Source organism: Marinobacterium litorale DSM 23545 (assembly GCF_000428985.1).
In the GTDB taxonomy this organism is placed as follows: Bacteria; Pseudomonadota; Gammaproteobacteria; order Pseudomonadales; family Balneatricaceae; genus Marinobacterium_D; species Marinobacterium_D litorale.
In genome coordinates, this window is record NZ_AUAZ01000007.1 from 113,237 (window position 1) to 170,031 (window position 56,795).

Annotated in this window: 55 protein-coding genes (2 of these 55 running past the window's edge); 24 read left to right on the forward strand and 31 right to left on the reverse strand. The window is 58.5% G+C overall.

Translation table 11 applies throughout. The annotated features are described in order from the left end of the window. Nucleotides 1-613: the 3' portion of a CYTH domain-containing protein gene (locus G403_RS24440; RefSeq protein WP_051298723.1), read on the forward strand. 446 nt of this gene lie to the left of the window's left edge; the window shows 613 of its 1,059 coding nt (coding positions 447-1,059); its start codon lies off the left edge, out of view; it ends in the stop codon at nt 611-613. After that, complete coding sequence (locus G403_RS0108040; RefSeq protein WP_027853530.1) at nt 603-1,610, forward strand: asparaginase; 1,008 nt, start codon at nt 603-605, stop codon at nt 1,608-1,610. Before G403_RS24440 ends, G403_RS0108040 begins: the two co-directional genes overlap by 11 nt. A 38-nt stretch (nt 1,611-1,648) precedes the next feature. Here G403_RS0108040 and G403_RS0108045 read toward each other — a convergent pair whose 3' ends face one another. The 4 genes from G403_RS0108045 to G403_RS0108060 form a co-directional block, all read right to left on the reverse strand. Beyond that, nucleotides 1,649-2,377, reverse strand: coding sequence for an amino acid ABC transporter ATP-binding protein (locus G403_RS0108045; RefSeq protein ID WP_169719892.1), 729 nt, complete (start codon nt 2,375-2,377; stop codon nt 1,649-1,651). 53 nt (nt 2,378-2,430) lie between these two features. Then, a complete protein-coding gene (locus G403_RS0108050; protein ID WP_027853532.1) occupies nt 2,431-3,531 on the reverse strand; it encodes an amino acid ABC transporter permease in 1,101 nt (366 codons plus the stop codon). An 11-nt stretch (nt 3,532-3,542) separates the two neighbouring features. Continuing rightward, on the reverse strand, nt 3,543-4,751 hold the full coding sequence (locus G403_RS0108055) for an amino acid ABC transporter permease (RefSeq protein WP_051298725.1): 1,209 nt from the start codon (nt 4,749-4,751) through the stop codon (nt 3,543-3,545). Nucleotides 4,752-4,832: 81 nt separating this feature from the next. Continuing rightward, entirely contained in the window at nt 4,833-5,858 is a 1,026-nt protein-coding gene (locus G403_RS0108060) for an amino acid ABC transporter substrate-binding protein (RefSeq protein WP_027853534.1), read from the reverse strand. A gap of 391 nt (nt 5,859-6,249) precedes the next feature. Here G403_RS0108060 and glnE point away from each other — a divergent pair, with 391 nt between their 5' ends. Then, the gene (gene glnE / locus G403_RS0108065; RefSeq protein ID WP_027853535.1) at nt 6,250-9,162 is read left to right on the forward strand and encodes a bifunctional [glutamate--ammonia ligase]-adenylyl-L-tyrosine phosphorylase/[glutamate--ammonia-ligase] adenylyltransferase; all 2,913 of its coding nucleotides are present in this window, start codon (nt 6,250-6,252) and stop codon (nt 9,160-9,162) included. A gap of 28 nt (nt 9,163-9,190) precedes the next feature. Here the strand turns inward: glnE and G403_RS0108070 are convergent, their stop codons facing one another. Next, on the reverse strand, nt 9,191-10,186 hold the full coding sequence (locus tag G403_RS0108070; RefSeq protein WP_027853536.1) for a branched-chain amino acid aminotransferase: 996 nt from the start codon (nt 10,184-10,186) through the stop codon (nt 9,191-9,193). Nucleotides 10,187-10,395: 209 nt separating this feature from the next. On the opposite strand from G403_RS0108070, the gene G403_RS0108075 reads away from it, so the two are divergent. The 8 genes from G403_RS0108075 to G403_RS0108110 are packed head-to-tail and all read left to right on the forward strand — an operon-like array spanning nt 10,396 to nt 18,233. After that, the gene (locus tag G403_RS0108075; RefSeq protein WP_027853537.1) at nt 10,396-11,274 is read left to right on the forward strand and encodes a mitochondrial fission ELM1 family protein; all 879 of its coding nucleotides are present in this window, start codon (nt 10,396-10,398) and stop codon (nt 11,272-11,274) included. Next, entirely contained in the window at nt 11,271-12,554 is a 1,284-nt protein-coding gene (gene tviB / locus G403_RS0108080) for a Vi polysaccharide biosynthesis UDP-N-acetylglucosamine C-6 dehydrogenase TviB (protein WP_036233035.1), read from the forward strand. The genes G403_RS0108075 and tviB overlap by 4 nt, the downstream gene beginning before the upstream one ends. Before the next feature lie 5 nt (nt 12,555-12,559). Continuing rightward, a complete protein-coding gene (locus tag G403_RS0108085; RefSeq protein WP_027853539.1) occupies nt 12,560-13,828 on the forward strand; it encodes an O-antigen ligase family protein in 1,269 nt (422 codons plus the stop codon). Further along, entirely contained in the window at nt 13,825-14,922 is a 1,098-nt protein-coding gene (locus G403_RS0108090; protein WP_027853540.1) for a glycosyltransferase family 4 protein, read from the forward strand. The genes G403_RS0108085 and G403_RS0108090 overlap by 4 nt, the downstream gene beginning before the upstream one ends. A 28-nt stretch (nt 14,923-14,950) precedes the next feature. Beyond that, a complete protein-coding gene (locus tag G403_RS22650; protein WP_051298727.1) occupies nt 14,951-15,709 on the forward strand; it encodes a hypothetical protein in 759 nt (252 codons plus the stop codon). Continuing rightward, nucleotides 15,706-16,392, forward strand: a complete 687-nt coding sequence (locus G403_RS22655; RefSeq protein ID WP_156899661.1) for a CatB-related O-acetyltransferase — start codon at nt 15,706-15,708, stop codon at nt 16,390-16,392. Before G403_RS22650 ends, G403_RS22655 begins: the two co-directional genes overlap by 4 nt. A gap of 36 nt (nt 16,393-16,428) precedes the next feature. Further along, nucleotides 16,429-17,193: a hypothetical protein gene (locus G403_RS0108105; protein ID WP_211232659.1), complete on the forward strand. Its 765-nt coding sequence runs from the start codon at nt 16,429-16,431 to the stop codon at nt 17,191-17,193. A 14-nt stretch (nt 17,194-17,207) separates the two neighbouring features. Next, a complete protein-coding gene (locus tag G403_RS0108110) occupies nt 17,208-18,233 on the forward strand; it encodes an ELM1/GtrOC1 family putative glycosyltransferase (protein WP_281171143.1) in 1,026 nt (341 codons plus the stop codon). Here G403_RS0108110 and G403_RS0108115 read toward each other — a convergent pair. From G403_RS0108115 to lpxL, 3 genes are read right to left on the reverse strand one after another with little or no spacing between them, the layout of a single operon-like run. Continuing rightward, a complete protein-coding gene (locus G403_RS0108115; RefSeq protein ID WP_211232660.1) occupies nt 18,211-19,287 on the reverse strand; it encodes a glycosyltransferase in 1,077 nt (358 codons plus the stop codon). The genes G403_RS0108110 and G403_RS0108115 overlap by 23 nt on opposite strands. Next, a complete protein-coding gene (locus G403_RS0108120) occupies nt 19,287-20,099 on the reverse strand; it encodes a hypothetical protein (protein ID WP_027853544.1) in 813 nt (270 codons plus the stop codon). The genes G403_RS0108115 and G403_RS0108120 overlap by 1 nt, the downstream gene beginning before the upstream one ends. Nucleotides 20,100-20,152: 53 nt before the next feature. Next, nucleotides 20,153-21,076, reverse strand: a complete 924-nt coding sequence (gene lpxL / locus G403_RS22660; RefSeq protein WP_245578218.1) for an LpxL/LpxP family Kdo(2)-lipid IV(A) lauroyl/palmitoleoyl acyltransferase — start codon at nt 21,074-21,076, stop codon at nt 20,153-20,155. A gap of 157 nt (nt 21,077-21,233) precedes the next feature. On the opposite strand from lpxL, the gene msbA reads away from it, so the two are divergent. Both msbA and waaA read left to right on the forward strand, forming a co-directional pair. Further along, nucleotides 21,234-22,991 (forward strand): lipid A export permease/ATP-binding protein MsbA, encoded by a 1,758-nt coding sequence (gene msbA, locus G403_RS0108130; RefSeq protein ID WP_027853545.1) that lies wholly within the window; start codon nt 21,234-21,236, stop codon nt 22,989-22,991. Nucleotides 22,992-22,997: 6 nt separating this feature from the next. Continuing rightward, nucleotides 22,998-24,281, forward strand: coding sequence for a lipid IV(A) 3-deoxy-D-manno-octulosonic acid transferase (gene waaA / locus G403_RS0108135; protein ID WP_245578219.1), 1,284 nt, complete (start codon nt 22,998-23,000; stop codon nt 24,279-24,281). On the opposite strand, the gene G403_RS0108140 is transcribed toward waaA, so the two are convergent. The 3 genes from G403_RS0108140 to cyaY form a co-directional block, all read right to left on the reverse strand. After that, on the reverse strand, nt 24,269-25,276 hold the full coding sequence (locus G403_RS0108140) for an NAD-dependent epimerase (RefSeq protein WP_027853547.1): 1,008 nt from the start codon (nt 25,274-25,276) through the stop codon (nt 24,269-24,271). The two genes, waaA and G403_RS0108140, sit on opposite strands and share 13 nt — an antisense overlap. A gap of 4 nt (nt 25,277-25,280) precedes the next feature. Further along, nucleotides 25,281-26,624, reverse strand: a complete 1,344-nt coding sequence (locus G403_RS0108145; RefSeq protein WP_027853548.1) for a UDP-glucose dehydrogenase family protein — start codon at nt 26,622-26,624, stop codon at nt 25,281-25,283. A 97-nt stretch (nt 26,625-26,721) separates the two neighbouring features. Next, the gene (gene cyaY / locus G403_RS0108150) at nt 26,722-27,048 is read right to left on the reverse strand and encodes an iron donor protein CyaY (protein ID WP_027853549.1); all 327 of its coding nucleotides are present in this window, start codon (nt 27,046-27,048) and stop codon (nt 26,722-26,724) included. Nucleotides 27,049-27,220: 172 nt separating this feature from the next. Here cyaY and lptM point away from each other — a divergent pair, with 172 nt between their 5' ends. From lptM to G403_RS0108180, 6 genes are read left to right on the forward strand one after another with little or no spacing between them, the layout of a single operon-like run. Then, nucleotides 27,221-27,337 (forward strand): LPS translocon maturation chaperone LptM, encoded by a 117-nt coding sequence (lptM, locus tag G403_RS24905; RefSeq protein ID WP_084403980.1) that lies wholly within the window; start codon nt 27,221-27,223, stop codon nt 27,335-27,337. 8 nt (nt 27,338-27,345) lie between these two features. Then, a complete protein-coding gene (gene lysA / locus G403_RS0108160; protein WP_027853550.1) occupies nt 27,346-28,605 on the forward strand; it encodes a diaminopimelate decarboxylase in 1,260 nt (419 codons plus the stop codon). After that, nucleotides 28,605-29,435, forward strand: coding sequence for a diaminopimelate epimerase (gene dapF / locus G403_RS0108165; protein ID WP_027853551.1), 831 nt, complete (start codon nt 28,605-28,607; stop codon nt 29,433-29,435). Before lysA ends, dapF begins: the two co-directional genes overlap by 1 nt. Then, a complete protein-coding gene (locus G403_RS0108170; protein ID WP_027853552.1) occupies nt 29,432-30,127 on the forward strand; it encodes a DUF484 family protein in 696 nt (231 codons plus the stop codon). The genes dapF and G403_RS0108170 overlap by 4 nt, the downstream gene beginning before the upstream one ends. Nucleotide 30,128: 1 nt before the next feature. Continuing rightward, nucleotides 30,129-31,034, forward strand: coding sequence for a tyrosine recombinase XerC (gene xerC, locus G403_RS0108175; RefSeq protein ID WP_027853553.1), 906 nt, complete (start codon nt 30,129-30,131; stop codon nt 31,032-31,034). Nucleotides 31,035-31,037: 3 nt separating this feature from the next. After that, nucleotides 31,038-31,772 carry an HAD family hydrolase gene (locus tag G403_RS0108180; protein WP_027853554.1) on the forward strand — a complete coding sequence of 245 codons (735 nt, stop codon included), beginning with the start codon at nt 31,038-31,040 and terminating at the stop codon, nt 31,770-31,772. A gap of 9 nt (nt 31,773-31,781) precedes the next feature. Here the strand turns inward: G403_RS0108180 and G403_RS0108185 are convergent, their stop codons facing one another. From G403_RS0108185 to G403_RS0108230, 10 genes are all read right to left on the reverse strand, one after another. Continuing rightward, complete coding sequence (locus tag G403_RS0108185) at nt 31,782-33,644, reverse strand: methyl-accepting chemotaxis protein (RefSeq protein WP_027853555.1); 1,863 nt, start codon at nt 33,642-33,644, stop codon at nt 31,782-31,784. Between the two features lie 132 nt (nt 33,645-33,776). Then, nucleotides 33,777-34,922: a radical SAM family heme chaperone HemW gene (gene hemW / locus G403_RS0108190; RefSeq protein ID WP_027853556.1), complete on the reverse strand. Its 1,146-nt coding sequence runs from the start codon at nt 34,920-34,922 to the stop codon at nt 33,777-33,779. Next, a complete protein-coding gene (gene rdgB, locus G403_RS0108195) occupies nt 34,919-35,527 on the reverse strand; it encodes an RdgB/HAM1 family non-canonical purine NTP pyrophosphatase (protein WP_027853557.1) in 609 nt (202 codons plus the stop codon). The genes hemW and rdgB overlap by 4 nt, the downstream gene beginning before the upstream one ends. Nucleotides 35,528-35,533: 6 nt before the next feature. Then, nucleotides 35,534-35,992, reverse strand: a complete 459-nt coding sequence (locus tag G403_RS0108200; protein WP_027853558.1) for a DUF4426 domain-containing protein — start codon at nt 35,990-35,992, stop codon at nt 35,534-35,536. Nucleotides 35,993-36,012: 20 nt separating this feature from the next. Continuing rightward, nucleotides 36,013-36,609: a methionine biosynthesis protein MetW gene (gene metW, locus G403_RS0108205; protein ID WP_027853559.1), complete on the reverse strand. Its 597-nt coding sequence runs from the start codon at nt 36,607-36,609 to the stop codon at nt 36,013-36,015. Next, nucleotides 36,599-37,786, reverse strand: coding sequence for a homoserine O-succinyltransferase MetX (gene metX / locus G403_RS0108210; RefSeq protein WP_027853560.1), 1,188 nt, complete (start codon nt 37,784-37,786; stop codon nt 36,599-36,601). The genes metW and metX overlap by 11 nt, the downstream gene beginning before the upstream one ends. Before the next feature lie 99 nt (nt 37,787-37,885). Then, entirely contained in the window at nt 37,886-38,200 is a 315-nt protein-coding gene (locus G403_RS0108215) for a DUF167 domain-containing protein (protein WP_027853561.1), read from the reverse strand. Further along, nucleotides 38,201-38,743: a YggT family protein gene (locus G403_RS0108220; protein WP_027853562.1), complete on the reverse strand. Its 543-nt coding sequence runs from the start codon at nt 38,741-38,743 to the stop codon at nt 38,201-38,203. It lies immediately after the preceding gene. 86 nt (nt 38,744-38,829) lie between these two features. Then, nucleotides 38,830-39,654 carry a pyrroline-5-carboxylate reductase gene (gene proC / locus G403_RS0108225; RefSeq protein WP_027853563.1) on the reverse strand — a complete coding sequence of 275 codons (825 nt, stop codon included), beginning with the start codon at nt 39,652-39,654 and terminating at the stop codon, nt 38,830-38,832. A gap of 16 nt (nt 39,655-39,670) precedes the next feature. Then, nucleotides 39,671-40,369 carry a YggS family pyridoxal phosphate-dependent enzyme gene (locus G403_RS0108230; protein WP_036233041.1) on the reverse strand — a complete coding sequence of 233 codons (699 nt, stop codon included), beginning with the start codon at nt 40,367-40,369 and terminating at the stop codon, nt 39,671-39,673. An 87-nt stretch (nt 40,370-40,456) separates the two neighbouring features. Here G403_RS0108230 and G403_RS0108235 point away from each other — a divergent pair, with 87 nt between their 5' ends. Both G403_RS0108235 and G403_RS0108240 read left to right on the forward strand, forming a co-directional pair. Continuing rightward, on the forward strand, nt 40,457-41,491 hold the full coding sequence (locus G403_RS0108235) for a type IV pilus twitching motility protein PilT (RefSeq protein WP_027853565.1): 1,035 nt from the start codon (nt 40,457-40,459) through the stop codon (nt 41,489-41,491). 23 nt (nt 41,492-41,514) lie between these two features. Beyond that, nucleotides 41,515-42,678: a PilT/PilU family type 4a pilus ATPase gene (locus G403_RS0108240; RefSeq protein ID WP_027853566.1), complete on the forward strand. Its 1,164-nt coding sequence runs from the start codon at nt 41,515-41,517 to the stop codon at nt 42,676-42,678. A gap of 85 nt (nt 42,679-42,763) precedes the next feature. On the opposite strand, the gene G403_RS0108245 is transcribed toward G403_RS0108240, so the two are convergent. The 10 genes from G403_RS0108245 to metK all read right to left on the reverse strand — a co-directional run bounded on the left by G403_RS0108245 (nt 42,764) and on the right by metK (nt 52,924). After that, nucleotides 42,764-44,038, reverse strand: a complete 1,275-nt coding sequence (locus G403_RS0108245; RefSeq protein WP_027853567.1) for a dihydroorotase — start codon at nt 44,036-44,038, stop codon at nt 42,764-42,766. Between the two features lie 13 nt (nt 44,039-44,051). Next, nucleotides 44,052-45,065, reverse strand: a complete 1,014-nt coding sequence (locus tag G403_RS0108250) for an aspartate carbamoyltransferase catalytic subunit (RefSeq protein WP_027853568.1) — start codon at nt 45,063-45,065, stop codon at nt 44,052-44,054. A gap of 20 nt (nt 45,066-45,085) precedes the next feature. Next, entirely contained in the window at nt 45,086-45,595 is a 510-nt protein-coding gene (gene pyrR, locus G403_RS0108255; protein WP_027853569.1) for a bifunctional pyr operon transcriptional regulator/uracil phosphoribosyltransferase PyrR, read from the reverse strand. Continuing rightward, nucleotides 45,576-46,052 carry a Holliday junction resolvase RuvX gene (gene ruvX, locus G403_RS0108260; RefSeq protein WP_027853570.1) on the reverse strand — a complete coding sequence of 159 codons (477 nt, stop codon included), beginning with the start codon at nt 46,050-46,052 and terminating at the stop codon, nt 45,576-45,578. Before ruvX ends, pyrR begins: the two co-directional genes overlap by 20 nt. A gap of 14 nt (nt 46,053-46,066) precedes the next feature. Beyond that, the gene (locus G403_RS0108265; RefSeq protein WP_027853571.1) at nt 46,067-46,639 is read right to left on the reverse strand and encodes a YqgE/AlgH family protein; all 573 of its coding nucleotides are present in this window, start codon (nt 46,637-46,639) and stop codon (nt 46,067-46,069) included. A 63-nt stretch (nt 46,640-46,702) separates the two neighbouring features. Then, a complete protein-coding gene (locus G403_RS0108270; protein ID WP_051298732.1) occupies nt 46,703-47,662 on the reverse strand; it encodes an energy transducer TonB in 960 nt (319 codons plus the stop codon). Between the two features lie 4 nt (nt 47,663-47,666). Beyond that, nucleotides 47,667-48,617: a glutathione synthase gene (gene gshB, locus G403_RS0108275; protein WP_027853573.1), complete on the reverse strand. Its 951-nt coding sequence runs from the start codon at nt 48,615-48,617 to the stop codon at nt 47,667-47,669. Between the two features lie 26 nt (nt 48,618-48,643). Then, entirely contained in the window at nt 48,644-49,381 is a 738-nt protein-coding gene (locus tag G403_RS0108280) for a 16S rRNA (uracil(1498)-N(3))-methyltransferase (protein ID WP_027853574.1), read from the reverse strand. A 59-nt stretch (nt 49,382-49,440) separates the two neighbouring features. Further along, nucleotides 49,441-51,600 carry a putative bifunctional diguanylate cyclase/phosphodiesterase gene (locus tag G403_RS0108285; protein WP_027853575.1) on the reverse strand — a complete coding sequence of 720 codons (2,160 nt, stop codon included), beginning with the start codon at nt 51,598-51,600 and terminating at the stop codon, nt 49,441-49,443. A gap of 133 nt (nt 51,601-51,733) precedes the next feature. Next, on the reverse strand, nt 51,734-52,924 hold the full coding sequence (gene metK / locus G403_RS0108290; RefSeq protein ID WP_027853576.1) for a methionine adenosyltransferase: 1,191 nt from the start codon (nt 52,922-52,924) through the stop codon (nt 51,734-51,736). A gap of 246 nt (nt 52,925-53,170) precedes the next feature. Between metK and tkt the strand changes: the two genes are divergently transcribed. The 3 genes from tkt to G403_RS0108305 all read left to right on the forward strand — a co-directional run. Further along, on the forward strand, nt 53,171-55,165 hold the full coding sequence (gene tkt / locus G403_RS0108295; protein WP_027853577.1) for a transketolase: 1,995 nt from the start codon (nt 53,171-53,173) through the stop codon (nt 55,163-55,165). A gap of 67 nt (nt 55,166-55,232) precedes the next feature. Then, the gene (locus tag G403_RS0108300; RefSeq protein ID WP_027853578.1) at nt 55,233-56,252 is read left to right on the forward strand and encodes a type I glyceraldehyde-3-phosphate dehydrogenase; all 1,020 of its coding nucleotides are present in this window, start codon (nt 55,233-55,235) and stop codon (nt 56,250-56,252) included. Between the two features lie 62 nt (nt 56,253-56,314). Further along, nucleotides 56,315-56,795, forward strand: partial view of a phosphoglycerate kinase gene (locus G403_RS0108305; protein WP_027853579.1) — the start only. Its footprint extends 686 nt past the window's final position; only the first 481 of its 1,167 coding nucleotides appear in the window; the start codon lies at nt 56,315-56,317; its stop codon lies beyond the right edge, outside the window.

The following is a 56,795-nucleotide window of genomic DNA, read 5'->3' on the forward strand; positions in this document are numbered from 1 at the left end:
GGGCGAGATCCTGGCCGGTGGTCGCTCTGAACCGATCTGTGAAATCGAGCTGGAACTCAAGCGCGGCACACCGGATTGCCTGTTCCAGCTGGCTTCCGAAATTGCGCGCCAGTTGCCGGTGCAGGTGTTGGATGCCAGTAAAGCACAGCGCGGCTATCGACTTGCCGGGCATGACGTGCACGCGTTGCCACAGGTCAACGTGGAGTTTCAGAACAGCGAAACCTTCACACTGGTGTCTCTGATATCCGCGTGCCTTAAGGCGTGGCCGCCGCTGTTGGACGCCGCGTTTGCGGGCGACGAAGTTGCACTGGGGCGGTTGGTGAAAACCCTGGATCTGTTGCTGGTGGCGCTGGAGTCTCTGCCCGAAGTGGCGGAGCATTGCCAGGTCTTGATTTCCCAGTATCAGCGGTTACGTTCGGAGGTGGCGCGCGCCCACGACTGGCGGCTGTTGAGCTGTATGCCTGCCGCCTGGAAGGCACAGCGCAAGCAGGAAGCAAAATCGCATCTGGAGGGGCTGCGCCACAAGACCCTGCCGGGGCAGCTGGCGCTGGCGACAGGCGAGCTGCTGTGGCAGATGGCCGAAGATGCAGAAGGGGATGTGAATGAGCGCTGAGCTGCTGGTCATCCACACCGGGGGAACGATCGGCATGATGCCGGGCCCCGCGGGCCTCGAGCCGGTCCAGGGGTTCGAGCGCATGGTGCGTGAGCGGCTGGGTGCTCGCCTCGGTGCGCTGCCGACTTTCGATTTTATCGAGTTGGAGCCACTGATCGACAGCGCAGAGCTATCTCCCGGCCACTGGGCTCAGCTCGTTGCCTTGATTGAACAGCATCTGGTGCAGTATCGCGGGATCGTGATTCTGCACGGTACCGATACCCTGGCATATACCGCTGCGGCGCTCTCCTTCATGCTTGCCGGTCTGGACCGACCGGTGATTCTGACCGGATCCCAGATTCCTTTGCACAACAGCCGTAATGATGCGGAAGGACATCTGCTGGGGGCGCTGGAGTTGGCGGCGCGACCTGAAATCCACGAGGTGGCTATCTACTTTAATGGACGCTTGTTGAGAGGTAACCGGGCCACCAAGATGGATGCCGGAGCCATGGCTGCGTTCGACTCGCCCAACTTTCCGGAACTGGCAACTCTGGGCATCGATCTGGCTTTAAATGAACAGCTGCTTTTGCCTGCCGGTACGCCGAAGTTTTCAGTCGCCACTTGCGACGCCGATTCGGTGGCCGTACTGCGTCTGTTTCCGGGCTTGAGCGCTGGCCAGCTCCAGGCGATGCTGGGCCAGGCTCACTGCCGCGCCCTGATCCTGCAGTGCTATGGCGTGGGCAATGCACCGGTCAGTCAGCCGGGCTGGCTGGAAACGCTGGAGGCCGCGGTTGCGGCGGGTAAGGTGGTAGTCAATATCAGCCAGTGCTACCGCGGAGCGGTCGTCCCTTCAACCTATGCGACCGGCTCTGCGCTGGAACGGGTGGGGGTCATTGCGGGAAACGACATGACGCTGGAAGCCGCTTTCGGCAAGCTGCACTGGTTGCTGGCTGCCGGTCATAGCGCGGCCGAGATTGCCGGGCTGATGCAACGTTCCATCTGCGGGGAGATGGGTTAGCGAACCGGGCAGCGCAGGGACTGCCCGGTTTCGAGGCCTCAGTGGTTGAGGATCTGGCTGAGGAACATTTGGGTACGCTCATGCTGCGGGTTGTTGAAGAACTCGTGGGGCGGGTTCTCCTCAATGATCTGACCGCCATCCATAAAGATAACCCTGTCTGCCACGGTTTTGGCAAAGCCCATCTCGTGAGTTACGCAGAGCATGGTCATCCCCTCCTGGGCCAGCTCGATCATGACATCGAGCACTTCCTTGATCATCTCGGGGTCCAGGGCGGAGGTTGGTTCGTCAAACAGCATCACATCCGGATTCATACACAGGGAACGGGCGATCGCTACACGCTGCTGCTGCCCCCCGGAGAGCTGGCCGGGAAACTTCTTGGCCTGCTCCGGGATTTTTACACGTTCCAGGTATTTCATGGCGGTGGCTTCGGCTTCCTTGCGTGGAATCTTCTTCACCCAGATGGGTGCCAGCACGCAGTTCTCCAACACGGTCAGGTGGGGGAACAGGTTAAAGTGCTGGAACACCATGCCCACATCCTTGCGGATCGCTTCGATCTTCTTCACGTCCTGTGTCAGCGGCACGCCGTTGACGATAATGTCCCCCTGTTGGTGCTCCTCCAGGCGGTTTATGCATCGGATCATGGTGGACTTGCCAGAGCCGGACGGTCCGCAGATAACGATGCGTTCGCCTTTCTTAACTTCCAGGTTGATGTTTTTCAGTACGTGGAACTCACCGTACCACTTGTTCATGTTACGCAGCTCGATCATCAGCTGCTCATCGGAATGGGTTACCGCGTCACTCATTGTCTTAATCTCCAAAATCAGGCCCGGTTACCGTGTCCGGTGTGTAGCCGTTTCTCCAGATGCTGGCTGTAGCGCGACATGCTGAAGCAGAAAATCCAGAAGACGAAGGCCACAAACACATAGCCTTCAGTGGCGTAACCGATCCATTTCGGGTCGTTGGTGGCTGCCTGGACGATGGCCAGCAGATCGAACAGACCGATAATCAGCACCAGGCTGGTGTCCTTGAACAGGGCGATGAAGGTGTTCACGATCCCCGGGATCATCATCTTCAGTGCCTGGGGCAGGATGATCAGAATCATCTTCTGCCAGTAACCCAGTCCCAGCGCGTCCGCGGCTTCGTACTGGCCTTTCGGAATCGCCTGCAGACCGCCGCGCACGACCTCCGCCATGTAGGCGGACTGGAACATGGTGATACCGATCAGGGCGCGCAGCAGCTTGTCGAAGGTCATACCTTCGGGGAAGAACAGCGGCAGCATGACCGATGCCATGAACAGCACGGTAATCAGCGGGACACCGCGCCAGATCTCGATGTAAACCACCGACAGTGATTTAACGATCGGCATGTCGGACTGTCGCCCCAATGCCAGAAGCACCCCGATGGGCAGCGATGCCACCATACCGACCACGGCCAGAACCAGGGTCAGACTGAGACCGCCCCACTGGTGAGTATCGACGGCCTCCAGTCCAAAACTTCCCCCGGTCAGCAGAAAGAATGCGATTACCGGGTAGATGACCAGCGTGATCAGTGCGGCGATCCCCTTAGCGGGTAGCTTGGGAATAGCCAGCCAAAGGATAAGGCCCAGCAACAGGAAAAAGGCCAAGTCCAGTCGCCAGGTCTCGGAGTCCGGGTAGAAACCGTACAGGAACTGATCGATACGTTGGCCGATAAAGACCCAGCAGGCGCCACCGTCGGTGCAGGACTCCCGGGCAGTACCGGTCCAGTTGGCATCGATCAGCACCCATTGAACGACCGGAGCCAGTATCGTGAATGCAAGCCAGGCCAGAAGGACGGTGGCGATGGAGTTGAGCGGTCCATTGAACAGATGCTTGCGCGCCCAGCCGATGGCGCCAATGGTATTGGCCGGGGGCGGAAGCGTGGGTTGAAGTTCATATTTCATCGGTAGCCCCCTTAGCGCTCAACCAGCGACATGCGCTTGTTGTACCAGTTCATGAACAGCGAGGTCAGGATACTCAGCGACAGGTATACCGCCATCGTCATCGAGATGACCTCAATCGCCTGGCCGGTCTGGTTCAGTGTCGTCCCGGCGAACACGGAAACCAGGTCCGGGTAGCCGATGGCTGTGGCCAGCGATGAGTTCTTGGTCAGGTTCAGATACTGACTGGTCAACGGAGGAATAATGACCCGCATCGCCTGCGGAATAACGATCAGGCGCAGGGTTCGGGTCTTCGGAAGCCCCAGCGCGGAAGCGGCTTCAATCTGGCCATGGGGAACCGACAGAATCCCCCCTCGCACGGTTTCGGCGATGAAAGCGGCGGTGTAGATGGTCAGGGCCAGCCAGAGCGCGGCCAATTCCGGAATGATCGTCATCCCGCCCTGAAAGTTAAAACCTTTCAGTTCCGGGTGGTCAAAGGTTAACGGTGCTCCGGCGATGACAAAGGCGATCAGCGGCAGGCCAATAATCAGTCCGAGGCTGACCCAGCCGGCGGGGAATATCTGACCGGTGGCATCCTGGCGTTTGTGGGCCCAGCGCTTGATCAGAACGCTCGCGATAATGGCAATGGCCAGAGCGCCCCAAACCAGTCCAAAACCGGCTTCGGTGACCGGCGCGGGCATATAGAAGCCGCGAATATTCAGGTAGGTGCCAAAGAACTCCATGCTTTGCCGAGGCGATGGCAATGCCCTGAGGACGGCGAAGTACCAGAAAAAAATCTGCAGCAGCAGCGGGATGTTTCGGAAGATTTCGATATAAACGGCAGACAGCTTGGCGATAAGCCAGTTATCCGACAGCCGGGCGATGCCCAGGATAAAGCCCAGTATGGTGGCGGCTACAATCCCCAGGAAGGAGACCAGTACCGTGTTCATCAGACCGACGAGAAAGGTGCGGCCGTAGCTGGAGGCTTCAGAGTATTCGATCAGTGACAGGGGAATCCCAAAACCGGCTTCCTGAGAGAGGAAGCTGAAACCGGTGGTGATACCGCGCTGTTCCAGATTGCTCAGGGTGTTGGAAACGATAAACCAGATGAAAGCGCCGATAACCAAAACCAGCAGAACCTGGAAAACCAGGGCGCGTTTGGCGGGGTCATTGTAGAACTTGACCTCCTGGCTGGGGTCTGTGGCGGGCGTGCTTCCCTTGGCGTTAGGCAGGTCCGATGACATCAGTTGTCTCTCCAGTCCCAAAGGGTAACAGGTGGATGCACGGAGCCGACGATCGGCCGGCTCCGTGTGACGAACAGATGATTAGCGGATTGGCGGCGCGTACATGATGCCGCCGTTGTTCCACAGGTTGTTCAGACCACGGTCAATGTCTTGTGGAGAGTCTTTACCCACGTTGCGGGCGAAGGATTCGCCATAGTTACCGACCTGCTTGACGATCTGATACGCCCAGTCATCGCTGATGCCCATGCCTTCTGCCAGACCCTGTTCGCCACCGAGCAGACGCTTGATGCTTGGGTTTTCGCTTGAGGCTTTCATTTCATCAGCGTTGGCCGAGGTTACACCCAGCTCTTCGGCGTTGAGCATGGCGCTCAGCGACCATTTAACGATGTTGAACCACTGGTCATCACCCTGACGAACCACAGGACCCAGAGGCTCCTTGGAGATAACTTCAGGCAGCGCAACCACAGAACTTGGATCGTTCATCCGGGTACGCAGACCATAGGCCTGAGACAGGTCGGTGGTGAAGGCATCGCAACGACCGGTATCGAACGCGGTGGCCGCCTGCTCGTTGGTATCGAATACCACCGGCGTATGCTCAAGACCGTGGGTGCGGAAGTAGTCAGCCATGTTCAGCTCGGTCGTTGTACCGGACTGGACACAGATGGTGGCACCATCGAGTTCTTTAACGCTTTTCAGCCCCAGGTCCTTCTTAACCATGAAGCCCTGACCGTCGTAGTAGTTGACGCCGGCGAAGTTGATACCCAGCTGGGTATCGCGGGTCAGCGTCCAGGTGGTAACACGGGAGAGGACGTCGATTTCCCCGGAGGCCAGAGCGGTGAAACGTTCCTTGGCGTTCAGCGGAGTGAATTTGACCTTGCTCGCGTCACCCAGAGATGCAGCGGCCACCGCACGGCAGACATCCACATCCAGGCCGACCCAGTTACCATCCTGATCCGGTACCGAGAAACCCGGAACACCGGAAGTAACACCACATTGCACGTAACCGCGTTCCTTGACGGCATCCAGTGTGCCGGCAGCCTGAGCGGCAAACGTCGCCATGGTAAGTGACAGCGTTGCGCTAGCCAGTAAGGTTTTTTTCAGCATCATTTAGGTCCTCTTTGGTGAGTTTTTTTCCAAAGCTGGGCTTTAGTGCCCTAATTTTCTGTTTTTATTTGACTGACCGTTCAGTTAGCAAAACCTGTTCCAACTCAATGGCAGGCGGTTTCCTTCAAACTGATAGCGGGAGTTCGGGATGGACGATGAACTTCCCGGACCGTCTATAGGTGTAGCCTGTCAGCGTGGAAAACGCCATTCACAACCCGTAAACCTTTGGTCTGATTGTGTATGTTCGGTGACAGTCAATATCTTTTTGACCGGTTGGGCAAGTGTTTTATGCGCGATCACTGTGCGTGCTGTTCTCAATTGGTGCGTCTGTTAAGCGGGCCCGGCTCTGGTTTAAAGTAGGGCTTATACCGTCCCACCATGGAGCTTTTCCACAATGCGTGCACACTCCTCCTCTCCCCTTTCTTCCGGCCTCAGTCAGTGCCTTGAGCAGAACCGGCGGCGGATCGAGGCCGCTTTGGCACAATTACCGGTCCAGCCCGACTGGCTCGATAGCGAGCTGGTTCCGGTGCTAATCGGCAGTGATTACGTGGCCGAGCAACTGGAACGTCAGCCTGAGTTACTTGCCGACTTGCTGGACAGCGGGGATCTGGAGCAGGACTACACCCCGGGCACTCTGAGGATAATGGCCGAGAAGGCGCTGTCCGGCTGTGACGGTGAAGAGGAGCTGCAGCGCCGACTGCGACGTTTTCGGCGCCGTGAAATGGTGCGGATCATCTGGCGTGACTTGACGGGCCGCGCCGAGCTGGCGGAAACCACGCGGACCTTGTCCGAGATGGCTGACGCGCTGATCGATCTGGCGCTGGACTGGTTACACGATTGGGCTGTTGAGCGCTGGGGGCGCCCCATGGGGCTTGATGCTCAGGGGCGCAAACAGGAGCAGCGTCTGGTTGTACTCGGGATGGGCAAGCTTGGCGCCTATGAACTTAACCTGTCCTCAGATATCGATTTGATTTTTGCTTTCCCTGACAACGGTGAAACCGAAGGTGGACGTAAGTCGCTCTCCAATCAGGAGTTTTTTACCCGAGTTGGTAAGCGGCTGATTCAGGCGCTGGATGCGCCGACCGTGGATGGGTTCGTGTTCCGGGTTGATATGCGGCTGAGGCCGTTCGGCAGTGTGGGGCCGCTGGCCTGTAGTTTTGATGCCATGGAGACTTACTACCAGGATCAAGGGCGTGAGTGGGAGCGCTACGCAATGGTTAAGGCCCGGGTGGTGGCCGGCGATCAGGCTGCCGGTGCCGAATTGATGGCAGCACTGCGCCCCTTTGTTTATCGCAAATATATCGATTTCAGCGCGTTCGAGTCGCTCAGAGAGATGAAGGCGCTGATCAATCGGGAGGTAAAGCTAAAGAACCGGGACCAAAACGTAAAACTGGGTGCCGGGGGCATTCGTGAGGTGGAGTTTATCGCCCAGGCCTTCCAGCTGATCCGGGGCGGGCGTGACCCACGGTTGCAGCAGCGCGAACTGAACCGAATCCTGCCTCTTCTTCCTGAGTGCGTCGGGATGCCCACTGAGGTTGTCGATGAGCTGCTGGAGGCCTACCGCTTTTTGCGTGATACCGAACATGCGTTGCAGGCCGTGGCCGATCGTCAGACGCAGGAGCTGCCTCGGGATGAGCTGGGGCAGGCGAGACTGGCCTTTGTGCTGGGTTTCGAGAACTGGGATAGCTTTAGCGCGCAGCTGGCCGCGTATCGCGAGCAGGTCTCCCTGCACTTTGCCGAGGTGATCGCGCCCGTACATGAAGAGGAGGAGAGTGATGCCGAGGCGCGCGCCAGCGCCGAATGGCTGGTCCTGTGGCGGGCCGAGCTGGACGGTGTGGCGGAGGACGCGCTGCGGTGGCTATCCGAGCAGGGATTTAAGGATGCCGAACGCGCCTACAGCAAGCTGGTTGAGCTGCAGTCGCAGAGAACCGTTCAGATGCTCCAGCAGGTTGGTCAGGAGCGGCTCCAGGCCGTGCTTCCACGCCTGCTGCAGGTGGTGGGCGAAACCGAAAATCCTGAAGAGACCCTTGAACGCGTGCTGCTCTTGATCCAGGCAGTGCTCCGTCGTTCCGCCTACCTGGTTCTGCTCGCTGAGAATCCCGGCGCCCTGGCTCAGCTGGTTCGATTGTGCTCGGCCAGTCACTGGTTTGCCGATCAAATATCCCATCAGCCGGGTTTGTTGGATGAGCTGATCGACCCGCGCACCCTGTTCGCCCCGCCGGATAAAACCAAGCTCAAGGATGAACTGCGTCAGCTGATGCTGCGAATACCGGAGGAGGATACCGAGCAGTTGATGGAAGCGCTGCGCTATTTCAAGCACGCCCATGTGCTGCGGGTTGCCGCATCCGATATCACCGGCGCGCTGCCGCTGATGAAGGTCAGCGATTACCTGACCTGGCTGGCGGAAACGGTGCTTGATGCCGTGCTGGAGATGGCGTGGCGGGATATGACCGCCAAGTACGGGACACCACAACGCTCGCCGGGCGAGCTGTGTGATCCGGACTTTATCGTGATCGGCTATGGCAAGCTGGGCGGGATTGAACTTTCCTATGGCTCCGATCTTGACTTGGTATTTATCCACGACGCCGATACCAACCTGGCGACCACCGGCGGCAAGAAAGAGATTGCCAATCCGGTGTTCTTTACCCGCTTCGGGCAGCGCATGATTCACATCCTGAACACATTGACCCCTTCCGGGCAGCTTTATGAGGTCGATATGCGATTACGCCCCTCCGGTAACTCTGGCCTGCTTGTCACTTCGCTGGCGGCATTCGAGAGCTACCAGCGCAAGGAGGCCTGGACCTGGGAACATCAGGCACTGGTCCGGGCGCGAGTGGTCAGCGGGAGTGAGGCGGTCAGCGAGCGTTTTCAGGCCGTACGACAGGCTATAGTCGGGCAGGCGCGCGATCCCGATACGCTTCGCACCGAAGTGCGTGAGATGCGCGAGAAGATGCGTCAGCAACTGGGAACATCACCCAGCAAGGAAGCGGAACAGTTTCACCTCAAGCAGGACCGCGGTGGGCTGGTTGATATCGAGTTTATGGTCCAGTACCTGGTGCTGGCCAACGCCGGCAACCACCCTGAACTGATGACTTATACCGATAATATCCGGATTCTGGACTCGATTGAGGCCGAGGGGTTGCTGGCGCCGGAGCAGGCCGATGAGTTAAGAGAGATCTACAAGGCCTATCGCGCGTTTGGCCACAGGCAGACGCTGCAAAATAAACCGACTGTGGTGAGCGGAGATCAGTTGAAGGAGTATCGGGAGCGGATCAGTCAGTATTGGGAGACGCTGATGGAGTGCTGACAGCCCGAAGGCTGTCAGCGCAGGCAGGTCAGACTTTGAGCAGCCAGCCGTGCGTGTCTTCCGCGCGGCCCCACTGGATATTGTTGAGCGCAGTGCGCAGCTTCACGGTGGTTTCGCCGATGCCGCCGTTGCCGACACTGATCTCCTCGCCCTTATAAATCAGCGTGCCCACAGGCGCCAACACGGCGGCGGTGCCCGACAGTGCTGCTTCGCAGCCCGGGCGCGCGGCGCGCTCAAGCAGCTCTTCGACGGTCAGATCACGCTCGGATACCTTCATCCCCTTATCCCGGGCGATGGTCAGGATCGAGTCACGGGTTACGCCGTGCAGGAAGCTTTCGTCCAGCGCCTTGGTAATGATTTCGTCGCCATCGATCAGCAGGAAATTGGCTGCGCCGGTTTCCTGCACATCGCCGCCGGGGCAAAACAGCACCTGGTCCGCTTTGAACTCGGCACGTGCCTTCATGGTCGGCAGCAGGGCGCCGGCATAGTTGCCACCACTTTTCACCATGCCCATGTGGGGCGGACAGCGCATGCCGCCATCATCCACCAGCAACCGCAGCGCTTTGTCGCCACCGGCGAAGTAATCCCCCACCGGTGAAAGCAGGATATACAGACAGGAGGTGAGTGAGGGCACCGCCGCCTTGCCGATTGCCGGTTCGGTACCGATATGGGTCGGGCGAATATACAGGGATCCAGGTGGCTCCGGGGCATCGGACGCGAACTTGCGAACGATCTCTACGATCATCCGGGAAACCATCTCTTTATCGAATTCCGGCAGCGCCAGGAGCTCGGAGCTTTGTGCAAAACGATCGACGTTCCGGTCCATCCGGAAGATGTTGACCGAGCCATCCGCATGACGGAAAGCTTTCAGGCCTTCGAAGCAGGTGCTGGAGTAGTGCAGCACATGGGCACCCGGATGAAGCTGAATGCTGTCACTGGAGACGATCTCCGACGGGCTCCAGTTAGAACCGTCAAACCAGGAGATTGCCATTTCTGGCATAAAAACAGAGCCGAACGCGGACATATCAGACCATCCTACCTAAAAGCAGTGAGTATTCCCGAATACAGCCCGGAGTGACCGGACTCGAAAGCAAGAGTGTAAATTGTAAGCATCCGTAGCGAAAATGGAATCTTTCGAAGGGTGTAAAAGCGACACAAATCAAACCCGATAATGTCGCCGCTGTTCGTAATTGTTTATCATGGCCGCCCTGATGGGGTGTAAAGAGGGGTGCAGTGTCTGATCTGCTGATTATCAGCGATGGTAAACCGGGCCACCGCAATCAGTCTCTGGGGCTGGCGCAGGCGCTGCAGCGTTGCAAGCCCTCGCTGACGCTGGAGGAGCGCGCACCTCTGTCCAGAATGCAGGCTCTCGGCTGTCTATTGAGACGTGCGCCCAGCGGTGCACCGCGTCCCCGGTTACTGATCGGAGCCGGTCACGGGACCCATCTGACACTGCTGGCGCTGAAACGTTGGTACGGGGTACCAGCCGTTGTATTGATGAAACCAACGCTACCTACCACCTGTTTCGATCTTTGCCTGATCCCGGCCCATGATCAGCCGCGCCCTGCACCGAATGTGGAAAGGACGATGGGGGCGTTAAACCGAATGTACCCCGGTGACAAACAAACCGGCCGTGGACTGATTCTGATCGGTGGGCCGTCAAAGAACAGTGGCTGGGTGGAGTCAGAGCTGATCGCGCAGTTGAGAGCACTTACGCGGACGCCGTTCAACTGGCGGATGACGACTTCCCGCCGCACGCCGGACTCGACTCTGGCTCTTTTGCAAACACTACCCGGTGTGGAGTTGGTGCCGGCAGCGCAGACGCCGGATGGCTGGGTCGCAGCAGAGTTGGCCGAGGCTGAGCAGTGCTGGGTCACCGAAGACAGCGTTTCAATGATTTATGAAGCGCTCAGTGCCGGCTGCGGCACCGGTTTGTTGCCGGTACCCTGGCTCCAGCAGGGACGGCTTTACCGGGGGCTTGAGCAGCTGGCCGAGCGGCAGCTCGTGTGCCGTTACCGGGAATGGTCGGGCGGTGCGCTGAAACCGCCACCGGAAAAATTTAATGAGGCCGAGCGTTGCGCCGCCTTGATCGTAGATAGGGGTTGGGTATGACATTGCCGACACTGGAACAACTGAAGATAGGTATCATCGGACTGGGTTACGTGGGTTTGCCGCTGGCTGTCGAGTTTGGCAAGCGCTACCCGGTGACCGGTTTTGATATCAGTCAGCCCCGCATCGATGAGCTGGAGGCGGGCCACGACGGCACGCTGGAAGTGGAAGACGAAGCCCTGGCACAGGCCAGCAACTTACATTTCACGACCAATGTCAGTGAGCTTGCGCAGTGTAACGTGTATATCGTTACCGTGCCCACGCCGATCAACGGCCACAAACAGCCTGACCTGACCCCGCTGCTCAGCGCCTCCCGCATGTTGGGTGAGGTGGTGTCGCCCGGGGATATTGTCATCTATGAATCCACCGTCTATCCCGGCGCAACGGAAGAGGATTGCATCCCCGTTATCGAGCAGGTGTCAGGCCTTGTTTACAACCGGGATTTCTTTGCCGGTTACAGTCCGGAGCGAATCAACCCCGGTGACAAGGAGCACCGTGTCACCACGATCAAAAAAGTCACCTCGGGCTCTACGCCGGAGGTGGCCGCTCTGGTCGATGAACTCTACGGCTCCATCATCACTGCGGGTACCCATAAAGCCAGCAGCATCCGCGTGGCTGAAGCGGCCAAGGTGATTGAAAACACCCAGCGGGATTTAAATATCGCCCTGGTTAACGAACTGGCGATTATCTTCAACAAGTTGGGGATCGACACCCTGGAAGTCTTGGAAGCCGCGGGTACCAAGTGGAACTTTCTACCCTTCCGTCCGGGACTTGTGGGTGGGCACTGCATCGGCATCGACCCCTATTACCTGACCTACAAGGCGCAATCCGCCGGGTATATTCCGGATGTGATCCTGGCCGGGCGACGCATCAACAGTAATATGGGTGCTTACGTTGCGGATGAAATGGTTAAGGCGATGCTGAAAAAGCGGATCCATGTCTGTGGCAGCCGTATCCTGATCATGGGTCTGACTTTCAAGGAAAACTGCCCCGACCTGCGTAATACCCGGGTAATCGATATCCTGCTGGCACTGAGAGATTATGGCGCGGATGTAGAAATCTACGATCCCTGGGTCGATCCACAGGAGGCTGAAGAGGAGTATGGCGTGAAGCCGCTCAGCTCGGTGCCGGAAGGCGCATACGACGGTATTGTTCTGGCTGTTGCGCATCAGCAGTTTCACCAGTTGGGCACCGAGGCGATCCGCCGCTGGGGCAAACCCGAGCACGTCCTTTACGATCTGAAGTACGTGCTGCCCAACGGAGATGCGGACCTGAGGCTCTGATTCCTATGGGGACACGGCTGACGACTACGTCTCCAGACTCCAGGCTCCAGTGGGCAGCTGAAATCAGCATCTACCTGGTATTGGCGTACCTGATAAACGTGGCTTTTATCTTCCCGGTGGCGGATGCCTATCTTAAGCCATTGATGCTGATCTCCGTGTTGTTGTGCCTCGGGCTTCGCCGTCAGGCGGGGGACTGGAGCACGGTGCAAAGTGCCGGTTTGCTAAAACCACTGGCATTCTATACGGCGGTACTGTTGGGCTCCTATCTGGCCTACGACGGGTTTGAGAGCACCCTCTGGATGTTTTTCTTCTGCTCCGTATTTGTTTACAGCGCATCCTTTATCCGGCTATCGAGTCGCTTGCTCACCCTCGCCGTTGTGTTTGCCGCTCTCGAGTGTCTGGTCCTCATTCTGTTGCACGGGTCCGAGGCCGGTGATGAGCGGTTGCAGGGGGCCACCAACCCGATCTTTTTCGGTATGTATACCCTTGTAATGGCACTACTGGCCGCATATTTGAGTGTGGGTGAAACACCGGCCTGGCGTATCGGCTTGCGGCTGACCGCGTTGGTGTTTCTGTGTGCTGCTGCACTTACCCTGAGTCGTGGCGTGTTGTTGGCCCTGATCCCCCTGGTACCCCTCTATCTCTGGCATCTCAGCGCTACCCGGCGCCATGGGCGGCGCAATCTCCTGCTGGCGTTTATTGGTGGCGCTGTACTGGGCGGTGCGGTGATCAGCCAGACCGCCTTGCCTTCACGAGTTGAGCAGGCACTGAGTGAATATTCTGCGGCGACTCAAGCCGGTGAGGGACATTTCGAAAGCTCCGTCGGATTCCGGTTGTTGATCTGGCAGTTCGCGCTGGATGTGGCTGCCGAGCATCCCCTGTTTGGCGCCGGTAATGAGCAGTTCCAGGCCTATAAGCAGGTCTGGGTGGACCAGGGGCGGTATGACCCGGCGTTGGTGGAATTCCTGCCCGGTGCTCATGCCCACAATCAGTACCTGCAAGATCTGGCACTGCGCGGTGTACTGGGATTAGCCGCGCTGCTATATCTGATGGCAGGCCCCGGCATCAGGGCGATTGAGATGATTCGTGCGCGTCAGAGCCATCTTGCATCCGCAGGGTATCTATTGCTCAGCCTGAGTCTGGCTTATGCGGTTTTCTCTCTCACTGAAGTCGCCTTTAAGCATCCAGAGAAAATCGCCCTGTTTGCGTTGGTTGCCTTTATTGCGCTCAGGCTCGACAAGGCCACCGAAGCGCGGCCCGGAGGTGAACAATGAAGGTGATGCAGGTTCTGCCGGCACTGGATAGTGGCGGTGTCGAGCGGGGTACCCTGGAGGTGGCGGAATACCTTGTTAATCAGGGGCACGAATCGCTGGTGGTATCGGCTGGCGGGCGTCTGGTCGATGAGCTGTGTGCCGCAGGCAGTCGACATATCGAGCTGGACCTGGGGATAAAATCGCCGTGGACCTTTCGTCATGTTTTTGCGGTAAGGCGTCTGTTGCGAAAGGAGCGACCCGATATTCTGCATCTGCGCTCGCGGATGCCGGCCTGGGTGTGCTGGCTGGCCTGGCGAGGCTTGCCGGAGCAGGATCGCCCTCACCTGGTGACAACCGTGCACGGCTTGTACTCGGTCAGCGGTTACAGTGCGATCATGTGCCGGGGCGAGCGTGTTATTGCCGTCTCACAAACAGTTAAGGCATATATTCAGCAGAATTATCCACAAACCGCCGATGAGCGGATTCGGCTCATCTACCGCGGTATTGATGCCAACGACTTTCCCGCTGATTACCAGCCCAGTGAAGCCTGGCGCGAGGCCTGGTATGACCAGTACCCGCAGCTCAAAGGTCAGCAAGTACTCACTCTCCCGGGGCGCTTGACGCGTCTGAAAGGTCATGGTGACTTCATCGATTTGATAGCGTCTCTTCGGTTATCCGGGCAGCCGGTTCATGGGCTGATCGTTGGTGGCGAGGATCCCAAGCGCCGCGCCTATGCCCAGGAGTTGAGGGCGCGGGTGAAAGAGCTGGGGCTGGAAGACAGTATCCACTTTACCGGTGCACGCTCTGATATCCGGGAGATCTATGCGGTGTCTGATATCGTGTTTTCGCTCTCGACCAAGCCTGAGTCCTTTGGGCGTACCGTGGCCGAGGCGCTGAGTATGAAAGTGGCCGTGGTCGGCTATGCCCACGGTGGCGTGGGCGAGATTCTGGCAGCGGTTTTCCCACAGGGCCGGGTTGAACTCGGTGACAGCGAAACGCTGCAGAAGAGGGTACTTGAGCAACTTAAAACCCCAAGTGTACCTGGCGAAATGCCGTTTTTGCGGGAAACAATGCTTGAACAGACCCTCGCCTGTTATTCTGAGTGTCTGAAATAAACTGAAACCGGCAGATGGAGCCAGCACCTTGCAGCGACAGGAAAACCCCTCCGTGGCGCAAACCCATGTGGTCTGCCTGAAATGGGGAACCAAGTACCCGGCTGACTATGTAAACCGGCTATATCGGATGGTGGCCCGGCATCTGAGCCGCCCCTTCAGTTTTCACTGCATGACGGAGAACCCCGAGGGTTTGCTGCCGGACGTGGATGTATTGCCACTTGAAGAGACCGGTCTACATGGCTGGTGGTATAAGCTTTCGCTGTTTCGCGAAGATTTTTATGGCCTGAGCGGCAATCTCATCTATCTGGATCTGGATGTGGTCATCACCGGAGATATCGATTTTCTGGTGGATCAGCCCGGCGACTTTCTGATTATCAAGAACTGGTCGCGCAATGAGATGTGGAACAGCTCCGTCATGCGCTTCCCTATTGGTGCCTATAGTCGGATCTGGACCGAGTTTGTGGCCAATCAAACTCAGATCATGGAATCGCTTAACGGGGATCAGGAGTGGATCTACCAGTGTGTACCGGATGCCGGACACTGGCCCGTGGACCGGGTACTCTCCTACAAGAAAAGTCTGGACTCGAAGGCCTTGCACTGGGCTGAGAAACTCGGCCTGGGGCGGCTGGGGCTGGGCGCACCGCAAAGCGCCGATACTCCGTTGCCCGAGCGCGCATCGATTATTATCTTCCACGGTAAACCGGACCCCGAGGATGTGGCGGATGGTCCCTACGGTTTCTGGAAGCGGGCGTCGTTTATCCGTCGAGCCTGGGAGGGTAAGGATTGAGAGCGCTATTGCTGGCGCTCAAACGGCGCAGGGCAAAAAAGTTAGGTGTGGATATCGGCAACCGGTCGCTAATTGACGACCGAGTGCTATGGTTGGTTGAACCCGGCGTCCGCCTGGGGCGTTTTGGGCTGGGCCCGACGGTGCTCGATCAGATTCGGGTAGGCGCGCATAGTTATATCAGAAGTGGTGAAGTGCATTGTCTGGCGAGTGTCGGGCGCTATTGCTCCATCGGCCGGAACGTTACGCTGGGTCAGGATGGTCGCAACCATCCACTGGACTGGGTGTCCACCAGCCACCGCCTCAGTCATACCCACCGGCCCGATCCGGTACCGGTGGAAATTGGACATGATGTCTGGGTCGGCGATGGAGCCGTGATCATGGCAGGTGTCCGTGTCGGAAACGGCGCCGTGATCGCGCGTAACGCGGTCGTGACCAAGGATGTCGAGCCCTACCAGATCGTTGGTGGGAATCCGGCCAAGCCTATTCGATACCGGTTTGAGGCGGAGGTTATCGCCGCGCTGCAGAACTCCCTGTGGTGGGAGTACCCCTTGCCTGCGTTGCGAGACCTGGCATTTGATCAGCCGTTGAAATTTGTTGAGAGGCTCCTTGAACTGAGCCCGGAGAAAGCGAATTATCCCCGGCTGGCCGTAGGACAGGGTAAAGTGGTAAAAAAGTCTGGCTAGCAGGTCTGACCGGTCAGCCAATCGATTAAGAGAATTATGAAACAAGTTATCTGTATGAAATGGGGCCAGTTGTACGGGGCCGAGTACGTTAACCGCCTCTACGCCATGGTCCGTCAGAATCTGACTGGCGATCTGCGTTTTGTCTGCCTGACTGACGACAGCAGCGGTATTCGGTCAGAGGTGGAGTGTCATGATTGCCCCACCATCGATCTGCCGGAACCCCAGCGTCGTTTAGGCTGGCGCAAACTGACGCTATACCGGGGCTCGGAGCACCTCTTCGGGCTCGATGGCGACTGGCTCTATCTGGACCTGGATGTGGTGGTCAGCGGCGGGCTTGATCCCTTTTTCGAATTCCAGCCAGAAAAAACATTCGTGGTTATGCAAAACTGGACTCAGCCCGGAAAGGGGATCGGTAACACTTCCGTGTATCGGTTCAGGGTCGGGGCCGACGCGTACCTGTTTGATAATCTGATCGAAAATCAGACTCGCATCCTGACCGAGTTCCGTAACTCACAGACCTACATCTCCCGCTCGGTTAAAGAGATCACCTTCTGGCCCGATGAGTGGTGTGTGCTGTTCAAGACGCATTGTGTGCCGCCCTGGCCGTTCCGTTTCTGGAAGGAGCCTGTACTTCCCCCGACAGCACGGGTGGTGGCTTTCCCCGGGGATCCCAACCCGCATGATGCGGTGGTGGGGCACTGGCCTGTGAAGAAGCCGTATAAGAAACTCTACAAGCAGATTCGCCCGGCGCGCTGGATTCAGCAGATTTGGGACCGGGCTGAACGTGGGGAGGCAAGCTGATCAGAGTTCTGCTGATTGATGAGGGCTCTCCTGGTCACCGGGCTCAGTCGGAGGGTGTGGTGCGGCTGCTTGAGCGTGCCGGAGTGCCGGTGGAGCTTGACCCGCTTAGGGTGCAGAACCGACTCCCGGGCGTACTGCGCGGCGTAATGCGCAAGCTGATAAGCGTCAGTCCAGTATGGCTAAGTGAGTATTTGCTACGCCTATTTTGCCGTTTTGAAAGGTTACCCGCTCAGGCACCCGCATTAATTATCTCCAGTGGCGGAAAAAGTGCATTCGCCAGCCGGATCCTGAAGCGAAAATGGCGCAGCGCTAACCTGTTTGTCGGGGTCCCGGCCCCATTTCCTGATCGTTGGTTCGATCTGATCCTTTCACCCGTGGCGCGCCCTTTTGATACCGCGTCGCTGGTAACAGGAGTCATACCCAACGCCGTAACGCCGGAAGCGGTAGCCGAAGCGGGCCAACGTTACTGGCAGGAGAATCTGCCGACCCAGCCCTGCTGGGTCGTGATGATTGGCGGCGACAGCAAAAGTCACCGGTTTCAGGAGCCGGATTGGAGCGGGCTGATTGAGGGCATACGGGCCCTCACGCAGAAACAGGGTGTGTATTGGCTGATTACCACTTCAAGACGCACGCCGGAAGCGGTTGAAACCCGGCTCCAGGAGGAGCTGGCGGATTGTCCCAACATCGCCGAACTGGTGCTCTATAACCGGGAGCCCAAGCGCGTGATGCAACCTTTCATGGCAGCAGCTCAGCGGGTGTTGGTCACGCAGGATAGTCTGACCATGGCCAGCGAAGCGCTATGCAGTGGCCGTCCGGTCACGCTGCTTGCGCCTCAGGGTGTTCGCCTGGACCCCGGTTCTTTCTTTGAGGAGATGGTCGAGGGGTTTCCCCGGCTTCCCGGGGTAGAGCGCGTTGCCATGACAGAGCTGTCCGCCTATAAACCCGAGGACAATAAAGCCGTCGAGCCGGTATCACTGGAGCCGCTGGTGGCACCGCTGCTGGCTGAGCTTAAGCGTCTTAACGTTTATAACCGGCAATAACATCGCGGAACATCTCGATATAGGCATCGCAGATGGCGGTGCGGGAGAACTGCTCCAGATAGCGCTGGTAGCCTGCTTCCGTCAGGCGCTCGCCCAGTGCAGGCTCATTCACCACGCGATTAATCGCATCGGCCAGCGCCCGGTCATCATCGATCGGGAAAAGTAACCCGGAGACGTCATTCTCGATCAGCCAGGCAGGCCCCGCAGAGGCCGCTGCAATCAACGGACGTCGCTGTGCCCAGCTCTCCACGACCACATTGCCAAAGGGCTCTTCCCGCGAGGGAAAGACGCTGATATCGCAGCCCTTGAACAGGTAGCCGGTGTCCCGCCGCCAGCCCAGCAGATGTACCCGCGACTCCAGCCCCAGCTCTTTAATCAGTGCCTTTAGCGTCTCTTTAAGCTCGCCATCCCCAGCGATCAGAAGCGTTGTATCTGGGGCGTGGACCAGCGCGCGGATCAGGGTGTCCTGGGCTTTGGCTTTATGTAGCCGCCCCAGTGCGAGCAACACGCGGTGGTTGTCCGGTACCGCGAACTCCTGGCGTAGCTGTGCCCGGGCCTGTTCATCGGTCAACGCGCAGGGGGCGATCTCACCAAAATTGGGGATACACTGGGTTTTATCGGCTGGGATCCCCTCGGCCTGCAGATAACGCACAATGTCCGGCGTGTTGCCGATCAACCGGTCACTTTTCCTATACCGGGCGACCCGGTAGTAACCGCCGAGACGGGCCACAATCGGACAGTAGCCGGTGGGGGCTCGTTTGATTGCGCGGCTCATCCAGGTCAGCATCAGCTCGGGTTGCCAGCGATTGAGCAGCCATTGCAGGCGCAACCGCCCCAGCGGTTCGTGCAAACCGCGAAAACGCAGGGTTTTCACCTCCAGGAGCGGATGATCAGCAAAGAGTGCTTCACGACGCGAGTCGGGTTCGATCACCAGACACTGAGGCACCCCGGCATCGGCCAGGCCCAGAGCCAGTTTCTCAAAGAAGGTTTCTGCACCGCCGTTCTGGCTCGACAGCATCAGTTGCATCACCCGTGGCAGAGTCTCAGAACTCATCAGCGCCAGTGCTCCTTGATCCAGTCAGCCGGCAGGAAAAAACGTTTTAGGAATCGGTAGCGATTGCCTGTGACTTCACCACTGAACGCCGCCTTGATATGTGCCAGGCGCCCACGCACCGGGACCTGATCCGACCAGCGTCCAAGCATGGCATCGGACGGATCCGGCTTGCCGGGGAAAATCACCACCCGCGTACCGCGATGGAGTTTAGGCGGGCGCAGGTAGCGCAGCGGCCAGGGGCCCAGGCAATCCATGCGGAAATGGCGGACCCAGCCACGGGGCCAGAACTTGACACCCCCTTCAACACAGTTGGTGACATAGCGCTGTTCAAACTGGTACTTGCCGGCGATCCCTTCCGGATCCTTGCGGAAGTTTTCCAGCATATAGGCATGACGCCCGATCTCGAACCGGAAAATCGAGGTCTGTCCCAGTCGCTCCAGCGGTTTGACCCAGTTGCGTGCCAGGATCACATCCTCCGGCGAGCCGTAGCTGAAAAACGGATCCAGGTTGCCGGTGATTATCACATCCAGGTCGATAAACAGTACCACGCCTTCTATATCGAACAGGGTGTCGCCCCAGAGTGCAGTCTTTGGCCATTTGCCGGGGGCGTTGGTGGGTCTTGGACAACCCAGCTCCGGCAGACCCCGGCAGACCACTTCTTCACGAATTCCGTTCGCGTCATCGGTCAGGCAGATCACGCGGAACGGTGGCGTGATGTTGCGCTCCACCATGGAGTAGATGCGGTCGACATATTCGGGGCCGTAGCGGGTACCCCACTTGATGCAAATAACCTGCTTTACCGGTTCGGTCATACACCCTCATCCATTGGCTTGGCGACTGCACTTAACATTGGCTGTGCCACATCTTAGCGCTTTTGATAGAGAAAGTTCTTGCCCTGCGGGTGGGTCTTAAAGCGACGATGCACCCACATATATTGGCTGGGATCCTTGCGAACCGCCTGCTCGATAGCGGCATTAACCCGTTGTGCATCCTCCTCCGGCGTCTTGCCGGGGAAGTTTTCCAGCGCCGGATACAGTTCCAGCTCGTATCCGCTGTCGTCGGGTAGACGGTGCTGGGCCAGCATCAGTATCGGGGAGTCATTGAGTTTGACCATCCGCGTGGTGGCGGTAATAGTCGCGGCGGGGATACCGAAAAAGGGCGCATAGACAGCATTTTTTATCCCCATATCCTGGTCCGGCGCGTACCAGACGATACCGTTTTGACGTAGCGTTCGAATCACCGAGCGGATATCGGAGCGCTCGATCGCCCGTTCGAAGAAGCGCTCCCGCCCACGACGGATAACCCGGTCCATCAGGGGGTTGTTATGGGGGCGGTACATGCCGCTCACCTTATAGAACCGTGCAAACAGTAGCCCGCCCAGATCCAGCGAAGAGAAGTGAGCACCGAGCAGAATAACGCCCCGTCCCTGCTCCAGTGCCTGGTCGAGGTACTCCCGGCCTTTGAGCTCCAGTTTGGGGGGCAGCCCGGATTCCGGCATCCACCACGCCATCGCGGTTTCCAGAATGCCGATACCGTTATTTCGAAACACCGCTCTGACCCTGTCACGCTGCGCCTGGTGCGTCAGTTCTGGGAAACAGAGGCGGATGTTGGTTTCGGTGACAAAACGGCGATGACGGCTAATATGGTACAGAACCCGGCCCAGGCCTGCGCCCAGATGAATCTGCAGGCGGTAGGGCAGGCGTGTGCAGAGCCACAATGTGCCGAGCATCAGCCAGGTGGGCCAGTATCGGGGCTGCCAGAACCCTTGTCTCTGAGGTACTTTTGACAAAGCCAGTGTCCACTGTGCGGTCGGAAGCAAAGATGTGGATTGTATGTCCACCGCCCGGGACGGGCAAACCCGGTGCATCGTGTGTGATTGGCCGGCAATGGTATTTTTCGTACATTGGCCTGTACAATGCCCGCTTACTCCAAGGTATCGCAGGTGTATGACAGACACTTCGGATCAGCAGAACAAAGGCTCCGGCTGGGAGGTTTACCGCCGGATGCTGGTATATGTGAAACCGCTCTGGTTCGGTTTTATCGCCAGTTTTATCGGTTATTCCATCTACGGCGCCGGACAGGCGCTGGCGGCCAAGTGGCTGGAGATGGTGGTCGATGCAGTCCAGGGCGGTGCGTTTGATCAACGGCTTTGGCTGGCGCTGGCAGTTGTGGGCATCTTCTTGATGCGCGGTGTCGGTGCGTTTATCGGCAACTACAGCATGAGTTACATTGCCCGTGAGACGGTTCACACCATGCGTACCGACCTGTTCAGCAGTCTGTTGCGGCTACCCACCCACTACTACAACCGCAATCCCAGCGGCGAGATGCTTTCACGGCTGACCTATAACGTGGAGCAGGTGACCGGAGCGGTTACCAACGCCATCAAGATTACCATCCGTGAAGGCCTTACAGTGGTCGGTCTGCTGGGTTACATGGTCTATCTGAACTGGAAGTTGACGCTGATCTTTCTGGCCGCGGGCCCCATCATCGGTCTGGTCGTATCGATTGCGTCCAAACGGATGCGAAAACTCAGCCGTCGTCTGCAATCCTCCGTGGGCGATATCACGTCGGTGGCATCGGAGGCGATACGTGGTTTTCAGGTAGTGCGTATCTTTGGTGGTATTGATGCCGAGCGGGCCCGGTTTCAGAAAGCCAGTCTCCAGAACAAGCGCCAGTTTATGAAGCTGGTGGTGACTCAGTCTCTGAATACACCGCTGGTGCAGCTGTTGATCGCGCTGGCTCTGGCGCTGCTGCTCTATGCGGCCATGGACCCTGTCGTTCTCGGTGGAATGACGACCGGCGGGTTCGTGGCGTTTTTGACCGCAGCCGGGATGCTGACCAAACCGGTCCGCCAACTGACAGAAGTCAGCCCCATTATCCAGAAGGGAATTGCTGCGGCCGAGAGCCTGTTCGGCGTGATTGATGAGCCGGGCGAAGCCGATAGCGGCAGCCGAGACGCCGGCGGCGTTCGGGGTGACCTGACGCTGCGCAACCTCTGTTTCTCCTATCCGGAAAGTGACAGTTACGCCCTTAACGGGATTAACCTGGATATCCCGGCCGGTAAAACGGTGGCGCTGGTGGGGCGCTCGGGTAGTGGTAAAACCACACTCGCCTCTTTATTGCCACGTTTCAATGATGGCTGGGACGGTGAACTGCTACTCGATGGGGTACCGCTACAAGAGTACGCGTTGAGCAGCCTGCGCGAGCAGATCGCGCTGGTGAATCAACAGGTTGTTCTTTTTAACGGCAGTATCGCCGACAATATCGCCTACGGTGCCATGGCAGAGGCAAGCGAAGAACAGGTGATGGAAGCGGCCAAGGCGGCCCATGTCTCCGAGTTTCTGGAGCGTCTCCCCGAGGGAATTCATACCCTCGTCGGCGAGAACGGAGTTCTGCTCTCGGGTGGCCAGCGTCAGCGTATCGCTATCGCCCGCGCGATACTTAAAAACTCGCCACTGTTGATCCTTGATGAGGCGACCTCGGCACTGGATACCGAGTCGGAGCGCCATATCCAGGCTGCGTTGGCCGAGGTCGTTAAGGGACGCACGACCTTGGTTATCGCCCACCGACTGTCTACCGTGGAAAAAGCGGATCTGATCGTCGTGATGGACAGCGGGAAAGTGGTTGAGCAAGGCACCCATCAGGAGCTGCTGGAGAAGGGCGGTGCCTATGCGGCGCTGCATGCGATGCAGTTCCGGGATTGATTGACCGTGCTGGCCCGTGGCGTTTATTCACTGATATTTGCTCTGGCACTGCCGCTGATTCTGCTGCGTATTCTCTGGCGCTCGCGTCGCGCTCCGGCTTATCGCGAACGGCTCTCTGAGCGCTTTGGCGCGGGAGCGGCGGTGTCCGGCCGCCCGCTCTGGGTTCACGCCGTTTCCGTCGGAGAAACGCTGGCGATCGCGCCGCTGGTTGAGCGGATACTGGCGCAGGCTGACCCGCCTCAAGTGCTGATCACGACGATGACCCCGACCGGTGCGCAGATGGTTCAGCAGCGCTTTGGGAGCCGGGTTATCCACCGCTACTGCCCCTGGGATCTGCCCGGGTTCTGGCACCTGTTCATGCGTCGAGTGACACCGCGCGCCTGCGTCATCGTAGAGACCGAGCTTTGGCCCAATATGTTAGCGGCCTGTAAACGCGCCGATATTCCCGTACTGCTGGCCAACGCCCGGCTTTCGGCCCGCTCGGCCCGCGGCTATGGTCGATTACCCTTCCTGACCCGGCCGATGCTGCGGAGCTTGACCTGTGTGGCTGTGCAAAACCGGGTGGATGGGGATCGGTTTATTGAGCTCGGGTTGCCATCCTCGTGTCTGGAGGTCACTGGAAGTATCAAATTTGATATCCATCCGCCACAGAGTGCCGAGCAAGAAGGACTCTCTCTGCGCCAGGCGCTGGGATCGGAGCGCCCTGTATTGCTGGCGGCCAGCACTCACCGGGGTGAAGAAGAGATTCTGATTCAGTGCTGGCGGCGTCTTAGCACCCGCTGGCCGGATCTGGTGTTGATGATCGTTCCGCGCCACCCGGAGCGTTTTTCAGAAGTGCGCAGTCTGCTTCAGGCGGAGGCTGCCGGTGCGGCGATCTGCTGCCGCAGCGACGGCATTGCACCGACAATGGAAACCCGACTTTATCTGGGAGACACCCTGGGCGAGCTGATGACGTTTTATGCGGCTGCCGATATCGCCTTTGTCGGGGGCAGTTTTAGCGGAACCGGCGGCCATAATCCGCTTGAACCGGCCGCTTTGAGCAAGGCGGTCGTGATGGGGCCGGATACGTTTAATTTCGACCAGATTACCCGCATGCTGATCGATGCCGGCGGTCTGGTGCAGGTGGAAAGACCGGAGCAGCTGGATGATGTGGTCGGCCACTGGCTGGAATACCCGCGCGAACGGATTAAAACGGGTGCCTCGGGGCAATCGCTGGTCGCGGCCAATCAGGGCGCGCTCGATAAGCTGGAGCAGCAGGTGGCGGCTCTGCTCTCTAATCAGCCCCGGTAATAGTCCCGGTACCAGCGGGCAAAGCGTTCGATCCCCTCTTCGATTTTGACCTGTGGCTGATAACCGGTGTCGCGCATCAGCGCGCTGACATCGGCATAGGTCTGCTCCACATCGCCGGGTTGCAGGGGTAGCAGCTCTTTCTGAGCCTTCTTGCCCAGCGCCGATTCCAGCAGTTCGATATAGTAAAGGAGCTCCACCGGGCGGCTGGCACCGATATTATACAGTCGCCAGGGAGCCTTGGAGGTGGCCGGGTCCGGTTGCAGGCCCGACCACTGAGCGTTGCCCTTCGGTATGCGGTCCAGACAGCGTACGACCCCATCGACAATATCATCGATATAGGTGAAGTCGCGCTTGTGGCGACCGTAATTGAACACCTTTAAAGGCCGTCCCTGAGTGATGGCATCGGCAAACAGCATCGGCGACATATCGGGACGTCCCCAAGGGCCATAAACGGTAAAAAAGCGCAGCCCGGTACAGGGTAGCTGATAGAGGTGGCTGTAGCTGTGTGCCATCGCCTCGTTGGCGCGTTTGGTCGCGGCATAAAGTGAGAGCGGATGGTCCACGTTATCGTCCACCCGGAAAGGTATCTGTTCGTTGGCACCGTAAACCGAGCTTGATGAGGCATACACCAGATGTTCAACGGCTTGCTGTCGGCAGCCTTCGAGCATATTCAGAAAGCCGATCAGGTTGGATTGACCGTAACTCTGAGGGTTGTCGATGGAATAGCGTACACCGGCCTGGGCGGCCAGGTGGACCACGCGCTCGAATCCTCCCTGATTGAATAGCGCGGCAACCGCCGCCGTATCGGCAATATCCAGCTCGATGAATCGAAAGCCCGGTGTTGATTCGAGCTGCGCCAGTCGGTCGCGCTTGAGACTGACCGCGTAATAGTCGTTGAGATTATCGATACCCACGACCTCATCGCCGCGCTCAAGCAGCTTGGCGCTGAGGTGGAAACCGATAAACCCGGCTGCGCCGGTAACCAGTACGCGCATCGGTTCAGATCACCGGTTGCAGTGAGTCGGCACGGCCAATGGCGTAATAGAGCAGGCCGGCTGCCCGCACCTGTTCGGGTTCATACAGGTTGCGCCCATCCACAACCACCGGCTGCTTGAGCTTACCTTTGAGCCAGGTGAAATCGATGGTTCGGAACTGCTTCCATTCGGTACAGATCACCAGCGCATCGGCGCCATCGAGCACGTCATCCCGGTGTCCGACAAGGGCCAGATCTTCACGCTCGCCATAGATCCGGTGGGTTTCCTCCATCGCTTCCGGGTCGTAGGCTCGCACTTTGGCACCGGCATCCCAGAGCGCCTCCATCAGTACCCGGCTGGGTGCTTCGCGCATATCGTCGGTATTGGGTTTAAATGCCAGGCCCCAGAGTGCGATGGTACGGCCCGACAGGTCGCCATCAAATGCCTGACTGAGTTTCTGGAACAGAACCGACTTTTGACGGTTGTTGACCGCTTCTACGGCCTGCAGAAGCTGTGCTTCGTAGCCCACATCACCGGCTGTTCGCGCCAATGCCTGCACATCCTTGGGGAAGCAGGAGCCGCCATAGCCGCAGCCGGGGTAGATAAAGTGATAGCCGATGCGAGGGTCGGAGCCGATCCCCTGGCGCACCTGCTCGATATCGGCACCGAGGCGTTCGGCCAGGTTGGCGATCTCGTTCATGAAACTGATCTTGGTGGCGAGCATGGCATTTGCTGCGTATTTCGTCAGTTCGGCGGAGCGCACATCCATGAAGATCAGTTTTTCGTGATTGCGGTTGTAGGGTGCATAGCACTCGCGCATCCGTGAGCGGACATGCTCGGAGTCTGTACCGATGACAATCCGCGCGCCGCGCGTAAAGTCCTCAATGGCCGCGCCCTCTTTGAGAAACTCCGGGTTGGAGCAGACATCGAAGCCCAGCTCTACCTGACGCGCGGCCAGCACCCGGGAGACTTCCGCGCTAACGCGGTCCGCGGTGCCCACGGGGACGGTGGATTTGTCGACGATGATCTTGTGCTCCTGCATATGTTCGGCGATGGTGCGGGCCACCGCGAGTACATACTTCAGATCCGCTGATCCATCCTCGTCCGGCGGGGTACCCACGGCGATAAACTGCAGCTCACCAAAGGCGACGCCTTCGGCCGCATCGGTGGTGAAGTGCAAACGCCCCTCTTCCCGGTTATGGCGTACGATCCCTTCCAGGCCCGGCTCGTAGATTGGAATAACACCCTGTTTGAGTGCCTGGATCTTGGTTTCGTCAACGTCGACACAGATGACCTGGTGGCCTGCGTCGGCCAGGCAGGCTCCCGTGACAAGGCCGACGTATCCGGTACCGAAAATAGTGATGTTCATCGCGACATGCGGTCCTGTTGCTTGGCTTTATGACTTGATATGGGCGCGAGTATACGCGATCAAAATGACAATGGGTGATCAGTGCCCCTGACTCAAGTCAGAGTCCGGTGAAATCGAACTGCTCACCCGCCTGTTCGGCAAACGCGTGGCTCAGCACCTGGTCGAGCGGCTTGCTGTCACTGTCACGAATCCAGGCGGATCGTTCGTTGTCATAGTCGAAGTGAAAGCCCCCTTCCCGGGTAGCCAGCCAGAGCTGTTTCAGTGGTGGTTGGCGGGTGAAAATGATCTGACTGCCGTTCTCGCATTTCACCGTCATCATGCCGCCGTTGATCTCGCAGTCGATATCGGTATCGGCCTCATCGAGGATCTCTTCCACGCGGGTCAGGGTTTCATCGACCCGGCTCATAAACTCCGATTCTGTCATCTATTCTTCTCCGAGTTGGCAGGTGGTGCCTCGATTATAGAGACTTGCCGCACAATCCACATCCATCTGCCGCCGCAGCGGTACTCTTTAAGGGGGTTGGCGGGTTATAATTTGAGGTTTACCCATTCGATGAAAGCCGGCTGCCGAGCGCAGGGCCGGGCGAGGAAGTGCGATGCTGAAACTAGGCTGGCCGATTCTGATTCTGAGTGCCTTGTTAGTGAGTGGTTGCGGCCAGAAAGGCCCGCTGTCTCTGCCGCAATCCCAGGGCCCGGTGCAACAGGCGCAATGAGAGAGATGATGGATAGTTTTGAATACCACAACGGCACCCTGTGTTGCGAAGAGGTGCCCCTGGATCGAATCGCTGATGAAGTGGGTTCGCCCACCTACGTCTATTCCCGCGATGCGCTGGAGCGTGCTTACCTGAGCTACGCTGAAGCGCTGGACGGGCGTGACGCGCTGGTCTGCTATGCGGTCAAGGCAAACTCCAATATTGCGTTGCTCAATGTGCTGGCGCGACTGGGCGCAGGCTTCGATATCGTTTCCCTGGGTGAGCTCGAGCGTGTGCTCCGTGCCGGTGGTGATCCGAGCAAGGTGGTGTTTTCCGGTGTGGGCAAACAGGCCCACGAGATCAAGCGCGCGCTGGAAGTGGGTATTCACTGCTTCAATATCGAATCTGATGCCGAGCTGGATCGCGTCAATGCCGTGGCGGCGGAGCTGGGTGCCGTTGCGCCGGTCTCCTTCCGTGTTAACCCGGATGTGGATGCGCGTACCCACCCCTATATATCGACCGGGCTTAAAGAGAACAAGTTCGGGATCGCCATCGATACTGCACCGGCGGTGTATCGCCGTGCGGCGGCGATGGCGAACGTGAATGTGGTGGGTGTGGACTGTCACATCGGTAGCCAGCTCACCGAGATCAGCCCCTTCCTCGATGCACTGGATCGTCTGTTGAAGCTGGTGGATCAGTTGGCCGAGGAGGGTATTACGCTACGCCATCTGGATCTGGGCGGTGGTCTGGGCGTTTGCTACACCGACGAGGCACCACCTGAACCCAAGACCTACATCGATGCGGTCATCGAGCGCCTGGGTGATCGCAAGCTGGGTCTGATTTTCGAGCCGGGGCGCTCCATTGCCGCCAACGCCGGGGTGATGCTCACTCGTGTCGAGTTTCTCAAGCAGGCCGGTGAAAAGAATTTCGCCATCATCGATGGTGCCATGAACGATCTGATCCGCCCTTCGCTCTACAGCGCTTATCAGGAGATTATTCCGGTACAGCTGCGTGAAGAGGGTGAGGCGCGGCGCTGGGATCTGGTTGGGCCGGTATGCGAAACCGGTGATTTCCTGGGCAAGGATCGTGAGTTGATGCTGGAAGCGGGTGATCTGCTGGCGGTCTGCTCGGCGGGCGCTTACGGTTTTGTGATGGCTTCCAACTATAATACGCGTCCGCGTCCGGCCGAGGTGCTGGTGGATGACAACAAATTCTACGTGGTCCGTGAGCGGGAGACGGTCAACGATCTGATGCGCGGGGAACAGCTGCTGCCTAAGGGGCGCTCGTAATGCTGGTCCGTTTTACCAAAATGCACGGGCTGGGCAACGACTTTGTTGTCATCGACGCGATCTCCCAGCGCGTGCGTGTAAATGCGGACCAGGTACGCAGGCTGTCTGATCGTCACTGTGGTATCGGTTTTGATCAGCTCCTGCTGGTGGAACCGCCGACCCGCCCTGACATGGACTTCCGATACCGGATTTTTAATGCTGATGGCTCGGAAGTTGAACACTGCGGCAACGGTGCGCGCTGTTTCGCGCGCTTTGTGCGGGACAAACGCTTGATCATGCGGGACCGTATTTCTGTAGAAACGGCTCGCGGCAAGGCGGTTCTGCAGATCCGCCCAGACCTGCAGGTGGAGGTCGATATGGGCGCACCCGAGCTTGAACCTTCAGCTATTCCGTTTCAGGCGACAGCCCAGGCCCCCGTCTACTCGCTGGAGGTGGATAATCAGCTGGTGGAGCTCGGTGCTGTCTCCATGGGTAACCCGCACGGTGTACTGGTTGTGGACTCCGCGGATCTAGCGCCGGTGGCGGAACTGGGGCCGAAGCTCGAATCACACGCACTGTTTCCCAACCGGGCCAATATCGGTTTCATGGAAGTGATCTCCCCCCGCGAGATCCGCCTGCGGGTGTTTGAACGCGGTGCTGGTGAGACGCAAGCCTGCGGAACCGGAGCCTGCGCGGCTGTGGTTTCAGGGCGGTTGCGTGGTTTGCTGGACGAGACGGTGCAGGTCCACCTGCCCGGCGGTGACCTGGAGATCTCCTGGGCAGGCGAAGGTGCACCGGTGATCATGACCGGTCCGGCGGCGACGGTATTTGAAGGGCAGATCTACCTATGACAGAAGAGCTGATAAACGAGACGGCCATAACCGCTGATCAGGTCGCCGACTATCTCGCAGAGCATCCGGACTTTTTCAGTCACTACGTTGGGCTGTTGGAGAAGCTTTACGTCCCCCATGAACGGGGCACGGCAATATCTCTGGTGGAGCGCCAGACATCGCTGCTGCGTAACCGCAATGAGCAGCTTCACAGTCGACTCTCCGAATTGATCGATGCGGCCAACTTCAACGATGGTCAATTCGAGAAAACCAAGCGGATGGTGTTGAACCTGCTTGAGGCGGAGACGCTGGATGAGATCTCGGTCGCCGTTGAGGAGAGTCTGTGCCAGGATTTCCATGGTGATGAGACCGTCCTGCTGCTGTTCAGCGAGAACGAGATCACCACCAATAACCTGCGGGTTCTGTCCCGGGGCGAGTGCAGCATCGTGCAGCCATTGGTTGATACCAACCTGCCCAGCTGCGGCCAGCTGTCCGAAGCGATGAACCGTTTTCTGTTCCAGGAGGCGGCGGTTCGGGTGCAGTCTTCTGCCGTGGTGCCGCTGGTTAAAGGAGAGACACTCGGGCTGCTGGCGATCGGCAGTTACGATCCCAACTACTTCCAGAGCAGCCAGGGCACCCTGTTTCTCAGTTATGTGGGCGAGGTCCTCAGTCGCATTATCGCTCAGGTGATGAATCGCGCGGAGTCGCGCTGAGATGGAACCCGGAAACCAGCAGTTGCTCTCTGCGTTTCTGGGCTATCTTGCCAGTGAGCGTCAGCTCTCGGTGCACACGTTGGCGAACTATCGCCGAGATCTGGAGCGTCTTGACCAGCAGCTACAGGAGCTGGGTTGTCCGGGTTGGCAAACGCTTTCCGAAAATAACCTGCGCAGGGCTGTGGGTCGTTTGCATGGTAATGGTCTTTCCGGTCGCTCTCTCCAGCGCATGCTCTCGGCCGTACGCAGCTTTTACCGCTACCTGACGCGCGAGGGTGTTGTCAGTCATAATCCCGCGCTGGCGATTCAGGCGCCCAAATCGTCCCGCCGCCTGCCCCAGACGCTGGACGTTGATCAGATCGATGCGCTATTGGAACGCGAGACCGAAGATCCGCTGCAGCTGCGTGATCTGGCGATTATGGAGTTGCTCTACTCATCGGGTCTGCGTGTGTCCGAGTTGGTCAGTCTGAACCTGGTTGATCTGGATTTTTCCGATGCTTCCCTGGTGGTGACCGGTAAGGGTCGCAAGACCCGGGTGTTGCCGGTGGGTCGCAAAGCTCTGGCCGCGCTTGAGCGCTGGTTTAAAGTTCGTTCCGGTTTGGTCCGTCCTGATGAAACCGCGCTTTTTGTCGGTCGCCGCGGCACTCGATTGACGACACGCGCGGTGGAGCAGCGTCTGGCACGTCAGGGTGAGCAGCAGGGCGTTAACGGTCGCGTCTATCCCCATCGGCTGCGTCACAGTTTTGCCAGTCATATGCTGGAATCCAGCTCCGACCTGCGGGCCGTACAGGAGCTGCTGGGGCATGCCGATATCGGCACCACCCAGGTTTACACCCATCTCGATTTTCAGCATCTTATGGATGTGTATGAACGTGCTCATCCCAGGGCCCGACGCAAAAAGGAGTAACCGATGCTCAGTTGTGCAACCTTCGACCTGGACGACACCCTCTGGGAGGTGGATCCTGTCATCCGTCGTGCCAATGACACCCTCTGGCAGTGGCTGGACCGGCATGGCGGTCGTTTTACCGCGTTGCATACACCGGCGGATCTGGTGGAGGGCTCCAAGCTGAGAGCGGCGCTGCTTGAGGAGTATCCGGAGATCGCCCACAGCATGTCTTTGATCCGCTTGCGTCTGATCGAGCGCGGCCTGAGCACGGCCGGTTTTGATGAGCAGGAGTCGGAACGTCTGGCCGCTGAGGCGTTCGAGGTTTTTATGCGGGCGCGTCATGAAGTGGAGTTCTTTGAGCACGCGTTCGAGATGTTGAAAGCGCTACGCGAGCGCGGGCTGACCATCGGCGCCCTGAGTAATGGCAACGCGGATGTAGGTCTTACCGGGATCGGGGGACTGTTTGATTTTCAGTTTAACGCCGATAGCGTGGGCAGCGCCAAACCCGATCCGCTGATGTTTCAGCGCGCGCTGGAGCACACCGGTCTGCGCCCCGAGCAGGTGGTGCATATCGGTGATCACCCGATCAATGATGTAAAGGCGGCCCGCGATCTGGGGTGTTGGACCATCTGGGTCAACCTGGAAGGCCAGTCATGGCCGGAACCCGCGCGTGCTGACGAGCGGGTTACCTGTCTGTCTCAGATTCCGGAAGCGGTGGAGCGTATCGCCAAAAAGGCGATGACGCGAGCCACCCTCTAGACCGGGCGTCTAGCTTTTAAAGCTCGACATGATCTGTTGCAGTGAGTTTGCCTGTTCGGCAACCGTCTGACTTGCCTGGGCATTCTGTTCAGTCTGCCCCGTGGCTTCTTCAATGATGTTGCTGATCGTCTCCACGTTGCGTGTCACCTCGGCCGCGACGGAGGCCTGCTCTTCAGTGGCAGAAGCTACTTGGGTCGTCATATCAACGATACTGCGGGCGCCCTGAGTGATCGATTCGAGAGCCTCGATGGTGTCATTGGCGTTTTGTGCACCCCGCTCGCTGTCGGCGACGCTCTGCTCCATCAGCTCACCCACATCACGGGTTCGGGTCTGCAGCTGGGTTACCAGGCGATCAATCTGCTCGGCCGATTGCTGAGAGCGAGAAGCCAGATCGCGGACCTCATCCGCCACGACGGCAAAGCCCCGCCCCTGTTCGCCGGCACGAGCCGCTTCGATCGACGCGTTCAGGGCCAGCAGGTTGGTCTGTTCGGAGATATCCTTGATCACCACCAGCATGGTGCCGATTTGATCGCTGTCACTGCGCAGTTGAGAGACCACATCAGCTGTTTCCCGGGCCTTGCGGGCCATCTCGTGGAGGGCGTCCATATTGGCAGCGACCCGTGCGCTGCTGTCATCAGCCTGTGCCAAAGACTCCTGCGCGGTGGAGGCCGTTCTATCCGTGTTGCCGGCGATCTCCTGCATCGCGGTTTCCATCTCCTGGATCGCAGCAGCGACCTGCATCACCTGGGCCTGCTGAGTACTTAAGCCCGCTGAGGTATCGGCGGTGGTCGCCGACAACTGTTCAGCGGCGGCGGCGAGTTGAGTTGAGGTTCCGGTGATCTGGCGGACCACGGCCTGGAACGCATCCATCATGTGGTTGAAATCCTGCGCCATGATGCCAATCTCATCCTTGGACCGGTTGTCATAGCGTAACGTCAGGTCTTTGTTATCGCGGGCCTGCTTCATCGTATCCGCCAGTGTCGCGATGGGGTTGAGAATGCTGCGCCCGATGAGAAGTGCGGGCACGATAATAACCAGCAGTAATGCAACGATGGCAACGCTCATTAAGATAAAAATCTGTTGTTTGCGTTCGGCGAAGGCTTGGGTCAGCTCCCCCTCGAGGACTTTAAGGTTGGACTCCGTGCTACCAACGTCCTCGTGCATCTCGCCCAGTAAGCCGCTCTCCGAGTTGAGCCCCAGCTTTTCCATGGCACTCACCAGTGCCATAAAGTCTCTTTGATAGGCATCCAGGTAGGTGATGAGCTGGTCCTGAATATCCTGGCTCAAACCGCTCGAGGGTAGAGCTTGCTTCATTTGCTGGAACGTCTCGTTCCAACGAGGCGGATATTTCGGGTCCTGGCGCAGCAGAAAGTCTTTTTCAGAGCGGCGTAACTGCAGCATCGCTACTTGCAGGTCGGGCACATAGCTGCCCTCCAGCGTGGTTTCGACCTGGTGGATCGACTCACGCAGACTACCGCGTAAGCCCTCTTTTTCCGTCAGGCCGATTTGACGGCGTACCTCAACGACGTTAGCGAATCCCTGAGCGTACTCTTCTAACCGTTGTTCCAGCCGTTCGACCTCATCGGTAGCGATATCGACATGTTCAAGGTCACTTCGTAGAAGCTCGACATCATGCTGAATGGCGGTATGGGTCGTCTCAAAGCGTTCCGCATGAGCCAGATCGTTGGTGGCTAAAAAGTTCTTTTCATGGACTCGATATTCGAGTTTGTGCAGTTTTATCAGGTTGAGATCATCGTGCACTTCCTGCAAATGACTCTGTTGTGATGCGCTGTATTGTTGAATTAACGTAAGGCCGGCAAAACCGACCAGAGTCAGGCCGATCTGCAGTATCAGCTTGTGTTTAATCTTCATTGCGAAGGTTTACTCCTTGGACGGCTGAGCCTGAGGCGACTGGCCCGGGCCCGAATTTAATCATTATTATCAATGGCAAGGGTTCACAGGGCTGCTCAGTCTTCTGGTTTTACCCAGCGTCCACAGCCGTATTTATTCAAGAAACATCGCCAGCAGGTCATTCAGGAAAAGCTGGCCGGACAACGTGGGTTGCACGCGCCCCCCTTTCAGCGTTAACAACTGTCTGCGTTCTGCTTCTATAAGTGTCGGCTGTATTTCTGCCAATTCAAGACCAGTACGCTTAAAAAAAAGCGCCAGATCAAATCCGTCGTGTAATCGCAGCGCATTGAGCATAAATTCGAAGGGGAGTTCATTGGTTGACACCGGTTGATCGCCGGCTAGACGGCGCTCGGCATCCATATAGGCAGCGGGCTGACGTATCTTGTGACGGCGACGGATCAGCATGCCGCCGCTATTGCTGGTCTGACTGAGTTTGCCATGGGCGCCGGCCCCGATACCTATATAGTCGCCAAAGCGCCAGTAGTTCAGGTTATGTCGTGCCTGGCAGCCGGGTTTGGCGTAGGCGGAAACCTCGTACTGATGGAAACCGTCCTCGCGCAGTTGCGCCTGTCCCTGCTCCTGAATAGCCCAAAGTGCCTCGTCCAGCGGGAGTTGAGGTGGACGGCTGTGAAACTCGGTATTGGGCTCGATGGTGAGCTGGTACCAGGACAGGTGATCGGTTTCCAGTCCAATCGCAATGGCTAGATCCTCTATCGCCTGTGCCGGTGTTTGTCCCGGCAGACCGTGCATCAGATCAAGGTTAAGGCGGGGGAAAAGCTCACGCGCCGATTCTGCGGCTGTACGGGCTTCCCGCCCCTGGTGAATACGGCCCAGGGCGGTAAGGGCGTTGTCGTTGAAGCTTTGTACGCCGATAGAGAGCCGGTTAACGCCGGCACGGCGATAATCGGCAAAACGGGCCTGCTCGTAGGTGCCGGGATTGGCTTCCAGTGTCACTTCAAGCTCAGGTGCCAATGCAAACCGGGCAGCCACGCCGTCGAGCAGATCACCGATCGCCGCAGCCGAAAATAGGCTGGGCGTGCCGCCGCCAAAGAATATTGTCTGGAGCGGCCGAGCGCCGCTGAGCGCGCGCTCCTCGTCCAAATCGTCCAGCAGTGCTTTTACATAGGCCTGCTCGGGGAGCTCTGTATCGCGCTGGGCGTGAGAGTTGAAGTCGCAGTAGGGACATTTGCGTACACACCAGGGGATGTGTACGTAGAGGCTCAGTGGCGGTAGCGTCATGCGCGAGCCAGGTAGGGAGGAATCGCCTTGAGCAGTTGCTCCACGGCCTTGCCGCGATGGCTGAGCGCACGCTTCTGCTCGGCATCGAGCTCGGCGGCGGCGCAGCCCGCTTCGGGCGCCAAAAACAGAGGGTCGTAGCCAAAACCGTGCTCTCCGCGGGGGGCCTCGAGAATCTGTCCTTCCCAGCTACCCTGGCAGATTAAGGGTGTTGGATCCTCGGCATGCCGCATAAAGACCAGCACACACTGGAAGCGGGCGGTGCGCTGTTCGGGCGCAAGGCCCTCCAGCGCGGTGAGCAGCTTGCGGTTATTTTCTTCGTCGCTGGCCCCCTCTCCCGCGTAGCGTGCCGAGTAGATGCCGGGAGCGCCGCGCAATGCATCGACTTCCAGCCCGGAGTCGTCGGCCAGCGCGGGTAACCCGGTTACCTGGCAGGCATGGCGTGCTTTGATGATGGCATTTTCGACAAAACTCAGTCCGGTCTCCTCGGCATCGCGCACCGCGAAGTCACCCTGGGGTACCACGGCCACATTGAGCGGGGCCAGAATATCGTTGAGCTCTTTGAGTTTGCCGCGGTTACCGCTGGCCAGAACGATCCGTTCGATCATGGCTGATCAGTCTCCATCGGTGTAGAAGGTTTGCTGAAACTCGATGGTGTAGGGCGGCCGGTTTGCATCGGGACTTACCTCCAGCGAGATTGTCAGTTGCTCCTCGTCGGTAAAACGGAAGCTGCCCAGGTAGTAGATCGCGTTACCTTCGTCGATCTGTTTGAACTCCAGTTGCTGGGATTGCTGCAGCAGATTGGACGCTTCGCCGCGAATACGGGCACGGATCGGTGTTTTGCTACCGTCATCTTCCAGACGCAGTACCGCCACATTAACCAGTGCCCGGTACTGACTGCGGGTCAGGCCATACTGCTGGGCGACCTCCGGTGTGACGAAGCTGGAGTTGAAAGCGTTGTAATGGATCTCGTACTCGCCGTCCGAGATGGCCTGTTCGGCGTGTAGATTCAGTGCGAACAGGGCGAGTGCGGCGGCCCCGATAAAACGGCTCAAGGCGTGATAAACAGACATGCTGATCTCCTTTGGTTCGGTTACACCTGACGCGTGATGCGGTAAATGGCGATCTCACCAAGCATGTTGGGCCACAGCCGGATCCACCAGCGATCACGCAGTTTGTGATCCACCACCGTGCGTTCGCAGATACGAATGTTGCGCTCCACGCACAGCCGTTCAAAGTCGTCGAACGTACAGAAGTGGATATTGGGCGTGTTGTACCAAGTATAGGGCAGGAATTTGGATACCGGCATCCGGCCCTTGAAGGCAAGGTAGAAGCGGGCGCGCCAGTGCGCAAAATTGGGGAAGGTCACGATACACTCGCGGCCGATACGCAGCATCTCCTCGACAATGACATCGGGACGGTGCATGGTCTGCAGCGCCTGGGTCATAACAACACAGTCGAAGCTGTCGTTACGGATGGAGGCCAGTCCCTTGTCGATATCCTGTTCGACCACATCCACCCCTTTGGCGATGCATTCGGTGATATTGCCGTGGTCGATTTCCAGGCCGTAGCCGGAAACCGATTTGGCATCCTGAAGGTGAGCCAGGAGCTCACCGTCACCGCAACCCAGGTCGAGCACACGGGCGTTGGGCTCGATCCAGTTTTCAATAATCTCCAGATCAGCGCGCATCTTGGTTCTCCTTCTGCGTGCTCGGTTCCAGCCCGAGCGCATCGGCGACCCGGTTCATGTAAGCGGTAAAAATACCCATGTAGCGCGGGCTCGGGATCAGGAACGCATCATGGCCATGGGCCGAATCCACTTCGGCATAGCTGACAGACTTGCCGGCCGCGACCAGCGCATCGACCATCTCCCGCGAGCGCTCCGGCGAGAAGCGCCAGTCGGTGGTAAAAGACACCACCAGAAAACGACAGCTGGCATGACTTAACGCCTTCACCAGATCGTGATCAAACTCGGCGGCCGGGTCGAAATAGTCCAGCGCCTTGGTCATCAGCAGGTAGGTGTTGGCGTCGAAACTGGTCGAGAAGCGTTCGCCCTGGTACTGCAGGTAGGATTCCACCTCGAACTGCGGGTTGTCGAAATCGAAACTCAGTTTGCCGGCCCGCATTTCGCGACCGAACTTCTCGCGCATGCCATCGTCCGACAGGTAGGTTATGTGGCCCACCATCCGCGCCAGGGCCAGGCCGGTTTTGGGCACCACATCATGCTCGTAGTAGTGCCCTTTGTGGAACTGGGGGTCTTTGCTGATCGCCTGTCGGGCCACCTCGTTAAACGCGATATTCTGCGCCGACAGCTTGGGCGCCGAAGCGATTGCTACGCAGTTTGCGATGCGGTCCGAGTAATCGATTGCCCACTGCATCGCCTGCATACCGCCCAGGCTGCCACCGATAATCGCCGCCCAACGCTGGATACCGAGGCGATCAGACAAGCGAACCTGGGAATTGACCCAGTCCTTAACGGTAACGATGGGGAAATCCGGGCCGTAGGGTTTACCGGTTTCCGGGTTGATACTGCGCGGTCCGGTAGAGCCGTGGCAACCACCCAGGTTATTCAGGGCGACAACGAAGAAACGGTTGGTATCGATCGGTTTGCCGGGCCCGATGGCGGAGTCCCACCAGCCGGGCTTGCGATCATCCATGCTCAGGTAGCCGGCCGCATGTTGATGGCCGGAGAGTGCGTGACAGATCAGGACGGCGTTGGACGCGTCCTCATTCAGCTCGCCGTAGGTTTCAATGATCAGGTCATAGGCTTCGAGTACGCGGCCACAGCTCAGGGCCAGCGGCACATCAAAGTGCAGCGTCTGGGGCGTGACCAGGCCGACGGAGTCGGCGGGTAGCGATGTGGGCATAAAAACGGCTCTCGATCAGGTTGTCGGGCAGGCAGATGGAGATAGAGATGGTTTGAGCGTCACATCTCGTAGTAGAGGCCGCGACAATGGATCAGAAACTTACTGGGACTCACCTTCGTCTCTCTTTATCGAAACCGTTTCCGGAAGCCGCACTGGGGCTTCAATTTTGACTCGTTTTTGCCGGCCTGACTCACCGCTGAGAATGGTGACGGCGCTCCTGGAGACGCCGAAGCTTTTGGCCAGAAAGCGAATCAGCTGACTGTTGGCGCGGCCGTCGATCGGCGGCGCCGTAATCCGAATCTTAACACTGTCACCGTGCAGCCCGACAATCTCATCTTTGGAGGCCTTGGGTTGCAGGTGGCACTGGAGGATCAGATCGTCGCCCTCCCAGCGATAAAACGGGCTGACGTCCATCTACAGCGTGAATGGCGCCAGTTGCGAGCGAACAATCTGGATCACCAGAAAAATCAGAATCGGCGACAGATCCAGCCCCCCGATGGGTGGGATCACCTTACGTGCCAGCGCAAAAAGAGGCTCGGTCAGTTGCAGCAAAAGCTGTGGCGCCGGGTGGTAACTGTCCGGTGCTATCCAACTGATGATCACGGCACCGATCACCGCCCAAAAATAGATCTGCAGAATTCCGTCCAGCACGCCAACGCCGGAAAACAGCAGAATCCCCGGCATGTTGGTGCCGCCGCCGCTGACAGCCAGCATCGCCACCAGGGTCAGCACGTTGACGCCAAAAGCCAGTGCCAGTGGTGAAAAGTCCAGGCGCTTGGCCTTGGGGATGATCTTCTGCAACGGCTTCAGAGGGATGGATGTCAGGCGCACCACAGCCTGAGATATCGGATTGTAATAATCCGCGCCCGCCAGTTGCAGCAGGAACCGTAATGTCAGAATGAACGCATAGAGCTGACCGACGGTGTGAATAATCAGAATGATCGGATCCTGTGCCATGGTATGTCCTGTCGCCAGTTGGGAGGCTCAGTATAGAGATTTTGGGCGACGGGTTGAACCGCCGCCGCCCTCGCTGTTCTTTACGCTCAACTCCGCTTGCAGAGTTCTTCACTCAGGGTTTGAGCCCGGTCTCGACAAGCCTCCATCGCCGTCTGTACGACTTTATCGAGCCCCTGACGCTGAAACGACAGAATTGCCTGTTCCGTTGTGCCTTTGGGGGAGGTCACATTGGCTCGCAGCTGTGACGGTGCCTGATCACTTTCGGTGGCCATGCGTGCCGCACCCAGCGCGGTTTGCAGGGTCAGTTTCAGTGCCACATCGGGGGCCAGACCCAGCTGCTCACCGGCTTTGGCCATCGCTTCCATAAACAGGAAATAGTAGGCGGGGCCGGAGCCTGAAACGGCAGTGACCGCGTCAATCTGCGCTTCGTTTTCGACCCACAGCGTTATACCCACAGCGCCCATTATCGCCTCGGTCAGGTCGCGCTGAGCTGAGCTGACCCGGGGGTTGGCGAAGAGTCCGCTGGCCCCGGTACCCACCAGTGCCGGTGTGTTGGGCATGCAGCGAACGATGGGCAGATCCCCTCCCGCCCAGAGTTCCAGCGAGTCGGCATCGATACCGGCAGCGACCGAGATCAGCAGCGGCTTGGCCTGTTGGATAGCGGCTTGATGGGTCTCGACCACCGTCTTCATGACCTGGGGCTTAACCGCCAGCACGACGACTTCGCAGGCTTGGATAGCGGAATCGTTATCGGTGGTTGTACGCAGGCCCTGGGCCGCGTAAGGGGCGAGCTTCTCCGCGCTGGGATCGGTAACCCAGACGTGATCAGCGGGGTAACCGTTCGAGACTAAACCCTGAAAAATAGCGCTGGCCATGTTGCCCGCGCCGATAAAAGCGATATTTGCGGTCACGTATAAATCCTATCTGTCATGCAGTTTTGGGTGGTCGGGGGCCGAACAGTGTCGTGCCCACGCGGACGATTGTTGCGCCCTCTTCGATGGCTGGCTGAAGGTCTGAGGACATCCCCATGGACAGCGTGTCCAACCCGGTGACATCCGCGCTGATCTGTTGCAGCAGAACACGCAGATCGGCGAATGCCTGCCGCTGTTCCACCGGGTCATCGGTGGCTTTGGGGATCGCCATCAAACCACGCAGCCTCAGGCCCGGCAGACGACTCAACGCCTGCGCCAGCGCGGGCGCTTCTTCCGGCAAGCAGCCCGCTTTGGTTGCCTCGCGGGAAATGTTGACCTGCAGGCAGATGTTCAGCGGTGCTTTGCTATCGGGGCGCTGGTCCGACAGGCGCTGACCGATCTTGAGCCGGTCGACGCTGTGGACCCAGTCGAAATGCTCTGCAATCGGGCGTGTCTTATTGGATTGAATGGGGCCGATGAAATGCCATTCAAGGGCCAGGTCCCCGAGCTCTGCTATTTTATCCAGCGCTTCCTGAAGGTAGTTCTCACCGAAATGAGTCAAACCGGCCTCGTGCGCTTGGCGGACCTCGTCGGCAGATCGTGTCTTGCTCACAGCCAGCAGCAGGACATCGTCAATATCGCGCCCCGCGGAGTCACAGGCGGAGCGGATCTGATCGGCGACGGTGGAAAGGTTATTTGCTATGCTGATATTCATCGTCCGTATCAATCAATTGTCATTGGAAAGCAGGGGCTATTCTGCTAGAAAAGAACTCTACAGTGACAAGCCTCGAGTCCCCGAATTATGGATATTACAGAACTTCTTGCTTTCGCCGTCCAGCAGGGCGCATCCGACCTCCATCTGACCGCTGGTATGCCGCCGCTGATCCGTGTTGACGGCGACGTGCGCCGCATTAAACTGCCGGCGCTGGAACACAAGCAGGTTCACACGCTTGTCTATGACATCATGAATGACAAGCAGCGCAAGGAGTACGAAGAGAACTTCGAGACCGACTTCTCTTTTGAAGTACCCAAGTTGTCACGTTTCCGTGTCAACGCGTTCAACCAGCACCGCGGTGCCGCCGCCGTTTTCCGTACCGTCCCCAACAAGGTTCTGACGCTGGATGACCTGGGTATGGGCAAGGTTTTCCGCGATCTGTCCGAGCAGCCCCGCGGACTGGTGCTGGTGACGGGCCCGACCGGTTCCGGTAAGAGTACTACGTTGGCGGCGATGATGGATTATGTCAACGATACCCGGACTGACCATATTCTGACCATCGAGGATCCGATCGAGTTTGTTCACGAGAGCAAGAAATGTCTGGTGAACCAGCGCGAGGTACACCGTGATACACACAGCTTCGCCGCGGCACTGCGCTCGGCGCTGCGTGAAGACCCGGATATCATCCTGGTGGGCGAGATGCGAGACCTGGAAACCATTCGGCTGGCATTGACCGCAGCGGAAACCGGTCACCTGGTATTTGGTACCCTGCATACAACTTCGGCGGCCAAGACGATTGACCGTATTATTGACGTATTCCCCGCAGCGGAGAAGGACATGGTGCGTTCCATGTTGTCCGAGTCACTGCAGGGCGTCATTTCACAATCACTGTTGAAAAAGCCCAAGGGTGGGCGCGTTGCCGCCCATGAAATTATGATCGGTACCCCGGCGATTCGTAACCTGATCCGTGAGGATAAGGTCGCTCAGATGTACTCCGCGATTCAGACCGGTGCCGCCTATGGCATGAAAACACTCGACCAGTCACTGCTCGAACTGCTGCAGAAGGGGCTTATCTCGCGCGATCAGGCACGGGAAAAGGCCAAGGACCCCAGTCTCTTCTGATCGACTGACTGAAGGAGGATACGTTGGATTTTACACAGCTTTTAAAGGTCATGTCGGAGCGTGGCGCCTCGGATCTTTTTGTGACCGCAGGAGCAGCGCCGTCCATTAAGGTGGATGGCTCGATCAAGCCGCTGACGCGAGAGGTGCTCAAGCCCTCCCAGTCCCGTGCGCTGGTTTACAGCACAATGAACGATAAACAACTCGCCGAGTTTGAAGGGACCAGTGAGTGTAACTTTGCGATCAGTGCCCCGGGCATTGGGCGTTTCCGTGTCAGTGCGTTCATGCAGCGCAACTCGCCGGGTATGGTACTGCGTGCCATCAACGACCATATCCCGTCTCTGGAGGAGCTGAACCTGCCTCCGGTACTGCGCGATCTGTCGATGACCAAACGGGGGCTGATTCTGTTTGTCGGTGGTACCTCCACCGGTAAATCGACCTCGCTGGCGTCGATGATCGACTATCGCAACAACAACCACGCCGGTCACATCATCACGATTGAGGACCCGATCGAGTATATCCACCAGCACAAGAAGAGCATCATTACTCAGCGTGAGGTGGGCATCGATACCGAATCCTTTGAGATCGCGCTGAAAAACACGCTGCGTCAGGCGCCGGATGTTATTCTTATGGGGGAGATCCGCTCGGCGGAGACCATGAAGTACGGTCTGCAGTTTGCCGAGACCGGTCACCTCTGTATGGCGACGTTGCACGCCAACAACGCCAACCAGGCGCTGGACCGTATCGTTGCCTTCTTCGCACCGGAGCATCACGATCAACTCTGGATGGATATGTCCCTGAACCTGAAAGCGATCGTGGCGCAGCAGCTGCTGCCCACCGTGGACGGTAAAGGGCGCCGGGCGGCGATCGAAGTCATGATCAATACGCCGCTGATCCAGGACCTGATCCGAAAGGGGGAGGTTCACGAGATAAAGGAGGTTATAAAGAAGTCCACCAACCTGGGGATGCAGACCTTCGATCAGGCGCTTTTCACTCTCTATCGCGAAGGGATCATCAGCTACGAAGTGGCTTTGGGTCACGCCGACTCGGCCAACGATCTGCGTCTGATGATCAAGCTGAACTCCGATACCAACCCGGACTTGGAAGGGGACGATCTGCCCTCCTTCACCCTGCAGGACGAGGAAGATACCCTCAACATCAAAGGCAATGCCGACGTAAAGGGGATGTAACACCCTCGAGTTTTCATCGGGCATGCGCAAAAAAGGCCGCTCCAGTCAGCGGCCTTTTTGTCGATGGCGGACAGGCGCCGACGCCTTAGCGTTTGAACACCAGCTGGCCGCCCAGCAGAGTGGCGTGAACGCGCCCTTTCAGGGACGCGCCCAGGAAGGGGGTATTCTGGCCACCGGAACGCATCTGTTCCGCTTCCAGTATCCAGGTCTCCTCCGGGTCAAAAACGCAGATATCGGCCTGACTGCCCGGCTCCAGAGTGCCATCATCCAGGCCCAATATCTTGGCCGGCCCCCAGGTAAGTTTCTCGATCAGCTGAGGGAGCTCCAGCAACTGCTCTTCAACCAGCTGCAGGCAGAGCGGCAGGAAGGTTTCCAGATTGCTCATGCCCGGCTCTGTGGCGGCGAAGGGTGCCTGCTTGGCGATCGCTTCATGGGGTTGATGGTCGGAACAGATGGCCGAAAGTGTATCGGTCACCAGCCCCTGGCGCAGTCCGGCCCGGTCAAGCTGCCCTCTTAAAGGCGGCATCAGGTGGAAATCCGCATTGAAGCCATCCACCGACTCGTCGGTCAGCAACAGGTTTTGAATTGCCACATCGGCACTGACTCGCAGGCCGCGCTCACGCGCAGCCTCAATCAAACGTACCGAGCGCTCACAGGAAAGCTGGCCGAAGTGGGCACGTACGCCGGTTTGTTCGACCAGCATCAGGCAGCGTGATACCTCGATGGTCTCCGCCGCCTCCGAGATGCCGTTCAGGCCCAGCCGGGTACTGGTCGCGCCTTCATGCATGCACCCATTGACGCTTAACGAGGCGTCCTGAGCCTGAAATACCACGAGCAGATCGTGGGTCGCTGCGTATTCCATGGCTCGCAAAAGCACCAGTGTACTGGCCATCGGTGCCCGGGTATTGGTGAAGGCGATACAGCCGGAGCTGGCCAACGCATGCAGCGGGGCGAGCTGTTCGCCACCCAGCTCCCGGGTCAGCGCCCCCATCGGCAGTACACGTGCCCTGCCCTGTTCAGCGGCACGGTCCTGAATCAGTTCTGCCACCGCCGGTGTATCGACAATGGGCCGTGTTGTTGGCGGTGTGACCAAGGTCGTGATGCCGCCCGCTGCTGCAGCCGCTGTTTCCTGGGCGATACTGCCTTTCTGGGTAAAACCGGGCTCGCGCACGTGGGCGCAGAGGTCGATGAAACCCGGGCAAACCACTTTGCCCTGTGCGTCAATGACTTCATCCGCTTCAAACCCGTCGGGACGTTCACCGAAAGCCAGAATCTGCTCGCCACAAATGTAGAGATCGCCGACCTGGTCCAACTGCTGGGCCGGATCGATGACGCGGCCCCCCTGAATCAGAATGTTCATTGTCTGAAAAACCTTATTCGTTGGGCATCTCTGCTGAAGCGGCTGACTGTTGGGCGGCCAGCTGGCCGCTCATGGACATGGACATGACCGCCATTCGAACGGCGATACCGTTGGTGACCTGATCCAGGATCACCGAGCGCGGGCCGTCCGCCACGGCGGATTCGATCTCGACACCGCGGTTGATCGGCCCCGGGTGCATGACGATCGCCTCGGGATGGGCGAATGCCAGTTTGTCGTTGGTCAGGCCGTAAAGCTTATAAAATTCGGACTCACTGGGCAGCAGTGCGCTCTGCATGCGCTCCTTCTGGAGGCGCAGCATCATGACGACGTCCACATCGCGAAGGCCACAGGCCATATCGGTAAAAACCTTCACGCCCAGCGATTCAATATTCCTCGGCAGTAGGGTCAGCGGCGCGATGACGCGAACTTCGGCGGCCCCCAGGGTCCGCAGAGCGTGAATCTGAGAGCGTGCCACGCGGGAGTGGAGAATATCACCCACGATGGCGACTTTAAGTGGCTCGAACTCCCCTTTATGGCGGCGGATAGTCAACATATCCAGCATCGCCTGGGTGGGATGGGCGTGACGACCGTCCCCGGCGTTGATCACCGCCACATCCGGGGTGACCTGCTGTGCGATGAAATGCGCGGCACCGGAGTCGGAGTGACGTACCACGAACATGTCGGAGTGCATCGCCCGCAGAGTCATCAGTGTGTCTTTCAGTGTTTCGCCCTTTTTGGTGGACGAGGTGCTGATGTTCAGGTTGAGAACGTCGGCCGACAGGCGCTTGGCCGCCAGCTCAAACGTCGATAGCGTTCGGGTGCTGGCCTCGAAGAACAGGTTAACCACTGTTTTCCCGCGAAGCAGAGGGACTTTCTTGACCTGTTGGGCACTCATGTCGACGAACGAGTCGGCGGTATCAAGGATTTCGGTCAGTAAGGTCCGTGGTAGTCCCTCAGTGCTGAGGAAGTGACGGAGCTGCCCCTGATCGTTGAGCTGGATCGGGCAGGGGTTTATGGATTCAGACATAATGAGTTCTCAATCGCTGGTCAGTCTCGCTGGCGGATGGTCAGGGTCAGAGGGTCGGGGCCGCTGAGTTTGATCGACTGATCGGGCCCCAGGGCCAGCGTCCCACCGACAACATCGGCCTGAATGGGCAGTTCGCGCCGCTGCAGATCGAGCAGTGTAATCAGCATCACCGAGGCGGGGCGGCCGTAGTCAAACAGCTCGTTCATGGCGGCGCGAATGGTGCGCCCGCTCATGATAACGTCATCCACGAGCAGAATGTGACGCCCTTCTACCGCGCAGGGTAGCTGGGAGGCTTGTACCTTGGGGTTCAGCCCTACCTGGGTAAAGTCATCGCGATAGAAGGAGATGTCCAGAACACCAAGCGGAGTCTCCAGCTCCAGAGCACTGTGCAGGCGCTCTGCAATCCAGGCACCGCCGGTCCGAATGCCGATCATCAGTGGTGCATCGATCTCACGCTGGGTGATCTGAGCCCGGGTTTCGCCAATGATGCGCTCAAGCAAGGCTTCAACGCTAAGAGTTCCCGATAGCATAAAGCTCCTCCAGTCGGGTGTGGCTTGGGATGCGGGTATCGCTGCCCAGCCAGTCTTCCAACAGCAGCTGCGCTGCCAGTCCATCCACCGACTCCTGCTTGAAGTTGGTAGAGCCGCCCCGTTCCAGATGGATACGCTTCGCCTCAGCCGTGGTCAGCCGCTCGTCAATCAGAAAGCAGGGGCGTTGGTACCGGTCCTGAATGCGATTGGCGAATTTGCGGGCGCGGTAGGCCATTTCACTGATGGTGCCATCCATGTTCAGTGGCAGGCCCACCACCAGTGCACCCGGTTGCCACTGCTCGACCAGCTGATCGAGCTGCGTCCAGTCCGGTTTACCCTCACGGGCTGGTATAAACGGCAGGGGGGAGGCGGTACCGGTGATCGGCTGGCCTACGGCTACGCCGATGCGGGTGGTTCCGAAGTCGAACCCCAGCACCTGCTGATTTTCACTGGTCATGAATGACGTCGCGCTCAGGCATGTCCGGCATGGGCCGTTAGAAGATTCAGATTGATTCCGAGTATGGATGCCGCAGCATGAAGCCGCTCCTCGGCCGGCATCCGGAACAGTATATCGAAATTGTAGGGACAGCTTAACCACAGGTTGTCACTGAGTTCCTGCTCAAGCTGTCCGGGCCCCCAGCCGGCATAGCCCAGCGCGACCAGAAAATGCTCGGGTGCCTGACCGTTGGCGATCGCTTCAAGGATATCCAGCGACGTGGTGAGCAGCAGGTCTTCGTTGATGCGGTGGCTGGCCAGCAGCTCGCTTTGGCCGTGTGCTTCTGTATGCAATACAAAGCCGCGGTCTTCGTGCACCGGCCCGCCGTCGAAAACCGGTTGCTGGGCAAAGCGGTCACCGCGGGCCGGCAGTTCCAGATGGTTCAGCAGGTCACCCAGTTCCATGCCGCAGGTACGGTTGATGATCAGTCCCATGGCGCCGTATTCGCTGTGGTCGCAGATAAAGGTCAGCGTCTGCGCGAAACAGGGGTCGGACAGGTGGGGCATGGAGATCAGAAACTGGTGTCGGAGATCGGACGAGCTGGTCATAGGGCGACCCTTGTGTGACGGAACAACGTTGCTGCCGCAGTACAGAGTACTGTCTATATACACTTAGTACACGTGGGTTTGTTTCTCAAACTTCCAGGTCCGGATAATCTCCAGTTTATCCGTACGTTTTCTCATCTCGACCGGAAAGGGTTGGAAGGGAGAGGCCAGCTGTACGATGCGCACGGCTGCATCATCCAGAATCGCGTGGCCGGAGGATTCAAGAATACGCACCCGTTCCACACTGCCATCGGGCAGGATGACCACCAGCAGACGCAGGATACCGTAGATCTTGTCGCGCCGGGCCTGTTCGGGGTAGTTGAGATTACCTACGTTCTCGATCCGGCGACGCCAGGTATCCAGGTACTGAGCATCATCGTGGGAGAGCGTGGAGGCGGCGGTTAAACGGCGGACTCTGGGCCGCTTGGCAAACTGTTCGCGCTCACGATCCAGCTGGGCCTGCAGGTTGGCGATCTCCAGGCTGCGCGCCAGTAGTGAGGTGGAGTTGCCGGTTTTGGGCTGGGGTTGGCTCTGGGCTTTGCTGGCCGTTTGCTGGGCTGCTTTCTCGGGCTGCTTGCTTTGCGTGGTAACGACCCGCGTCGTGCCTGTGCTGGTTTGGGCTGAGCGGTTTTGTGCAACCTGAGCGTTAGCCTGTGGCTTTGGCTCCACGGGCTCAGTGACCGGTGCCGGGGGTTGGGGTGCCGCCTGAGCTGATTGAGGTTTGGGCTTGTCGTTGCTGAACGGTGCCTCTTCAGTCGTTGCGGGCAGGCTTCGTTCCTCAAGAGTACCGCTGCCCGCCTGATTGCTCTGGGCGATGAAATCGGCCTCTTTGGGGGCCTCTTTCTGTTGGAACTGGGCCAGCGTGATATCCAGTGTCGGTGCCCGTGGGGTGGGCTCTGGCCAGTCGAAACTCAGTGCCAGCAGCAAAATGCCATGCACCGCAGCGGCGAGAAAGACCAGAAAGCCGAAGCGTTCCGGGCTCAGTGCTCGCCAGTCTGTGATGTCGTTGGCCGTATCCCGGGTCATCGCCTTAAGCTGTCAACTTCTGTTCGATGCTCTCCATGAGCATCATGCCAATGTCCAGGTCAAACTGGGTATCCAGCTCGCGCACACAGGTGGGGCTGGTGACGTTGATCTCGGTGAGATAGTCACCGATTACATCCAGCCCGACAAACAGCAGGCCTTTCTCACGCAGTGTGGGGCCTACCTGCTCACAGATCCAGCGGTCTCTGTCGGTGAGCGGGCGGCCTTCGCCACGCCCCCCGGCGGCCAGATTGCCCCGGGTCTCACCTGCCGATGGGATCCTTGCCAGCGCATAGGGCACTGGTTCGCCATCGATCATCAGGATACGTTTGTCACCGTCGGTAATTTCCGGGATATAGCGCTGGGCCATGATGGTTTGACTGCCATGCTCGGTCAGCGTCTCGATAATGACGCCTAAATTCATGCCGGATTCCTGGACCCGAAAGATCGACGAGCCCCCCATGCCATCCAGCGGCTTGAGGATCACATCCTTATGCTCGGCATGAAAATCGCGCAACAGCTGTGCATCACGGGTGACCAGCACCGGTGGACAGCATTGGGGAAAGTGGGTGGCGAACAGCTTTTCGTTAAAGTCCCGCAGCGACTGGGTCCGGTTAACGATCAGTACGCCCTCCTGCTCGGCCAGCGCCAGCAGGTGGGTCGAGTAGATAAATTCGTTGTTAAACGGCGGATCCTTGCGCATCAGGACTACATCCAGCTCGTTAAGCGGACGGGTGGCATACTCACCCCGCTGGAACCAGTTATCCGGGTCCATGGCTACCTGCAGGGGCGCCATTCGTGCCTGTACCTGGCCGTCGCGCATGAACAGATGGCGCTGCTCCATGTAGTGCAGCTCCCAGCCTTTACGTTGGGCGGCCCAGAGCAGCGCCAGCGAGGTATCTTTTTTGTAAGTGATCGACTCGATGGGGTCCATCACGATACCGACTTTAATGGTCATGTGCAGTGTCCTGTTGTCGAAGGGTGTCAGGGCCGGTTGCCCAGGTCGCCCCATAAAAACTGTAAGATTGCGGTGGCGGCCACCGGTGCGGTTTCCGTACGCATCACCCGAGGCCCCAGCGCTACCGGGCGGAAACCTGCAGATTGCGCCGCAGCGACCTCTGCCTCGGTCAGTCCGCCCTCGGGGCCGATGAGCAGGGCCACTGAGGCGGGTGGCGGGATATCCGCCAACGGCTGTTCCGTATGATGGTGCAAGACCAGCTTGAGTTCCGCGTCACAGGTGTTGATCCAGTCTGTCAGCGAGCTTGGTGATTCAACGTCGGGGACGGTGCAGCGCTGGCTCTGTTCACAGGCGCTGATGGCCACCTGCAGCCAGTGACGCTGGCGCTTGTCCTGGCGTTCGGCATTCAGTCGTACTTCACAGCGTTCGGTGAACAGCGGTGTAATCGCCGCGACGCCCATTTCCGAGGCTTTCTGAATCGCATAATCCATCCGCTCTCCACGGGAGATCGACTGGCCGATTTCGATACGTAGCGGGCTTTCCCGCTTCGGCTCACGCCGCGTGCCGATCTGAGCCTTAGCGTGTTTTTTACTGACGTCGCTCAGCGTCGCGTCATACTCACAGCCATCGCCGTTAAACAGCACCAGTTCCGCACCCTGAGACAGGCGCAGTACCTTGACGGTGTGATTGAAGGCATTGTCGTCCAGGGCTATCTGTTCGCCGGTGCTCAGCTCACCGGGGTGAAAGAGACGGGGGATACGCATAGAGTCCTGCCTGCAAATAGAGGGATTATGCCATGAACGCGGTGAACAGGCAGCGCTCCTCAGGCCATATCCACATCGATCTCCAGGTCCTGCTCCAGCAGACGTTCGTAATCCTGTCGCTCCAGCGGGCGGCTCAGCAGGTAGCCCTGAACCAGATCGCAGTTCATCTGCCGCAGCTCGTGCAGCTGGTTTTCGTTTTCTACGCCCTCCGCGATGACCTGCAGGCGCAAACCGTGTGCCATGTGTAAAATCGCTTCGATGATCTTGCAGCACTGGGTACTGGTTTCGATGTCATCGATAAAACTGCGATCGATCTTGATCCGGTCCACGTTAAGATTGCGGATGCGGCTGAGCGAGGAATAGCCGGTGCCGAAGTCGTCGATGGAAACTTTGGCACCAAGCTGGCGGACCCGGTCGATCTGGGAGTGAATTCGCTCCATGTCTTCAATCAGCACGCCCTCGGTCAGCTCCAGCTCAAGGTGTTTAAGGAGTTCCGGTCTGCCTTCGAAGGCTTCGCGCAGTATCTGCTCCAGATCCGGACGCAGGAAGCTGATGCCGGAGAGGTTGACCGCCAGCTCCGGAAGGGCGAGCCCCCGTTTGGACCACTGCTCAAACTGCCGGGCCACCGCTTGAATCACCCAGCGGTCGATGCGCTTGACCAGGCCTGTCTGTTCGGCAAAGGGGATAAAGACAGCCGGTGAAATCAGGCCTTTTTCCGGATGGCGCCAACGCAGCAGGACTTCGGCCGTGACGGGCTGGTTACTGGTGAGCTGGAAGATCGGTTGGAAGACCAGGTAGAACTGATCCTGCTCCAGGGCCACCTGGATGTCCTGCCAGAGGGAAAGTCGCTGATCCACCGGCGCACTGCTTAAACTGTTGAACCAAACCCACTCCCGCTCCTCCTGGCGAGCCGCCCTCAGCGCCTCTTCGGCACGGCCGATTAACTGAAACTCCTGCTCACCATCCTCCGGGTAGAGGCTGACCCCGATACGTCCGTGCAGGCTGTAAGGCTGATTATTAATCGAAACCGGCTGGGCAATGGTGTCGAGTATGTCTCTGAGCAGTGTACGCAGTGCGGCGTCACTGCCGACTTCCGGACGTACCAGCGTCAGTGTATCTTCACCATGGCGGGCCAGTAGGTCATCCACCCTCAGTTGGTGTCGAAGCCGGTCGACGATCTCCTTGAGCACACTCTGAGCATGCTCACGACCCCAGCGGGTGGCGATTTCACGTAGCAGTACCAGCCGGATAACCAGCACCGCCATTCGGCTGTCGTGCTGTTCCTGGCGTGTGATCTCGCGCTCCAGCGCTTCGCCCAGTGCCTGGCGGTTATAGAGTCGGGTAACCGGGTCGAACTCTTCAAGAAACCGAGCATGTTCACTGAGTTTGCGCAGACGGCGGTTTTCCTGCGCCTGCTCCTGCAGTACGCCAATACTGCGTGCCAGTGCGCCCACCTCATCGCTTCGCTCGGCGCCGGCAATATCGGTTTCCAGAGTGCCATCGGCCAAGCGACGGGTTGCCAGGGCTAACTGGTTGATCGGATCGGTGATGTTGCGTGCCACGGCCAGTGCCAGACCCGCCGTGGCGAGTAACAGAGCCAGGGTCAGAATCGCCAGAGTTAACAGGCGCTGCATCACCTGCTGATCGATATCGCCAATATGCACGCCGGAGCCCAACAGCCAGTTGCTGCCCGGTATGCGCATTACATAGCTGACTTTGTCGGTTTCATCGCTGAGTTGGCCAGACTCGCTGATAGCCCATCGATAACTCCAGAAAACGGTGTCCCGGCCCTGGATCTGGTCGAGCAGCGTTTGAATGAGAGTGACGCCGCGGCTATCACGCAGGTTGTTAATGCTTTCTCCCTCCAGCTCCGGTCGGCCGGCATTGCTGATCATTAAGCCGTCGCTGTTGAGCAGGAAAAGGTAGCCGTTCTGGCGGTAGCGGGCGTTATCGAGTAAGGCGTGGGTGCGTTCCATCAGGGTCGACTGATCGATCATATGGGCGCCAAAACGGGCCTGGAGCTCGGATAGCTGCCCCCCGACCGTTTCTACGATGCTGCGAATTTCATCCTTGCGGGCATCGATCAGGTCAGCGCGGTGCAGGTAGGCCGCCAAGGTCGCGGTGGCCAGGATACTGCACATGAACAGCAGCACCAGCAGTAACAGCTTGCGACGAATACTGAGCTGGCTCAGTCCTGGCGTGGGCCTGTCGTATCGCATCGGTAATGTCCGACTCCCGCTGGATTTCAGTCTCTCTGTTTCCCGGAGCTGATTTATTCTAGAACAGATAAAAAAGCCCGGAGAACCCGGGCTTTTTAGTGGTTATATCACGGCAGTCTAGCCTTTCTCTCGGTCAGAGACCAGCGGCGTCACGCAGGGCTTCGGCCTTGTCGGTCTTCTCCCAGGGGAAGGCGGTAAAGCGGTCATCGCCGACGGTCATTTCGAATGGCTCGCGACCGAAATGACCGTAGGCGGCCGTTTGGCGATACATCGGATGCAGCAGATCCAACATGCGGGTAATCGCGAACGGACGCAGGTCAAAATGCTCGCGGATCAACTGGATGATCTTCTCTTCGGCTATTTTGCCGGTACCGAAGGTATTGACCGAAACCGAGGTTGGCTCGGCAACGCCAATGGCATACGAAACCTGAATTTCGCAACGTTCAGCCAGCCCCGCCGCGACGATATTCTTGGCCACATAACGGCCGGCATAGGCGGCTGAACGGTCCACCTTGGAGGGGTCTTTGCCGGAGAAAGCTCCGCCGCCGTGACGGGCCATGCCGCCGTAGGTGTCGACAATGATCTTACGACCGGTCAGACCACAGTCACCCACCGGGCCGCCGATCACGAATTTGCCCGTGGGGTTGATGTGGTAACGGGTTCCCTTGTGCAACAGCTCCGGCGGCAGCACGTGCTTGATAATCAGCTCCTGCACGGCTTCCTGCAGGTCGGCCTGGGTCACGTCAGGATTATGCTGGGTTGAGAGCACAACCGCATCGATAGCAACCGGTTTGCCGTTTTCATAGCGGCAGGTGACCTGGGATTTTGCGTCCGGGCGCAGCCAGGGCAGCAAGCCTGATTTACGCGCTTCTGCCTGACGCTCTACCAGACGGTGGGAGAAGCTGATCGGTGCCGGCATCAGGACATCGGTTTCGTTGGAGGCGTAGCCGAACATCAGGCCCTGGTCGCCGGCGCCCTGATCCTCCGGCTTCTCGCGATCCACGCCCTGGGCGATGTCGACCGACTGTTTGCCGATGATGTTGATGACGCCACAGGTTTCGCCATCGTAGCCCACATCCGATGAGGTGTAGCCGATGTCACAGATCACGTCACGCACCAGCTGCTCCAGATCGATCCAGGCGGTGGTGGAAATCTCGCCGGAGACGATGGCAACGCCAGTCTTGACCATGGTCTCGCAGGCGACGCGGGCGTATTTGTCTTCGCACAGAATGGCGTCGAGCACCGCATCGGAGATCTGGTCGGCGATTTTGTCCGGATGGCCTTCGGAGACGGATTCGGAAGTGAACAGGCTGTATTCGCTCATCAGTACTCGGGATCCTTAGCAGCTGGAAAATGTCGGCAAACAGTGAACTGGAATACCGTATTTTAACGGTCAGAAATAGGGATTGCCTAATCTGAAAGCCGTTTCGCCATGAAAAATTTGCCCATTCCGGGTGAATTTGGCTCAAATTGGAGCAATTCGATTTGAAGCGGGGGGTTATCTGCGCGAAAATTGCGGCCTATTTTTCATCCTTACCCGCAAATTGGGCCAAGCCCAGGAGTAGAGTGAATGTCCTCTCGTCGAGAACTTGCCAATGCCATCCGCGCGTTGAGCATGGACGCCGTACAGAAAGCCAAATCCGGTCATCCCGGTGCCCCCATGGGGATGGCGGATATCGCCGAAGTGCTGTGGAACGATTTCCTCAAGCATAACCCGAGTAATCCGCACTGGTTCGATCGGGACCGTTTCGTGCTCTCCAACGGGCACGGCTCAATGCTGCTCTACTCTCTGCTGCATCTGAGCGGCTACGACGTCAGCATCGACGATATCAAAAACTTCCGGCAGCTGGACAGCAAAACCGCCGGGCATCCTGAGCTGGGTTACTGTCCGGGCGTTGAGACCACTACCGGCCCGCTGGGTCAGGGGATCACCAATGCTGTCGGTATGGCGATTGCCGAGAAGGTACTGGCCGCCCAGTTCAACCGTGATGGTCATGAAGTGGTTGATCACTACACCTATGCCTTCATGGGTGACGGTTGCCTGATGGAGGGTATCTCCCACGAAGCCTGCTCTCTGGCCGGCACGCTGGGTCTGGGCAAACTGGTGGCGTTCTGGGATGACAACGGTATCTCCATCGATGGTGAGGTCGAAGGCTGGTTTACCGATGATACCCCTGCGCGTTTCGAAGCTTACGGCTGGCATGTGATCCGTGGTGTCGACGGCCACAATCCGGACCAGATTCGTGATGCCATCGAGCAGGCGCGGGCTGAATCCGACAAGCCGACGCTGATCTGCTGCAAAACCATCATCGGTTTCGGCTCTCCCAACAAGCAGGGCAAGGAAGATTGCCACGGTGCACCGCTGGGCGATGATGAAATCGCACTGGCACGCAAAGAGCTCAACTGGCCGCATCCAGCATTCGAGGTGCCGGCTGAAATATACGGTGACTGGAATGCCGTGGAAGCCGGCGGCCACGCCGAGAATGAGTGGAACGAGCGCATGGCCGCGTATCGCTCGGCCTATCCGGAGCTGGCTGACGAGCTGCTGCGCCGCCTGGCGGGTGATCTGCCCACGGATTTCGTGGCCAAGGCCGATGCCTGGATCGCCGAAGTTGCCGCCAAGGGTGAAAAGATCGCTTCGCGCAAAGCATCGCAGAATGCCATCAACGCCTATGGACCGGATCTACCGGAGCTGCTTGGCGGATCGGCGGACCTGGCCGGCTCCAACCTGACGCTTTGGTCCGGCGCCAAGGGTGTGGACCGCAGCGACGCCAGCGGTAACTACCTCTACTACGGGGTGCGTGAGTTTGGCATGAGCGCGATCATGAACGGTATTGCGCTGCACGGTGGTTTTATCCCCTACGGCGCAACCTTCCTGGTCTTCATGGAATACGCCCGTAACGCGGTGCGCATGGCTGCTCTGATGAAGCAGCGGGTGATTTTTGTCTACACCCACGACTCTATCGGCCTGGGCGAGGATGGTCCGACTCACCAGCCCATTGAGCAGCTGGCCAACCTGCGCTCGACGCCTAATATGAACACCTGGCGGCCCTGTGACGCGGTCGAGTCTGCCGTGGCCTGGAAAGCCGCGGTCATGCGTGACAATGGCCCCAGTGCGCTGATCTTCTCCCGTCAGGGCTTGCCGGCACAGCCGCGGACCAGCGATCAGGTCGAAGATATTCTGCGTGGCGGTTATGTCCTCAGCGACTGTGAAGGCGAGCCGGAGCTGATCCTTATCGCGACGGGCTCTGAAGTTGAACTGGCAATGGAGTCCGCAGAGGCGCTGCGCGCCGAAAAACGGCGGGTGCGTGTGGTATCCATGCCCTGCACTGAACGCTTCGATGCGCAGGACAAGAGCTACCGCGACAGCGTGCTGCCGCCCTCCGTGCGCGCACGTATCGCCATCGAAGCGGCCCATGCCGACTTCTGGTTCAAGTACGTCGGCTTTGATGGTGCGATTATCGCCATGCGTAGCTTCGGTGAGTCGGCGCCCGCTGGCGAACTGTTCGAACATTTCGGCTTTACGGTCGAAAAGGTGATCGGTAAGGCCAAGGCCCTGATCTGATCAGACAAAGGGGGTGTGAAGCCCCCTTTATCCCTACCCCGTGTTACAGAATCGATAGCAGGTATAGATGGCTTCGCGAGTCGCGATTAATGGATATGGTCGGATCGGGCAGTGTGTACTGCGTGCTATCTATGAGCGCAAGCTCTCGGACAGGCTGTGTGTCGTTGCGCTGAACGAGCTGTCTGATATCGATACATTGACCTATCTGACCCGCTACGACACGACCCATGGGCGCTTTCCCTTGCCTGTTGCCTGTGATAGCGACAGTCTGCTGATTGCCGATGACCGTATCCGTGTGCTGAATCAGGAGTCGCCACAGGCTTTGCCCTGGAGCGACCTGAGGGTTGACCTGCTGCTGGAATGCTCCGGTTCCTTCCATAGCCGAGAGATCGCCGAACAGCATATTCAGGCAGGCGCTGCACGGTTGCTGTTCTCTCAGCCGGCCCAGGCCGATGTGGATGCTACCGTTGTTTTCGGGGTCAACCAGCATGAGCTGAAGGCATCGGACCGGATCGTTTCTGCGGCTTCATGCACAACAAACTGCGTGGTTCCGATTCTTGATCTGCTGGACCGGCATTTCGGGATCGAGAACGGTTTGACCACGACGATTCACTCGGCGATGAACGACCAGCCGGTGATCGACAGCTACCACCGAACCGACCTGCGGCTGACGCGCAGCGCCATGCAATCGATTATCCCGGTTGATACCGGACTCGATAAAGGGATTGACCGGCTGTTGCCGCAGCTGGCCGGGCGTTTCCGCTGTCGCCATGTGCGGGTACCGACGATTAACGTGTCGTTGATGGATATGGCGATCAACCTGAAACGCCCCACCACCGCTGAAGCGGTCAATGCCCTGTTGCGCGATGCAGCCAGTGCCGGCCCCCTGGTGGGACTTCTGGGTTATACCGAGGAGCCTCATGCTTCGGTAGACTTTAACGGTGATCCCCGCTCCGGCGTTGTTGATGGTACCCAGACCTGTGTGGCCGGTGGCCATATGCTGAAACTGCTATGCTGGTTCGACAATGAGTGGGCGTTTGCCAACCGCATGGTTGATGTCGCCCTGCACTGGCTGGAGCAGCACTGAGCGCGAACTGAATACCCCAACACATACTGATAAGTGACACGATTAATCACGAGAGACTAGCGATGAGCGTACTGAAAATGACGGACCTGGATCTGGCAGGCAAACGCGTGCTGATCCGAGAAGACCTGAATGTTCCCGTGAAAGATGGAGCGGTCACCTCCGATGCCCGTATCCGCGCCTCCCTGCCCACCATCGATATGGCCCTGAAAGCGGGTGCCAAGGTGATGGTGATGTCGCATCTGGGCCGCCCCACCGAAGGTCAGTACGAAGAGCAATACTCACTGGCGCCTGTGGCCGCCCATGTGGGTAAGCTGCTGGGTCGTGATGTGCCACTGATCAAGGATTGGCTCGAGGGTGACTTTGAGCTTGAGCAGGGTGAACTGGTTCTGCTGGAAAACGTGCGCTTTAACAGCGGCGAGAAAAAAGATGATGAAGCGCTGTCCAGGAAAATGGCCGCACTGTGCGATATCTATGTGATGGATGCCTTTGGTACCGCACACCGCGCCCAGGCTTCAACCCACGGTGTGGGCAAGTTTGCGCCGG

What these genes read in the sequence shown, in the direction of transcription:
- cyaY (WP_027853549.1), bottom strand. Translation starts at nt 27,048, where the DNA reads ATGACAGAATCGGAGTTTATGAGCCGGGTCGATGAAACCCTGACCCGC.
- ruvX (WP_027853570.1), bottom strand. Translation starts at nt 46,052, where the DNA reads ATGACCAGTGAAAATCAGCAGGTGCTGGGGTTCGACTTCGGAACCACC.
- G403_RS0108285 (WP_027853575.1), bottom strand. Translation starts at nt 51,600, where the DNA reads ATGCGATACGACAGGCCCACGCCAGGACTGAGCCAGCTCAGTATTCGT.
- G403_RS0108115 (WP_211232660.1), bottom strand. Translation starts at nt 19,287, where the DNA reads ATGAGTTCTGAGACTCTGCCACGGGTGATGCAACTGATGCTGTCGAGC.
- G403_RS0108055 (WP_051298725.1), bottom strand. Translation starts at nt 4,751, where the DNA reads ATGTCATCGGACCTGCCTAACGCCAAGGGAAGCACGCCCGCCACAGAC.
- metX (WP_027853560.1), bottom strand. Translation starts at nt 37,786, where the DNA reads ATGCCCACATCGCTACCCGCCGACTCCGTCGGCCTGGTCACGCCCCAG.
- G403_RS0108085 (WP_027853539.1), top strand. Translation starts at nt 12,560, where the DNA reads ATGGGGACACGGCTGACGACTACGTCTCCAGACTCCAGGCTCCAGTGG.
- pyrR (WP_027853569.1), bottom strand. Translation starts at nt 45,595, where the DNA reads ATGCTATCGGGAACTCTTAGCGTTGAAGCCTTGCTTGAGCGCATCATT.
- G403_RS0108070 (WP_027853536.1), bottom strand. Translation starts at nt 10,186, where the DNA reads ATGTCCGCGTTCGGCTCTGTTTTTATGCCAGAAATGGCAATCTCCTGG.
- G403_RS0108230 (WP_036233041.1), bottom strand. Translation starts at nt 40,369, where the DNA reads ATGAATATCAGCATAGCAAATAACCTTTCCACCGTCGCCGATCAGATC.
- G403_RS0108060 (WP_027853534.1), bottom strand. Translation starts at nt 5,858, where the DNA reads ATGATGCTGAAAAAAACCTTACTGGCTAGCGCAACGCTGTCACTTACC.
- rdgB (WP_027853557.1), bottom strand. Translation starts at nt 35,527, where the DNA reads ATGATCGAACGGATCGTTCTGGCCAGCGGTAACCGCGGCAAACTCAAA.
- G403_RS0108045 (WP_169719892.1), bottom strand. Translation starts at nt 2,377, where the DNA reads ATGATCGAGCTGCGTAACATGAACAAGTGGTACGGTGAGTTCCACGTA.
- G403_RS0108270 (WP_051298732.1), bottom strand. Translation starts at nt 47,662, where the DNA reads ATGACCCGGGATACGGCCAACGACATCACAGACTGGCGAGCACTGAGC.
- G403_RS0108235 (WP_027853565.1), top strand. Translation starts at nt 40,457, where the DNA reads ATGGATATTACAGAACTTCTTGCTTTCGCCGTCCAGCAGGGCGCATCC.
- metW (WP_027853559.1), bottom strand. Translation starts at nt 36,609, where the DNA reads ATGCGCGCTGATCTGGAGATTATTGAAAACTGGATCGAGCCCAACGCC.
- G403_RS0108220 (WP_027853562.1), bottom strand. Translation starts at nt 38,743, where the DNA reads ATGGCACAGGATCCGATCATTCTGATTATTCACACCGTCGGTCAGCTC.
- G403_RS0108280 (WP_027853574.1), bottom strand. Translation starts at nt 49,381, where the DNA reads ATGCGTATCCCCCGTCTCTTTCACCCCGGTGAGCTGAGCACCGGCGAA.
- tviB (WP_036233035.1), top strand. Translation starts at nt 11,271, where the DNA reads ATGACATTGCCGACACTGGAACAACTGAAGATAGGTATCATCGGACTG.
- G403_RS0108245 (WP_027853567.1), bottom strand. Translation starts at nt 44,038, where the DNA reads ATGAACATTCTGATTCAGGGGGGCCGCGTCATCGATCCGGCCCAGCAG.
- gshB (WP_027853573.1), bottom strand. Translation starts at nt 48,617, where the DNA reads ATGACCATTAAAGTCGGTATCGTGATGGACCCCATCGAGTCGATCACT.
- hemW (WP_027853556.1), bottom strand. Translation starts at nt 34,922, where the DNA reads ATGACGCTACCGCCACTGAGCCTCTACGTACACATCCCCTGGTGTGTA.
- tkt (WP_027853577.1), top strand. Translation starts at nt 53,171, where the DNA reads ATGTCCTCTCGTCGAGAACTTGCCAATGCCATCCGCGCGTTGAGCATG.
- lptM (WP_084403980.1), top strand. Translation starts at nt 27,221, where the DNA reads ATGCTGAAACTAGGCTGGCCGATTCTGATTCTGAGTGCCTTGTTAGTG.
- G403_RS0108200 (WP_027853558.1), bottom strand. Translation starts at nt 35,992, where the DNA reads ATGTCTGTTTATCACGCCTTGAGCCGTTTTATCGGGGCCGCCGCACTC.
- msbA (WP_027853545.1), top strand. Translation starts at nt 21,234, where the DNA reads ATGACAGACACTTCGGATCAGCAGAACAAAGGCTCCGGCTGGGAGGTT.
- G403_RS0108265 (WP_027853571.1), bottom strand. Translation starts at nt 46,639, where the DNA reads ATGACCAGCTCGTCCGATCTCCGACACCAGTTTCTGATCTCCATGCCC.
- G403_RS0108215 (WP_027853561.1), bottom strand. Translation starts at nt 38,200, where the DNA reads ATGGACGTCAGCCCGTTTTATCGCTGGGAGGGCGACGATCTGATCCTC.
- G403_RS0108170 (WP_027853552.1), top strand. Translation starts at nt 29,432, where the DNA reads ATGACAGAAGAGCTGATAAACGAGACGGCCATAACCGCTGATCAGGTC.
- G403_RS0108300 (WP_027853578.1), top strand. Translation starts at nt 55,233, where the DNA reads ATGGCTTCGCGAGTCGCGATTAATGGATATGGTCGGATCGGGCAGTGT.
- G403_RS0108050 (WP_027853532.1), bottom strand. Translation starts at nt 3,531, where the DNA reads ATGAAATATGAACTTCAACCCACGCTTCCGCCCCCGGCCAATACCATT.
- G403_RS0108180 (WP_027853554.1), top strand. Translation starts at nt 31,038, where the DNA reads ATGCTCAGTTGTGCAACCTTCGACCTGGACGACACCCTCTGGGAGGTG.
- G403_RS0108250 (WP_027853568.1), bottom strand. Translation starts at nt 45,065, where the DNA reads ATGTCTGAATCCATAAACCCCTGCCCGATCCAGCTCAACGATCAGGGG.
- G403_RS0108140 (WP_027853547.1), bottom strand. Translation starts at nt 25,276, where the DNA reads ATGCGCGTACTGGTTACCGGCGCAGCCGGGTTTATCGGTTTCCACCTC.
- G403_RS0108120 (WP_027853544.1), bottom strand. Translation starts at nt 20,099, where the DNA reads ATGACCGAACCGGTAAAGCAGGTTATTTGCATCAAGTGGGGTACCCGC.
- glnE (WP_027853535.1), top strand. Translation starts at nt 6,250, where the DNA reads ATGCGTGCACACTCCTCCTCTCCCCTTTCTTCCGGCCTCAGTCAGTGC.
- G403_RS0108145 (WP_027853548.1), bottom strand. Translation starts at nt 26,624, where the DNA reads ATGAACATCACTATTTTCGGTACCGGATACGTCGGCCTTGTCACGGGA.
- metK (WP_027853576.1), bottom strand. Translation starts at nt 52,924, where the DNA reads ATGAGCGAATACAGCCTGTTCACTTCCGAATCCGTCTCCGAAGGCCAT.
- lysA (WP_027853550.1), top strand. Translation starts at nt 27,346, where the DNA reads ATGGATAGTTTTGAATACCACAACGGCACCCTGTGTTGCGAAGAGGTG.
- G403_RS0108105 (WP_211232659.1), top strand. Translation starts at nt 16,429, where the DNA reads ATGAAACAAGTTATCTGTATGAAATGGGGCCAGTTGTACGGGGCCGAG.
- dapF (WP_027853551.1), top strand. Translation starts at nt 28,605, where the DNA reads ATGCTGGTCCGTTTTACCAAAATGCACGGGCTGGGCAACGACTTTGTT.
- G403_RS0108040 (WP_027853530.1), top strand. Translation starts at nt 603, where the DNA reads ATGAGCGCTGAGCTGCTGGTCATCCACACCGGGGGAACGATCGGCATG.
- G403_RS0108185 (WP_027853555.1), bottom strand. Translation starts at nt 33,644, where the DNA reads ATGAAGATTAAACACAAGCTGATACTGCAGATCGGCCTGACTCTGGTC.
- xerC (WP_027853553.1), top strand. Translation starts at nt 30,129, where the DNA reads ATGGAACCCGGAAACCAGCAGTTGCTCTCTGCGTTTCTGGGCTATCTT.
- G403_RS0108090 (WP_027853540.1), top strand. Translation starts at nt 13,825, where the DNA reads ATGAAGGTGATGCAGGTTCTGCCGGCACTGGATAGTGGCGGTGTCGAG.